Source organism: Pseudomonas sp. Eqa60 (assembly GCF_018326405.1).
GTDB lineage: Bacteria > Pseudomonadota > Gammaproteobacteria > Pseudomonadales > Pseudomonadaceae > Aquipseudomonas > Aquipseudomonas protegens.
Genome location: NZ_AP024342.1, coordinates 6,131,593 through 6,187,762, shown reverse-complemented (window position 1 = coordinate 6,187,762; position 56,170 = coordinate 6,131,593). Strand labels below are relative to the sequence as shown.

Sequence of the window (56,170 nt, the reverse complement as noted above, 5' to 3'; positions counted from 1 at the left end):
CGCGGCGCAACAAGGCCCAGCGCCCCGCGTCGTCCATTCCTCCGACGAAGGCGCCGCGACCCCGTCGGCTGCTGCGGTTCTGGCGCTTGCTGGCCGGGGTGATCAGGGCCCGCAGCCCGGCGAAGCTGTCGGCGTTCACCCATCCGGCGCCTACCAGTTCCTGCAGCACGGTTTCCAGTTCGCTGCGCAGCAGGTGGGCTTCCTGCAGCAGTTCATCGAAAAACAATGCGCCCAGCTGGCTCAGTACGGCGTGAACCTTCTGGGCCTTGGGTGACAGGTCACTGCTGTCGATGGGGCAGGTCAGGGCGTTCCAGAGCGCCACGCGGGCCCGGGGCAGCAACACGATGGGGGTGCTGCGCAGGGCGCTGGCGGCGATCTTGCCGCTGCTGTTGATCCGGCTCCAGACCACCTTGCCGCTGCGGCACAGGTCATCCAGCCAACTGGCGGAGTAATCCTTCAGGCGCGCCGGCAGCAGGTCGCTGTCCCAGGCCGAGGCCGCTGCGGGGTAGCCTTCGAACTGCGCGACCACCTCGGCCAGCATGGCGCTGCCCTGGCCCTGGGTACCCGGCGACAGGTGTTGCCAGTCGAACAGAAAGCGCATGAAATCCTGCAAGGCCACCGGTTCGATTTCCCGGCGCAGGCGCTTCACCGTGTAGCGGTGGATCCGCGCCAGCAGGTGACGTTCGCACCATTGTTCTTCATCGCCGCCAGGGCTGAAGCGCCCCCGCAGCACATAACCTTCGCTCTCCAGCTGGATCAGCGCCTGGTGGATGCTGGAAGCGGGCAGGCCCAGGGGCGCGGCGATCTGCGCCAGGGTCAGGGGAGCGAAGCCGCTGAGGCGGGCGCGAATCAGCTCCACCAGGGCCGGCTGTGCCTCCCAGGCCTGGTCGAAACCGGGCACCGGTTGCAGCGCGGGTTGCAAGGCGGCCTGAGGGTACAGCGCCCGCAGACAGCAGATGCGCTCCAGGGCCAGCCACAAGCCGCCGCCCGGGCCGGCCTGCAAGCGGCAGGCGCGGCCCTGGCTGGAAAGGGCTTGCAGCCACTCGGGCCAGTGGAGGTTGGCCTGGGCCTCGGCTTCGCTGATACAGGCCAGGCTCATCAGCGCTTCGTGCATTTCATCGGCACTGGCCGGGGCTGGCCAGGCTTCGGCGGCCACCGCGGCAATCGCTTCGGCATCCAGGGCGCCCAGGTCGTCGGTGGCTTGCGGGTCGCTCCAGCGCCGGGCCAGCACCGCCTGGGTACGGCGTTCCTCCAGGGGCGCGTCGTCGAGAAAGGTGTAGGGCTTGGCGCTGAGGATTTCCGCCGCCAGGGGCGAGGGCGCCGGCAGTTCGCGGCTGAGCAGGCGCACCTGGCCCTGTTCCATGCGCCGCAGCAGGTTCAACCAGCCTTCGCTGTCCATGGCTTCGTGCAGGCAGTCGTCGAGGGTCTGCTCCACCAGCGGATGGTCGGGAATCTCGCGCTCGCCGGCCAGGTTTTCCAGGCAGGCGATCTGGTCGGGAAACACGCTGGCGATCAGGTCTTCGCTTTTCATGCGCTGGATCTGCGGCGGCACTTTGCGCCCGCCGCTGTAGCGCGGCAGGGCTAGCGCCACTCCGGCGTTCCAGCGCCAGCGCACGCCGAACAGCGGTGCGTCCAGCAGCGCCTGGACCAGGATGTGTTCGGCGCTGTTGCTGTGCAGGTAACGCCAGACCTCGTCCAGGGCGAAGCTGTGGCTGGTGGACAGGGAAAGGACGATCGCGTCCTCGCTGGCGGCCGCCTGCAATTCGAAATTGAAGGTGCGGCAGAAACGCTTGCGCAGGGCCAGGCCCCAGGCGCGGTTGATGCGGCTGCCGAAGGGGCTGTGGATCACCAGTTGGGTGCCGCCGGACTCGTCGAAGAAGCGCTCCATGATCAGCGTGTCCTGGGACGGCAGCGCGCCCAGGGCCAGGCGCGCCGGTGCCAGGTAATCCACCAGTTGCTCGGCGCTGGCCAGGTTCAGGCCCAGTTCGTGGTGCAACCAGTGGATGGCCGCTTGCAACTGGCCGGGCGTGGCGCCGAGCAACTCGTCGAGTTGGGCCAGCAGGCGTGCCACGGCACTGGAGAGTTCGGCGCTGCGCCCGGGGGCTTCGCCGAGCCAGAAGGGAATGTTCGGCGGCTGGCCCTGGGCATCCTCGACCCGCACCTTGCCGGTTTCCACCCGCAGGATGCGATAGGAGGTGTTGCCCAGCTGGAACACGTCGCCGGCAATGCTTTCCACGGCGAAGTCTTCGTTGACGCTGCCAATGTTCAGCCCCTGGGGCTCCAGCAGCACGCTGTAGTCGGCGTTGTCGGGGATGGTCCCGCCGCTGGTCAGCGCGGTCAGTTGGGCGCCTTGGCGCCCGCGCAGGGTGCGGGCCAGGGCGTCGCGGTGCAGGTAGGCGCTGCGCAGGCCCTGGCGCCCGTTGAAGCCCTCGGCGAGCATCTGCAACAGCGCCTGGTAGTGGGCCTGATCCAGGTCGGCGTAGGGCGCGGCCTGGCGCAGCATGTCCAGCAGCGCGGCTTCCGACCACTCCTGGCAGCTGACTTCAGCGACGATTTGCTGGGCCAGCACATCCAGGGGGGCATGGGGAATCAGTAGAGTGTCCAGTTCGCCCCGGCGCACGCAGTCGAGCAGGGCGGCGCATTCGATCAGGTCGTCGCGGGTCAGGGCGAACAACCGGCCCTTGGGCGTGCCGCCCACCTGGTGACCGGAGCGGCCGACCCGCTGCAGAAAGGCCGAGATCGAGCGCGGCGAGCCGATCTGGCACACCAGGTCGACATCACCGATATCGATCCCCAGCTCCAGGGAAGCGGTAGCGATCAGCACTTGCAGGTCGCCGGCCTTGAGTCGCTGCTCGGCTTCCAGGCGCTGCTCCTTGGCCAGGCTGCCGTGGTGCGCGGCCACCGCCTGCTTGCCCAGGCGCTCGCTGAGGTGGCGGGCCAGGCGCTCGGCCAGGCGCCGGGTGTTGACGAATATCAGCGTGGTGCGGTGTTCCCTGGCCAGGTTGGCGAGGCGCTCGTACACCAGCTCCCAGACGTCATTGGCCATGACCGCCGACAGCGGCACCGGCGGCACTTCGATGTCCAGGTCCCGGGGCCGGGCGTGGCCGATATCGACAATTTCGCAAGGGCGGCCGTGGCCCACCAGAAAGCGCGACACGGCTTCGATGGGCTTCTGCGTGGCGGACAGGCCGATGCGCAGCAAGGGTTCGGCGCACAAGGCCTGCAAGCGTTCCAGGCTCAGGGCCAGGTGGCTGCCGCGCTTGCTGCCGGCCAGGGCGTGGATTTCGTCGACGATCACGCTGCGGGTGCTGGCCAGCATCCTGCGGCCGGAATCCGAGCCCAGCAGCACGTAGAGGGATTCCGGGGTGGTGACGAGGATCTGCGGCGCGCTCTTGCGCATGGCGTTGCGGTCTTTCTGCGGAGTATCGCCGGTGCGCACCGCGGTGCTGATGGACAGTTCCGGCAGGCCCATGCGGCGCAATTGCTCGGTGATGCCCGCCAGTGGCTGCTGCAGGTTGATCTGAATGTCATTGCTCAAGGCCTTGAGTGGCGACACATACACCACCAGGGTGGCGTCCGGCAGCTGGCCACCGCCGGCCAGCCCCTGGCGCACCAGGTCATCGATCACTGCAAGAAAGGCGGTCAGGGTCTTGCCGGAGCCGGTGGGCGCGGCGATCAGGGTCGAGCGGCGCTGGGCGATCAGCGGCCAGGCGCGGGCCTGGGCCGGGGTCACAGCGGCAAAGGTATGCTTGAACCAGGCGCTGACAGCGGGGTGGAAGCCGTCCAGCACCGGATTCACGGATTGGGCAAGGTTCATGGATGGATTTATGCGGCCGCATCCGGCAACTTGCAAGCACCGTTGATTCCATGGGGCCTCGACACTTTCTGAGTGACGCTTGCGCCACAAACCCGCAAAATGCAACGATTCCGGCAATTATCGACGGCCAGCCCCACGAGACTGGCCGACTCCAACCATCGTTCTGAACAGACTGGGCCTGCTGACTCTATGCGAATGCGCCTTATGTTACTGGGCGGCGGAAATGCCCTTGGGCAGGCGCTGATTCGCCTGGGTGCGGAGGAAGACATCGGTTTCCTCGCCCCCCGTCCGCCGCAAGACGGCTGGGATGCCGCGAGCCTTACGCAACTGCTCGACGACACCCGCCCGGATGCCTTGATCAACCTGGCTTACTACTTCGACTGGTTTCAGGCGGAGAGCGTGAGCGAGGCGCGCTTGAGCGGCCAGGAACGGGCGGTCGAGCGCCTGGCAGAGCTTTGCCAGCATCACAACATCATCCTCCTGCAACCTTCGAGCTACCGGGTGTTCGACGGCTCCCGGGCGACTGCCTACAGCGAAAAGGACGAGCCGGTGCCCCTGGGCCTGCGCGGCCAGGCTCTGTGGCGGATCGAGCAAAGCGTTCGCGCCACCTGCCCGCAGCACGTGCTGCTGCGTTTCGGCTGGCTGCTGGATGACAGCCCGGACGGCATTCTCGGGCGTTTCCTGGCCCGGGCCGAATCCCCGGACGAACTGGTGATGGCCGACGACCGGCGGGGTAATCCGACCCCGGTGGACGATGCCGCGCGGGTGATCATCTCGGTGCTCAAGCAGCTCGATTGCGCCGCGCCGCTTTGGGGCACCTACCACTACGCCGGCCAGGAAGCCACCACGCCCCTGGCCCTGGGGCAGGCGGTGCTGACCGAAGCCCGGCAATTGCACCCGCTGGCCATCGAGGCGCCGACCGCCCAGGCCCATGCCGCCAGCGCCGATGCCGCCGAGGAACCGCAGCACGCAGTGCTGGCCTGCAAGAAAATCCTTCATACCTTCGGGATCAAGCCGCGCGCCTGGCGTGCCGCGCTCCCGGCTTTACTGGATAGGTTTTATCGTCATGGCTGAAGGCCTCGTATTGATCACCGGCGGTGCCGGTTTCATTGGCTCGCACCTGGCCGATGCCCTGCTCGCCAAGGGCTACGCGGTGCGGGTGCTGGACGACTTGTCCACCGGCAAACCGAGTAACCTGCCGCTGGCTGATCCGCGGGTCGAGCTGATCGAGGGCAATGTGGCCGATGCGTCGCTGGTCAGCCAGGCCATGCAAGGCTGCTGCGCTGTGGCGCACCTGGCAGCGGTGGCTTCGGTGCAGGCCTCGGTGGACGACCCGGTGCAGACCCATCAGAGCAATTTCATCGGTACCCTGAATGTCTGTGAGGCCATGCGTGAGCACGGCGTCAAGCGAGTGCTGTTCGCTTCCAGCGCCGCGGTGTATGGCAACAACGGGGAAGGCCAGTCCATCGATGAGGACACGGCCAAGGCGCCGCTGACCCCTTATGCCTCGGACAAGCTGGCCAGCGAGCACTACCTGGATTTCTACCGGCGCCAGCACGGGCTGGAACCGGCGATCTTTCGCTTCTTCAACATCTTCGGCCCGCGCCAGGATCCGTCTTCGCCCTATTCCGGGGTGATCAGCATCTTCAGCGAACGGGCCCAGCAAGGCTTGCCGATCACCGTGTTCGGCGATGGCGAGCAGACCCGGGATTTCGTCTACGTCGGCGATCTGGTTCAGGTGCTGGTGCAGGCCATCGAGGCGCCGCAGTTGGAAGTGGGAGCGGTCAACGTTGGCTTGAACCAGGCCACGACCCTCAAGCAGATGCTCGCGGCCCTGGCCGAGGTGGTGGGTGCCTTGCCACCCATCAGCTACGGCCCGGCTCGGGCGGGCGATATCCGCCATTCGCGGGCTGGCAACCAGCGCCTGCTGCAGCGCTTCAAGTTCCCCGAGCCGACCTCGATGAGCGTCGGCCTCGCCCGCCTGATGGGGCGCTGAGGGAAAACACGCACATGAAAAAGGCGCCTTGCAGGCGCCTTTTTTATTGCTGGCGGGTTTAGAACTTGTAACCCAGGCCCACCATGTAGACCCATGGGTCGACGTCCACATTGACCTTGGCACGAGTGCCGGCGGCCAGGGCGTTGTTGTCCACGTAGGCGCGGGTATCGATGTCGATGTAGCGTGCCTGGGCGTTGATCATGATGTTGTCGGTCAGCATGTAGTCGGCACCGATCTGCCAGGCCAGGCCCCAGGAGTTCTTGGCGCGGAAGTTGTCGAAACCTTCGGACTGGGCGCGGCTGCCGACGTGCTCGTCGTAGATCCAGGTGTAGTTGATACCGGCACCGACGTAGGGTTGGAACACCGACTTGTGGTCCAGCGGGTAGTACACCACGCTCAGGGTCGGTGGCAGGTGCTTGAGAGTACCCAGCTTGCCGTTGGCCGGAGCCAGGGACGTGTTGCGGATCTTCACGTCGTGTTCGAACGGGGTGGCGGCCAGCAACTCGATACCGATGTTGTTGGTCAGCATGTAGGCGAAGTTCAAGCCCAACTGAGTGTCGCTGTCCATGGTCGCCTTGCCGCCCAGGTTGGCGCCAGCCAGTGGGCCGCTGTCGACCTTGACGTCGGAGCTGTTGGCTTTGGGTTTGACGGTAATCGCACCGGCACGAACGATGATGTCACCAGCTTCGTGGGCGTTGGCAATCGGGGCGGCGAGTGCGAGCGCGATCAGGGAGGCGCTAAGCAGAGACTTGTGCATGGGAGCTCCAAAGGACGATTCAGATTGGCTATGTCCAATGGTAAGGATCGTCAAGTTGACCGCCTTGACTCAGCTCAATGAAATGGCAAACCCCGGTTGGCGGGGTGAACTATTCTTTTGCCCCGCACTCTTTTGACGTTCCCCGGGCGTCGCCCGCCCGCACTCTTTTACTCCGGCAACTCGTAGACGTAGATCTTCTGCGCCGCCATCTGGTAGCCGGCATCCGCCAGCTCGCTGGTGGAGGGCTTGACCTGCATGTCGCCTTCGATCCAGTACGGCTGGTACAGCTCATCGAGTTTCACCCCGACTTCGCTGGTGACGTGGACGATCTGGTTCGACGGCGGTGGCGGTACGTGGATGCAGGCGCCGAAGTAGGGCACCAGCAGGAAGTCTGTGGTGCGTCCTTCCTCGCTCACTTCCAGGGGCACGATGTAGCCGGGCAGGCGCACCGATTGGCCGTCGAGGCTCTTCACCACCGGGGCATTGGGCAGGTCCTGCTTGGCAGCGGGAGCCGATTCGGCGGACAGCGCATCGCTCATCTGCGACAGGTCGTGCAGCGGCTTCATGTTCGGCACTTCCGGCGGCGCGTCCGGCGGGATCATTTCCGACCAGGTCAGCTCCTTCGGAGCCCCCGCCGCCCACAGCGGCGAGCTGAACAGCAGCGACAGGGCAAGCAGAGAGCGCAGCAAGCGTTGGGTCTTCATAAACCAGGGCTCATAAACGAATCGACAGGCCATCGGCCAGGGATTGCCGGTAGGCGCGCCAGGCCGGCACGCTGCCCATCAGCAGCGCGGCGATCAGAATACCGCCCAGCAGCGTCCACTCATACTGGCTGGGCCAGGACAGTGGCAGGTACAGGCCGTAATTCGACTGCACGTAGCCCTGGGCCAGGGCGATGCCCAGGTACAGCAGGCCAAGCCCGGCCAGCACCCCGAACAGCGCCAGGGCGAAGGCTTCGAAGATCAGCAGGGTCGCAATGTGCCAGGGGCGAGCGCCCACCGAGCGCAGGATGGCCATCTCCCGCCGGCGTTCATTGAGGCTGGTGAGGATCGCCGTGAGCATGCCGATCAGGCCGGTCAGGACCACGAACAGCGACACCACGAACAAGGCTTTCTCGGCGGTGCCCATCAGGCTCCAGAGTTCCTGCAGGGCCACGCCGGGCAGGATCGCCAGCATCGGCTCGCCGCGGAATTCGTTGATCTCCCGTTGCAGGGCGAAGGTCGAGATCTTGCTGTTGAGGCCCAGCATGAAGGCGGTGATGGCCTGGGGCGTCAGGTCCATGTTGCGCGCCTGGTCGGCGCTGATGCGCCCCTCGCCACGGGCCGGCACGCCGTTGTGCCAGTCGATGTGGATCGCCTCCATGCCGCCCAGGCTGATGTGCAGGGTGCGGTCCACCGGAGTGCCGGTGCGCTTGAGGATGCCGACCACGGTGAAGGGCTTGTCGTCGTGCTTGACCAGGCTGATGGCCGCCACGCCATGGGCCAGTACCAGCTTGTCCCCCAGCTTGTAGTGCAAGGCATCGGCGACTTCGGCCCCCAGCACCACTTCGAAGGGGTCGCTGGCGAAGGCCCGGCCCACCGCCAGTTGCAGGTTCTGCTGGTGGCCGTACTGGTAGTGCTGGAAGTAGGCGTCGGTGGTGCCCATCACCCGGTAGCCGCGGTGGGAGTCGCCCAGGGAAATCGGGATTGCCCATTTCACCTTGGGGTTGCTGGCGAAGTGCTCGAAGCTGTCCCAGCGGATGTTGTTGGTGGCGTTGCCGATGCGGAATACCGAGTACAGCAGCAGGTTCACCGAACCGGAACGGGCGCCGACGATCAGGTCGGTGCCGCTGATGGTGCTGGCGAAACTGGCCCGGGCTTCGGTGCGCACCCGCTCCACCGCCAGCAGCAGGCAGACCGAGAGGGCAATGGCGAAGGCCGTGAGGATCGCGGTGAAGCGACGGTTAGCCAGGCTGGCCATGGCTAGACGGAACAGATACATCTCAGACCTCTGCGGGCTTGGCGGCGCGATTGAGTTCGGCCAGCGACAGGTTGCGATCGAACAGCGCTGCCAGGCTCTGGTCGTGGCTGACGAACAGCAGGCTGGCCCCGGCTTCACGGCATTCGGCGAACAGCAATTGGAGGAAGGCTTCCCGGGCGTCGTGGTCCAGCGCCGAAGTCGGTTCGTCGGCAATCACCAGTTCCGGCTGGCCGATCAGCGCCCGGGCCGCAGCGACCCGCTGCTGCTGGCCGATGGATAGCGAATCGGCGCGGCGGCCGAGCAGCTCCGGGTCCTTCAGCCCCAGGTGGGCCAGCAGGGTGGCTGCGGCCTGGTCGACGCTGCCATGGCGCTGTGCGGCGCGGCCGGCCCGTAGCTTGGAGAAGTGGCAGGGCAGCTCGACGTTCTCGCGTACCGAGAGAAACGGCAGCAGGTTGAACTGCTGGAAGATGTAGCCGGTGTGATCGACGCGAAAGCGGTCGCGGGCGCCGGCCGAAAGCTCGGTCAGCTCCTGGCCCAGCAGGCGAATGCTGCCCTGGTTGGGTTTCTGCACGCCGCCCAGCAGGCCCAGCAGGGTGGTCTTGCCGCTGCCGCTGGGGCCCTTGAGGAACAGGGTTTCGCCGACTTCCAGGCGAAAGTCCGGGATGTCCAGTAACGGTGGATGACCGGGCCAGTTGAAGCCCAGGTTGGACAGTTCGATAAGTGCTTGGGTCATGTCGGGTCGATCATCGGATGAGTGTTGTAGCCGCCGAAGGCAGCGGCTACAGGGTTGGCGCTCAGAACTTCAGGGTTGCCGCCGTGGCGCTGGCTTCGACGCCCTGCTGGCCATTCGGCGAAATGAGTTGTACCTGAATTTTCTGGGTGGCGGGGAAGGTCTTGAAGACCTGCCCCAGATCGAGGGTCTTCAGGGCATCCGGCTTGGCGCAGGTGAACTGGTAGTGGGCGTGGATCTCGCTGTGCTCATGGTGATGCTCGTGGCCAGCGGTGTCCTTGGCATCTTCGTCGTGGTCGTCGTCATCGTGATCATCGGCATCGGGCTGGTCGCCGAACAGCGGGCTCTCCAGCTCCTGCTTGGCCACCACGCACGCCGCTGCCTTGGGCAGGCTGAACAGCACCAGCGGCTGTTCCAGCTGGGTGCGGGCGGCAGCCACCTTGGCCTTGTCGGCGTCGGTGCTCGGAGCGTGTTCGAAGCCCACCAGGTTCATTGCCGGGCTCTCCAGCTCCAGTTCCAGGGTCTGGCCGTCGAGCACTGCGTTCAAACGGCCGACTCCATGTTCGTGGGCGCCGAGGCTGCCATGTTCATGCTCGTGATCATGGGCTTGCGCGGCCTGGGCGGCGGCCAGCGGCAACAGGGCGAACGGCAGGGCGAGTAGCAGACGGCGCATAGCAAGTCTCCGGAGCGAAGATGAAATAAATGTTATGTGATCTTATAACAATCGGCCGCTGAGTTTGACCGGCCGCTTGGCGTTGTGCAAGACGCGTGGGAGCATGCTCGTCAGAAAAATTCAGGAGCACAGCAATGTTGCGGATTCGTGGAAGCATCGGCGACTGGCCGGTGGATTTGACCCTTGAACTGGACGAAGGCGACTGGGCGCAACTGGGTGCGCAGTTGCAGGCGGCCAAGCCCGAGAGCGTCGCGGTGGCGGCGAAGCCGGCCAGCCAGGACGATGCCCTGTGGCAGACCACCAAGGAGTTGCTGCGCAAGGCCGGGCAGCTCAGCGGGCCGGAGTTGCTGGAGCAATTGGAAGGGCTGGCCGGTAGCGCGGCGGCAGGCAAGCGCTTGTTGGTGCGCTTGCGCCACTGCGCCGAGGTCAAGGTGGTGAGCGGCGCCGATACGCCGATCTACAGCTGGGTGCAATGACCCTGCAGGAGCCCGCTTGCTGGCGAACGCGTTCGGCCTGTCAGAACGCTTTCGCTGGCAAGCCAGCTCCTGCACCAGCCGGCTCAGTACAGGGCGGCGAACAGCTTGCGGCGGTAGGCGGTCACCAGCGGGTGGTCGTTGCCCAGCAGGTCGAAGACTTGCAGCAGGGTCTTGTGGGCGATGCCTTCGTTGTAGCTGCGGTTGCGCATGAACAGCTTGAGCAGGGCTTCGAGCGCCGCTTCATATTGCTGGCGCGCCAGTTGCTGGATCGCCAGTTGGTACAGCGCTTCATCGTCCTGCGGGTCCTTGGCCAGGCGCGCCTTGAGCTCGGCGGCGTCCGGCAGGTCCGCGGCCTGCTTGAGGAAGGTGATCTGCGCCTTGGCTCCGGCCAGGGCCGCCTTGTGCTCATCGCTCTTGACCGCGTCGAGCACGGTCTGGGCTTCACCCAGCTCGCCACGCTCGGCCAGGCAGCGGGCGTAGAGGATCAGCGCCTTGGCGTTGCTGTTGTCTTCGCCCAGCAGCACCTTGAGCAGGGCCTCGGCATCGCCGATACGACCTTCGGCAAACAGGGCTTCGGCCTGTTCCAGCGGATCGGCGGCCGGCGGTGGCGGCATCTGCACATGGGGTTCGAGCATGGCCCGCACCGCGGATTCCGGTTGCGCACCGGCAAAGCCGTCTACGGGCTGGCCGTCCTTGAACAGCACCACGGTGGGCAGGCTGCGGATGCCGAAGCGGGCGACGATGTCCTGCTCGATGTCGCAGTTGACCTTGGCCAGCAGCAGTTCGCCCTGATAGCTCTCGGCAATTTGCTGCAGCATCGGCATCAGCGCCTTGCAGGGCGCACACCACTCGGCCCAGAAGTCCACCAGGACCGGCTTGTGAAAGGAGTTCTCGATCACCGACTGGTCGAAATCAGCGGTGCGGGCGTCGAAGATGTAGGGCGTTTCCTGACTCATGGGGTATCTCGAATAAGCGGGAATGGAACCACTATAAAGGCTGGCCGGGAGGCTGAAAATCGCTATCGCCGCTGTGCGTGATAGAGGCTCACGTTGCGAAATTCCCAGGGTTCGGCCAGGTCGGGCAGGGTGAGGGCATTGAGCATTTCCAGGCGCTGATAGAGCGGGTGCTGGAAGTCCCGTACGCGGGAATCCGCCACCAGGGCCTGGCGACCACGGCTGAGGAACTGGTCCAGCAGCGGCAGGTTGGCCCGGTCGTAGAGCACGTCCGCCACCAGGATCAGGTCGAAGCGGTCGGCCTCGGCGAAGAAATCCATGGAATAGCTCAGCTCGACGCCATTGAGTCGGGCATTCGCCCGGCAGGCGGCAATGGCCAGCGGGTCAAGGTCACAGGCCACCACTTCCCGGGCCCCGGCCTTGGCCGCGGCAATCGCCGCCACGCCGGAACCGGCACCGAAATCCAGCACCCGCTTGCCCGCGACCCAATGCGGCTGCTCGGCCAGGTAGCGCGCCAGGGCCAGGCCGCTGGCCCAGCAGAAGCTCCAGTAGGGCGGCTCGTGGAGGATGCGCCGGGTTTCTTCCGGGGTGAAGGCGCGGTCCATGTTGTCGGCGTCGATCAGCCAGAGCTTCAGCGTGGTATCGGGCAGCTCGCAGGCTACCAGTCGCGCGTCCCCCAGCAGTTCGCTGAGGGCAGCTTGCAGGTCGAGCGGGACATTCATGGGGCTTTGACAAATTGCAGTTGGCCCAGGGCCTGGCTGGTGGGTTGGTCGATGCGTTGGGCCGGCAGGTGCAGGATCAGTTGGCCGGACTGGCTGGCGCGGCCGCGCAGTTCGACCCGGGCGCCGGCCGGAAAGGCTTCGGTGGCAAAGCGCAGGCGGAACGGCAGGGCCTGGCTGGTGCCGCTCAGGTTGCTGCTGGCCAGCAGGCGTTGCGGACGGCCGCGCTCATCGATCACCAGCAGGGCCAGCTCGACGTCGGCGCCGGCCGGTACGCCCTCGAGGGTGCCACTCAACTCGCGCTGGTAGGCCGGCAAGGGGCCTGGATCGGCCGGTTCCTGATTTTTTTTCACCGCCTGCTGCTGTGAAGTGGAGGGGGCCGCGGTTTTTGGCGTATCGCTGCTGCAAGCGACCAACAGGCTGACAAGACTGAGCAGAACGAGCGGTCTGAGCGGCATCTGAAGCTCCAACAAGGCGAATGTCCGTGTGCGAAACATAATAGTCGGTCTGTATACCGTAAAGGCTATGGCTTGTCTTGCCAGTGGGATGCGCTACCATGGCCCTCCCTTTTTTTGTTGCCTGCCACCATGCACTGTCCCTTCTGCGGTGCCAACGACACCAAGGTCATCGACTCGCGTCTGGTCGCCGAGGGCGAACAGGTGCGCCGCCGGCGTGAATGCCTGGCCTGTGGTGAACGTTTCACCACCTTTGAAACCGCCGAACTGGTGATGCCGCGCCTGATCAAGACTGACGGCAGCCGTCAGCCCTTCGACGAAGAAAAACTGCGCGCCGGTATGCAGCGTGCCCTGGAAAAACGCCCGGTGAGTGTCGAGCGTCTGGAGGCGGCGCTGGTGCACATCAAGCACAAGCTGCGGGCCACCGGCGAGCGCGAGGTCAAGTCGCTGGTCGTGGGTGAGCTGGTGATGACCGAGCTGCAGAAGCTCGATGAAGTCGCCTACATCCGCTTCGCCTCGGTCTATCGCCGTTTCCAGGACCTCAACGAATTCCGTGAAGAGATCGACCGTCTCGCCCGTGAGCCGGCCAAGCAATGAGCCAGCCTGCCGAGCAAGCGGTCCTCGACGCCCACTACATGGCCCGTGCTCTGGAACTGGCGCGCAAGGGTCGCTACTCCACCCATCCCAACCCGCGTGTCGGCTGCGTCATCGTGCGCGACGGCCAGGTGGTGGGCGAGGGCTGGCACGTGCGGGCCGGCGAGCCCCATGCCGAGGTGCATGCCCTGCGCGCGGCCGGTGAACTGGCCCGTGGCGCCACCGCCTATGTGACCCTCGAACCCTGCAGCCATCACGGGCGTACGCCGCCCTGCGCCGACGCCCTGGTGAATGCCGGTGTGGCACGGGTGGTCGCGGCCATGCAGGACCCCAACCCGGAAGTGGCCGGCCGTGGCTTGCAGCGCCTGGCCCAGGCCGGCATCGACACCCATGGCGGTGTGCTGGAAGGCGAGGCGCGGGCGATCAATAAAGGCTTTCTGAAACGCATGGAGCACGGCTTGCCTTATGTGCGGGTCAAGCTGGCCATGAGCCTGGATGGCCGCACCGCCATGTCCAGTGGCGAGAGCCAGTGGATCACTGGCCCTGCGGCGCGCTCTGCAGTGCAGCGCCTGCGGGCCGAGTCCAGCGTGGTACTGACCGGCGCCGACACAGTGCTGGCGGACGACGCGCGGCTGACCGTGCGCGCCGCCGAACTGGGCCTGGATGCCGAGCAGACCGCCCTGGCCATGAGCCGGCCGCCGCTGCGGGTGCTGATCGACGGCCGCCTGCGGGTGCCTCTGGATGCGCCATTCTTCAAGGCCGGCCCAGCGTTGGTTGCCACTTGTGCGGCGGTGGAAGAGCAATACGCCAACGGCCCGGAATGCCTGATTGTTCCAGGCCCCGATGGCCAGGTGGATCTGCGTCTCCTGCTGTTGGAGCTGGCGGCCCGTGGGGTCAACGAAGTGCTGGTGGAAGCCGGCCCACGCCTGGCCGGGGCCTTTGCCCAGCAGGGCCTGGTGGACGAGTACCAGATATTCGTCGCCGGCAAGTTCCTCGGTTCCTCTGCGCGGCCGTTGCTGGACTGGCCGCTGGCGCAGATGAGCCAGGCGCCATTGCTGAAGATCATAGAAATGCGTGCGGTGGGCGATGACTGGCGAGTCACTGCCATCCCGGCCCCGCCAGCGAGCGTATAATTCCCGACTTTCGCCTACCCGGCGGCCCTGTTCTCGAGGAGGACTCCATGTTCACCGGCATCATCGAATCCATCGGCAGCATTCGCGCATTGACCCCAAAAGGCGGAGATGTGCGGGTCTATGTAGAAACCGGCAAGCTTGATCTGGCCGACGTCAAATTGGGCGACAGCATCGCGGTGAACGGCGTCTGCCTGACCGCTGTTGAACTGCCTGGCGATGGTTTCTGGGCCGATGTCAGCCGTGAAACCCTGGACTGCACCGCTTTTCATCAGTTGAAGGCCGGCAGCCGGGTGAACCTGGAGAAAGCCCTGACCCCGACCACCCGCCTGGGCGGTCACCTGGTCAGTGGCCATGTCGACGGCGTCGGTGAAGTGGTGGCGCGGGAAGAAAATGCCCGGGCCATCCAGTTCCGCATCCGCGCACCGAAAGAGCTGGCCAAGTACATCGCCCATAAAGGCTCGATCACCGTCGACGGCACCAGCCTGACGGTCAACGCGGTCAATGGCGCCGAGTTCGAGCTGACCATCGTTCCCCACACCCTGGCGGAAACCATCATGGCCGACTACCGGCCGGGTCGGCAGGTCAACCTTGAGGTGGACCTGCTGGCGCGCTACTTGGAGCGCCTGCTGCTGGGCGACAAGGCGGCCGAGGCCACGGGCGGCACCATTACCGAAAGTTTTCTGGCCGCTAACGGCTATCTCAAATCCTGACTCAAGGGGGTGCCGAGTGGCGCTCAACAGCATCGAAGAACTGGTTGAAGACATCCGCCAAGGCAAGATGGTCATCCTCATGGATGACGAAGACCGCGAGAACGAAGGCGACCTGATCATGGCCGCCGAGTGCTGCAAGGCCGAACACATCAACTTCATGGCCAAGCACGCCCGCGGCCTGATCTGCATGCCCATGAGCCGCGAGCGCTGCGAGCTGCTCAAGCTGCCGCTGATGGCGCCGCGCAACGGTTCGGGGTTTGGCACCAAGTTCACCGTCTCCATCGAGGCCACCGAAGGCGTGACCACCGGCATCTCCGCCGCTGACCGCGCCCGTACCGTGCAGGCCGCCGCTGCCAAGGACGCCAAGGCCGAGGACATCGTCAGCCCGGGCCACATCTTCCCGCTGATGGCCCAGCCCGGCGGCACCCTGGCCCGCGCTGGCCACACCGAGGCCGCCTGCGACCTGGCGCGCATGGCCGGTTTCGAGCCCAGCGGGGTGATCTGCGAAGTGATGAACGACGACGGCACCATGTCCCGTCGCACCGAACTGGAAGCCTTCGCCGCCGAGCACAACATCAAGATCGGCACCATTGCCGACCTGATCCACTACCGGATGATCCACGAACGTACCGTTCAGCGGATTGCCGAGCAGCCGCTGGATAGCGAACTGGGCCAGTTCAACCTGGTGACCTATCGTGATTCCGTGGAAGGCGACGTGCACATGGCCCTGACCCTGGGCGAGATCTGCGCTGAAGAGCCGACCCTGGTACGGGTGCACAACATGGATCCGCTGCGCGACCTGCTGATGGTCAAGCAACCGGGCCGCTGGAGCCTGCGGGCGGCCATGGCCACGGTGGCCGAGGCCGGCAGTGGCGTGGTGCTGTTGCTCGGGCACCCGCTGGATGGCGACGTGCTGCTGGCACATATCCGTGAAACCGCGGAGCACCAGCCGGCGAAGAAGCCCACCACCTACAGCATCGTCGGTGCCGGTTCGCAGATCCTGCGCGACCTGGGCGTACGCAAAATGCGCCTGATGAGTGCGCCGATGAAGTTTAATGCGATATCCGGTTTCGACCTGGAAGTTGTAGAATACGTGCCCTCCGAATAAAAGCCGCCTGTTTCCGGCAGCCTATTCGCGGTTCAAATATCACTGAAGAGCGTGTACTAGACACGCTCTGGCTCTTTAAGAGATTTGTCGAATGACCCTGAAGACCATCGAAGGTACCTTCATCGCCCCTAAAGGCCGCTATGCCCTGGTGGTCGGCCGTTTCAACAGCTTCGTCGTCGAAAGCCTGGTCAGCGGCGCGGTTGACGCCCTGGTTCGCCACGGCGTGAGCGAAAGCGACATCACCATCATCCGTGCTCCTGGCGCCTTCGAAATTCCGTTGGTTGCACAGAAAGTGGCACAAAAGGGTGAGTTCGCGGCAATCGTCGCCCTGGGCGCGGTCATTCGTGGCGGTACTCCGCACTTCGAATACGTGGCTGGCGAGTGCACCAAGGGCCTGGCCCAGGTGTCCATGGAGTTCGGCGTGCCAGTGGCCTTCGGCGTGCTGACCGTTGACTCGATCGAACAAGCCATCGAGCGTTCCGGCACCAAGGCCGGCAACAAAGGTGCTGAAGCTGCCCTGTCCGCCCTGGAAATGGTCAGCCTGCTGGCGCAGTTGGAGGCCAAGTGATTAGCGACGATAGCGATCGTTTCAACCCGCGCGATCCCAAGCCTGCCAATGCCGGCAAGCCATCCAAGAGCGCCAAGCGTCGCGAAGCCCGTCAGCTCGCGACCCAGGCGCTGTATCAATGGCACATGGCCAAGCATTCGCTGAACGAGATCGAAGCGCAGTTCCGGGTCGACAACGATTTCACTGACATCGATGGCGCCTACTTCCGTGAGATCCTGCACGGGGTTCCGGCCAACAAGAACGAGATCGACACCGCGCTCGTGCCTTGCCTGGACCTGGCCATCGATGAGCTGGACCCTGTGGAACTGGCGGTTCTGCGCCTGTCCACCTGGGAACTGCTCAAGCGCGTCGACGTGCCGTACCGCGTTGTGATCAACGAAGGTATCGAACTGGCCAAGGTCTTCGGTTCCACCGATGGCCACAAGTTCGTCAATGGCGTACTCGACAAGCTGGCCCCACGCCTGCGCGAAGCTGAAGTGAAGGCGTTCAAGCGCTGAACCGCGCTTGCAGCTGCCATGGGCGAGTTTGAGCTGATCCGCAACTTCTTCGCTGCCGCGCCTTGTGCGCAGGGCGGCGAGGGTGTTGCCCTGGGGATCGGCGACGACTGCGCCTTGCTGGCAGTTGCCCCTGGCGAGCAGTTGGCGATTTCCACCGACACCCTGGTGGCCGGTGTGCATTTCGCCGATCCCTGCGAGCCCTTTCTTCTTGGCCAACGCTCCCTGGCGGTGGCTGTCAGCGACCTGGCCGCCATGGGCGCCACGCCACTGGCCTTTACCCTTGCCCTGACCCTGCCGACGGTAAGCACCGATTGGCTGCAGGCCTATGCCCAAGGCTTGAATGCCATGGCGCAGAACTGCGGGGTGCGCCTGATCGGTGGCGATACCACCCGCGGCCCCTTGACCCTGACCCTGACGGTATTCGGCCGGGTACCTGCCGGCCTGGCCCTGACCCGCAGCGGTGCTCGGGCAGGCGATCTGCTGTGCGTCGGCGGTGACCTGGGCAACGCCGCCGGCGCCTTGCCGCTGGTTCTGGGCCAGCGCAGCGCCGAGCCGGCGCTGGCTGAGCCACTGCTGGCCCATTACTGGTCGCCGCAACCGCAACTGGCCCTGGGCCAGGCGCTGCGGGGCAAGGCCACGGCGGCGCTGGACATCTCCGATGGCTTGCTGGCCGACTGCGGCCATATCGCCACGGCCTCGGCGGTTGGTTTGCAGGTCGAGGTCGAGAAGCTGCCGCTGTCGCCGGCGCTGCTGGGCTTTCTCGGCCAGCAGGGCGCTCGCGCCGCGGCCCTGAGTGGCGGTGACGACTACGTCCTGGCCTTCACCCTGCCACCGGCCGAACTGGCGCCGCTACTGACGGCCGGCTGGCCAGTGCGGGTGGTCGGGCGAGTGGTGGCCGGGCAGGGGGTGACCCTGCTGGATGCCGATGGGCAGGACATCACCCCCGGCACCCGGGGTTATCAACACTTTCCGGAGACACAGTGACAGATCATCCCAAACAGGTCCCGGCGGAGTTCGTACCGCCGTCGGTGTGGCGCAACCCCTGGCATTTCCTGGCCTTCGGCTTTGGCTCCGGCACCTTGCCCAAGGCGCCGGGCACCTGGGGTTCGCTGGTTGCGCTACCCTTTATCCCGCTGTGGCAGATGTTGCCGGACTGGGGCTACTGGCTGATGCTCGGCATCACCATGCTGTTCGGTTTCTGGCTGTGCGGCAAGGTGGCCGACGATCTGCGGGTGCATGACCACGAAGGCATCGTCTGGGATGAAATGGTCGGCATGTGGATCACCCTGTGGCTGGTGCCCGAAGGCTGGTACTGGCTGCTGGCAGGTTTCCTGATGTTCCGCTTCTTCGACATTCTCAAGCCCTGGCCGATTCGCTGGATCGACCGGCATGTGCATGGCGGCGTCGGCATCATGCTCGACGACGTCCTCGCCGGGGTGTTTGCCTGGCTGGCGATGCAAGGGCTGGTGTGGTGCTTCAGCTGAGGAAATAGGCATGGGTGTGTGCCGCGCGCTGCTGGTATTGCTGGTTGCCTTGAGCTGTTGCAGCGTCCGGGCCGCGGAGCCGCAGGCGCAGCCCAGGCACATTCGCATCGCCAGCGAGGTCTGGAGCGATTACACCGAAGCCAACGGCGAGGGGCTGGGCTGGGACATCCTGCGCGAAGTCTTCGAGCCGCTGGGTGTGACCATCGAACGTTGCAGCGTGCCCTATACCCGTTCGGTCGGGCTGGTACAGCGCGGCGAAGTGGACGCCCACATGGGTGCCTACCGCGATGAGTCGCCGGGTGTGCTTTACCCCCACTGGAACTACGACACCGATCACATCTACGCCCTGGGACTGGCCAGCAACCCCGAGTTGAGCCTGGCGACTATCGCCAGTTACCGACTGGTCTGGGTGCGCGGCTACAAGTACCAGGACTACCTGCCCAATATCCGTCGCTACAACGAGATCCGCCGGCGCATCGGCATCCTGCCGATGCTGCTGTACAGCCGCGCCGACTATTACATCGATGCCCAGACCGAGATCGACTACGTGCTGGGGCAGGCCTCCGATCCGAGCCAGTTCAAGCGTACCCACCTGACCGAGCTGCCGCTGTACCTGGGGTTCGCCAGCAACCCGCGCGGGCGGGAAATGCGCGAACTGTACGACCAGCGCATGGCACAGCTGGTGAGCACCGGGCGTTTGCGGCCGATCTTCGAGCGCTGGAAACAGCCTTATCCCTTTGACGGGAGCCCTTAGCCGGCGGTGCGTTGATCAAACTTATCGATCTTTATCTCCGATAATTCAGCCTAAGCGTCCAGTGGAGGCTGCTGTTACAATGCCGCCTCTGCGAATCTCCAGTCCTCATACAGATCAGGAGCACAACAGTGCCCGTCGTTTTTGTTGCTGCTTGCAAGCTGCCTACGCCTTTTGCGCAATTCACCATGCATGGTTTTCTCGATGAAGCTACCGGCCGCGAGCATGTGGTGCTCAGCCTGGGCGATATCGCCGACGGCGCTCCGGTTCTCGGCCGCCTGCACTCCGAGTGCCTGACCGGCGATGCACTGTTCAGCCAGCGTTGCGATTGCGGCTCGCAACTGGAAGCCGCCCTGCAGGCCATCGCCCGCGAAGGTCGTGGGGTGTTGCTGTACTTGCGCCAGGAAGGCCGGGGTATCGGCCTCTTGAACAAGATCCGCGCCTACGAACTGCAGGACGGTGGCGCCGACACCGTGGAGGCCAACGAACGCCTGGGCTTTGCCGCCGACCAGCGCGACTACGCCATGTGCCTGCCGATGCTGGAGCACCTGGGGGTCAAGTCCCTGCGCCTGATGACCAACAACCCGCGCAAGGTCAAGGCCTTGACCGAGATGGGGATCCAGGTCGCCGAGCGCGTACCGCTGCACACCGGCCACAACCCGCACAACAAACTCTACCTGGCGACCAAGGCCAGCAAGCTCGACCACATGATGGGCAACGAGCACCAGGGCGAGGTCGACCGCGCGTGACCCGGGGCCAAGTCAAGCGGCGCCTGACCGTCAGTTGGTGGCAATACCTGGCCCTGGGCCTGTTGCCGTTGTTCGTGATCAACGCGCTGTTCGGCCAGGGCGAGCCCATCCTGCCGGTGCTGGCGATGCCGTTCTTCATTGCCGGGGTGGCATCGATGTTCGTCAGCCTGCGCTTTTTCGGCGGCTACAAGCACGCCCTGATCGCCACCCAGAAAGCCCTGGACACTCCCGAGGAACCGGCGGCCTGGATCAACCTTGCGGCCAGCCGGCGGGTAGCGTTCCTGGCGGCGTCGCTGCCGGCCTGGATCGGCACCCTGGCGGTGTTCGTCGGCCTGGAAGCGGTGCCGCTGATGCTTCTGGCGGTGTCCACGGCGGTGCTGTTCTACCTCTATCGCATTCCGCGTCAACTGGGCTGATGCTGCGCTGGCTGGCGGTCCTGTGCCTGCTGGCCAGTGTTCCGGCGCTGGCGGCGCAGCGGGTGGTGAGTCTTGCGCCATCGCTCTCGGAAATCGTTGTAGAGCTGGGGGCCGCCGAGCTGCTGGTGGGCGTGCTGGATGCCGGTGAACGGCCCGCGCCGCTCAAGGACCTGCCTTCGGTGGGGCGCTACGGCCAGCTGGATATCGAGCGCTTGCTGAGTCTCAAGCCTGATCTGCTGTTGCTCTGGCCGGGCAGTGTCGGCCCGGCCCAGCGCGATCAGCTGGCGCGCCTGGGGATCCCCACCCTGGTTGCCGAACCCCATAACTTCCCGCAACTGACCGCACAGATTGCCGAGATCGGCGAGCGCCTGGGTCGCCCGGCGGCCGGCCGCGAGCTGGTCGCCGAGTTGAACGGGCAACTGGCTGCATTACGCGTCCGCTATCACCGCGAACCGCCGTTGCCGGTGTTCTATCAGGTCTGGGACCAGCCGCTGTACACCGTGGGTGGTGGGCAGATCATCAGCGAAGCCTTGAGTGTCTGCGGCGCGCGCAATGTGTTTGCCGACCAGCAACTGCCGGCGCCCCAGGTCAGTATCGAGTCGGTGTTGCAGCGCAATCCGCAGGCGATCCTCGCCACCGCCCAGGGACAACTGGATGCCTGGAAGGACTGGCCGCAGGTCGCGGCGGTGCGGCAAGGGCGGTTGCTGCTGGTAAGGGACAAGGGCCTGGAGCGGCCCAGCGGGCAGATGATTGCCGCGACGGCCAGGCTCTGTGCCTTGATCGCACCTGAGCGCTGAGCCCCTTCACCGGCAGGCCTTGCCCTAGGGGCCTGTAGGAGCCGGCTTGCCGACGAAGGCGGCGGACCTTACAGCTCAGGCGTCCAGGTCACGCCGAGCATCCAGGTACGGCCTTCGCTGCGGTAGCCATAGTCGTTGCCGTTGTACTCGTAGAGCGCGCGGCTATAGGACTTGTCGAAGATGTTGTCGAGTTTCAGGTCCAGCTTCACTTCCTGATTGATCGCCCAACTGCTTCGCAGTCCGAGCAGGCCGTAGCCGCCAATCGGGACCTGCTTTTTCGTGCTCAAGTCCTCACGGCTCTTGCTCACCAGTTGCCAGCTGGCACCTAGCGCCAATTGGTCGAACTGCCGGTCTAGATCCAGATTCAAGGTGCGGCGGGCACGGCGCGGCAGTTGATGGCCATCCTTGCGATTGCGCGGATCAATGATCGCGGTGCCGATGCTGGTCTGCCAGCCGAACAGTTCCTGTTTCAGGGCCGCTTCGAAACCGTTGATTCTCGCTGCGCCAACGTTTTCCGGGCGTTGGGCTATGCGGTCATAAATGATTGCGTCCTTGATATCGGTGCGGAAGATCGAGGTCTCCAGGCGAGTGCTTTGCGTCAGTTGGTTACGCCACTGCAATTCATAGCTCTTGGAGTGTTCCGGCTTGAGGTCGGGGTTGCTGAAGCCGGGGTAATACAGGTCGCTGAAGTTGGGCGCTCGGAAACCTTCGCTATAGGAGAGCAGCAAGTCATTGTCCGGGTTGAGCGGCAGGGTAAAGGTGCCGCTCCAGGTGTTCTGGCTGCCATATTGCTGGTTCTGGTCGCGGCGCAGACCCAGCTCGGTGGAGAAACTGTCACCGCGAAAGCGGTGCTGAATGAAGGCTGCCCGGTTCCAGCGGCTGTCTTCGGCAAATCGCGTCGGGCTGGTATTGAGCCGGTCTTCGTACCAGTCAGCGCCGAGGATCAGGCTGTTGTGTTCGTCCAGGCGCAGATCGTTCTGCCAGTTCAGCGAGTCCCGGTAGGTATTGAATACGTTTCGTTCGTCACTGAGTTTGTCGCGCTTGAGGTCGCGGTTCTCGCTATGCCCCAGCTCTACTCGCGACGTCCAGTAATCATTGATGTGCGCATCGAGATAGCCGCTGACGCTGCTGACACTGAAATCGGTGTAAGGATCCTGGGCGAAGACGTCGTAGCTTGAGTCGTAGCGCCCGAAGGGGTTGTCATAGCGCGTGCGACCACGGTTATCCAGCAGGTTGAGGCCTACCTCCAGGTCATCGTTCAGCGCATGGCTGAGGGTGAAGCTCAACGACTTGTTGCGGTAACCATCATGGTCGGCATCGCTGGGGAACGATTCGTGGGTCCAGTCGATCCCGGCGGTTTCATCCAGGTTGGCGCCGAGGCTGAAGCGTGTCTGTTGATCTCCACCGGACAGTCCCAGGCTGCGCTCCCAGGTCTGGTTGCTGCCAGCGGCGACGCGCATGCGCCCATGGAGCCCTGAGTCCGCTCCGCGCCGGGTGAAGATCTGGATCACCCCGCCAATGGCGTCGCTGCCATAGATCACTGAGCGCGAGCCACGCAGTACTTCCACCCTTTCTATCTGCTCGATACTGATGAACTGCAGGTTACTGTCGCCGCTCGATGAGCTGCTGATGCGCTGGCCGTCCACCAGCACCAGGCTCTGGGCCGAGTTGGTGCCGCGGATGAAAATGTTCGGCAGGTTGCCGCGGCCGCCGCTCTGGGCAACCTGGACCCCGGGCACCCGTTGCAACAGGTCGGTCAGGCTGGTGGGTTGCAGGCGGTCGATGTCTTCCCGGGTGAACACGGTGTTGGCGGCGCTGCTGTCGTTGCGTGCTTCCACCTGGCGGTTGGCGCTGATCAGCATTTCGGGCAGTTTCAGGGCCTGATCGCGGTCGGGGGTGTCGGCAAAGAGTTCGGCGCAGGGCAAAAGGCAAAGCGGCAGGGCCAGGCGAGAGAGTTTCATGGCTATTCCGTTGGCGCGGCTCGGCCTTTGCCGCAAAGTGGGAGAGGCTGCACAGTGAAGGCCAAAAAGCGACGCCCGCATGGCGGGCGTGCAACAGCGGCTACAGCTGGCCGTTGTGGATCAAGCCAGGCCCAGCAGCGCCAGGCGCTGGCGCACCGAGGCCTCGATGCCGGCTTCGTCGAGGCCGCACTCGGCGAGCATCTGCGCCGGTTTGGCGTGCTCGACGTAGGCGTCCGGCAAGCCCAGGTGGAGGATCGGCTTGAGGATGTTTTCCCGTGCCAGGTATTCGCTGACCGCACCGCCGGCGCCACCCATGATGGCGTTTTCCTCGATGGTCACCAGCAGTTCGTGGCTGCTGGCGATCTCGCGTACCAGGGCTTCATCCAGTGGCTTGACGAAGCGCATGTCGACCACCGTGGCGTCGAGTTTCTCGGCCACTTGCAGGGCTTCGGCCAGTTGCACGCCGAACACCAGCAGGGCCACTTGCCTGCCCTGGCGGCGGATCACGCCCTTGCCGATCTCGATCGGTTCCAGGCTCTTGTCGATCGGTGCGTTGGGGCCGGTGCCGCGCGGGTAGCGCACGGCCGCAGGGCCGTTGTACAGGTGCCCGGTGCTGAGCATCATGCGCAGCTCGTTCTCGTCGCTCGGGGTCATCACCAGCATGCCGGGGATGCAACGCAGGTAGGAGAGGTCGAAGCTGCCGGCGTGGGTCGGGCCGTCTTCGCCCACCAGGCCGGCGCGGTCGATGGCGAACAGCACGTCGAGGTTCTGTACCGCCACATCGTGGATCAGCTGGTCATAGCCGCGCTGGAGGAAGGTCGAATAGATCGCCACCACCGGCTTGGCGCCCTCGCAGGCCATGCCGGCCGCCAGGGTCACGGCGTGCTGCTCGGCAATTGCCACGTCGAAGTAGCGCAGCGGGAAACGCTCGCTGAAGGCCACCAGGTCCGAACCTTCCTTCATCGCCGGGGTGATGCCCACCAGGCGCGGGTCGGCGGCGGCCATGTCGCACAGCCATTCGCCGAACACACCGGAGTACTTCGGCCCGCCGGCCTTTTTCGGCGCGGCCGCCGGGGCGTCCAGGGGTTCCAGCTTGGTGATGGCGTGGTAGCCGATCGGGTCGACTTCCGCCGGGGCGAAGCCCTTGCCCTTCTTGGTCACCACATGCAGGAACTGCGGGCCCTTGAGGTCGCGCATGTTGCGCAGGGTGGCGATCAGGGTCGGCAGGTCATGGCCGTCGATGGGGCCGATGTAGTTCCAGCCCAGTTCTTCGAACAGGGTGCCGGGGACCAGCATGCCCTTGGCGTATTCTTCGGTGCGGCGAGCGATTTCCCAGGCCCCGGGCAGGCGCGACAGCACTTTCTTGCTGCCTTCGCGCATGCTGGCGTAGGTGCGGCTGGAGAGAATCTTGGCCAGGTAGTTGGACAGCCCGCCGACATTGCGTGAGATCGACATGTCGTTGTCGTTGAGGATCACCAGCATGTTGGCGTCCACCTCCGGCGCATGGTTCAGGGCCTCGAAGGCCATGCCCGCGGTCAGGGCGCCGTCGCCGATCACGGCGATGGCCTTGCGCTCGCTGTTCTGCAGGCGTGCGGCGATGGCCATGCCCAGGGCAGCGCTGATGGAGGTGCTGGAGTGGCCGACGCCGAAGGTGTCGTACTCGCTCTCGGAGCGCCGCGGGAAAGCGGCCAGGCCGTCTTTCTGGCGCAGGCTGGCCATCTGCTCACGGCGCCCGGTGAGGATCTTGTGCGGATACGCCTGGTGACCCACGTCCCACACCAGCCGGTCGTCCGGGGTGTCGAACACGTAATGCAACGCGATGGTCAGCTCGATGACCCCGAGGCCGGCACCGAAGTGCCCGCCGGTCTGGCCGACCGTATAGAGCAATTCCAGGCGCAACTCATCGGCCAGGGTTTCCAGCTCGGCTTCGCCTAACCGGCGCAGGCCGTCCGGCGTCTGGGCGCGGTCGAGCAGCGGCGTGGTCGGGCGTTTGCGGGGAATCTCATGAAACGTCGTGGGCATCAGGCGAATCGTTATAGGTATAGAAAGAGGCGGCAGTTTACCTTATGCATCGCAAGCTGCCCACGCAGAGCGCCGAACTTGGCCGATATGCGGTCCTGCTACGGACCGCCGATCAGCTGCGGCGTTCGACGATATAGCGCGCCAGCTCGCGCAGCGGCTCGGCCGCTGCGTCAAACGGACGCAGGGCATGCAGCGCCTGGTCGCGCAGTTCCAGGGCGTACTCCTTGGCCGCGGCCAGGCCCAGCAAGGCCGGGTAGGTCGGCTTGTCCCGGGCGATATCGGCGCCCTGGCGCTTGCCCAGGGTGGCGGTATCGCTTTCGACATCGAGAATGTCGTCCTGCACCTGGAACGCCAGGCCAATGGCCTGAGCGTAGGTTTGCAGGGCCTTTAGCTCGCCCTTTTCGGCCCGGCCGCTGGCCAGGGCGCCAAGGATCACGCTGGCTTCGATCAGTGCCCCGGTCTTGTGCCGATGCATGTATTCCAGGGCCTGCTGGTCCAGCTTGAGCCCCACGGAGCCGAGGTCGATGGCCTGGCCGCCGACCATGCCCGCCGGGCCCGCGGCCTGGGCCAGGGTGGTGACCATGCGCAGGCGGATCTCGGCGCTGGCGTCGCTCAGGGCCGGGTCCAGCAGGGCGCTGAAGGCCAGGCTCTGCAGGCCGTCGCCGGCGAGGATCGCGCAGGCTTCATCGAAAGCCTTGTGGGTGGTGGGCTGGCCGCGGCGCAGGTCGTCATCGTCCATGGCCGGCAGGTCGTCGTGCACCAGGGAATAGGCGTGGATCAGCTCCACCGCGCAGGCGGCGCCGTTGGCTTGCTCGGGCTTGCCGCCCAGGGCCTCGCAGGCGGCGTAGGCCAGCAGCGGGCGCACGCGCTTGCCGCCATTCATCACGCTGTAGCGCATGGCTTCATAGAGGCGGGCAAGTTCGGGGCTAGGGGCGGTGAACAGGGTGTGCATTGCAGCGTCGACGCGGGCCTGGCTGGAGGCCTGATAGGCGGTAATCATTCCGGCTGTTCCGCATCGAAGGGCTGTTCCGCCAGCTCGCCATCGCGCTCCAGGAGGATCTGCACCTTCTGCTCGGCCTGGGCCAGGGCCGCCTGGCAATCGCGGGTCAGGCCGATGCCTTGCTCGAAGGCGGTCAACGAGTCTTCCAGCGACAGCTCGCCGTTCTCCAGACGCTCGACCAGGGTTTGCAGGTCGGCGAGGGATTGTTCGAAATCTAAGGCAGCTTTTTTGCGGGCCATGGCGGCTATCCCGGTTGACGTTAAACCGGCGCGACACTAGCAGACAGCGGGGTTTCGGGCAAATGAGAAGCGCCCGCTGGCGGGCTTCGGGCGGGGGCGTTGGGGTAGGGGGGGCGGGGGTTTTCACGACGCGCGTTGCTCCCGGGAGTGAAGGGGGTGATGGCGCTGTAATGGCACTTGCTGCGGGGGTTTCAGGGCATTGCCGATTCCCTCGCAAATTCCTTTTTCGGCAATTGTGCAACAGGCGCCAAGTCGCTAATCTGCGGCCTTTCCAACGCCCTTTGTTGCCGGGCACTCTTTCTGAATATTTGCAGCCGCGCCGAGGATCTGGCGCCAGGGTTTTCCCATGCATGGCAGGACGCATTACATGCGCGCTCTATCCTCCCTTCTGCTGACCTTGCTGCTGGCCGGGCCGGCATTCGCCGAGCCTTCTGCCGAGCTGCAGGAACCCCTGGCCGGCTGGCGTTATTCCGGCCTGCTGGACCGCACCGAGCAGGATCGCGTGGCCTATCCGACGCCGCCCATCGACCGCGGCATCCAGCGCAACCGCACCCTGATCGAAGGCCAGCTCAAGGCCATTGGCCATTTGCGCCAGCCCCACAGCCTGTCGGTCAACGGCAACCCGTTGAATCTCTACACCGACGAGCAGGGCCGTTTTGCCCGGCCCTATGCGTTCGGTGCCGGCTCCAACAGCGTCGAAGTGCGCAGCTCCGAGGGCAAGTCCCTCAAGCGCGTGCAGTTCTATGAAGCCAACCTGAACAAGACTCCACCGCGCATTCGCGTAGTGCTGGGCTGGGACGATCCCAAGGCCGAGCTGGACATGCACATCATTACCCCGGACGGTCAGCACGCCTTCTTCGGCCACCCCGGCCTGACCAATGGCGGCGGCCTGGACCCGGACGGCGTCGATGGCCCGGGCCCGGAAATGTTCACCATGACCGCACCGCTGCGGGGCACCTACCTGATTTACGTGAACTACTGGGGCAACTTCGGCAGCGGCGGATACAACTTCGACGAAGGCAGCAATCAGAACGAGGTGATCACCTCGCAGATCAACCTGATCCTTAACGAAAACACCGTCGATGAGAAACGCGAGACCTTTATCGTGCCCATGCGGGCCATCGGCGACCTGTTGCTGGTCAAGTCTTTCAACTATTGAACATCCCGCACCACGGATGAATTGGGCTTTGTGAATCATGAGCGAAAACACAGCATCCCCGGCAGCCGGCGTGCCCGGTACTGAACAACCCGCCAGCAAGCGGCGCTGGCCGGTCCTGGTCATGGGCCTGTGCCTGGTGGCGGCCGCGGTCACCGGCGTGGGCTGCAAGCCCAAGACTCCGGTGGCGGAGCTGGCCGGCGACAAGCTGGGCCTGAGCCGCCCCGATGGGCTGCTGGAAACCCATTCCCTGGCGCAATTGCCCAAGGACCTGCTGGCGGTGCCTTTCCTCAAGGAAACCCTGACCGAGGATTTCGTCTTCTATTACCAGACCCACGCCGACCGCCTGGGCCTGATCGGCAGCCTGCGGCGGATCATCTACGAGCATGACCTGAAGCTGCAGGACAACCTGATCGAGCAGTTGTTCGACCAGCCGGCCGACGTGGCGCTGTGGCGCGGCGCCGACGGGCGTCTCAAGGACTTCCTGCTGGTGATGGACCGCGGCGGCCTGGCCAAGCTGCTGGAGCCCCTGGCCAAGGTGGCCCTGGATGACACCCAGTTGAGCAAGCTGGCGGACCTGAAGGTCGGTGGCGATGCGGTGACCCTGTACCAGTTGAATTACAACGCCAGCCGGTCCCTGGCATTCGCCTCCCACGGCGACAAGCTGGTGGTGCTGTCCAACCCCGCCAAGCTGTACGACCCCGCCACCGGCGCCGACGACGAGCATGGTGCGGTGTCCACCACCGCCCTGGAGGCCCTGCTCAACGGCGACAAACTGTTCCCCGAGGCCTTTGGCCTGGAAGCGCGCAAGCCTGAAGTGCAGCAGCGGCTGGCAGTCAATTCCAGCGTTTTGGCCATGGGTTACCAGCGCTTTATCCCCAACTTCGCCGGCCTGCGCTTCGACATGGACGACAAGGGCTGGCACAGCTACCTGGCCATGCAAGAGCAGGACAACCAGCCGGCGTTCGACTTCAAGCCGATCTGGCAGGCCATGCCCATGGGCGCCAGCGCCTGCGTAGCCTTGCCCCTGGCGGCGGAGCAGCAGAAGCCGTTGCTGGTCAAGCTGGGGGCCGAAGAAGCGGTGGCCACCACCCTGACCGAGCACATGGCCGGGACCGCCGGCCTGTGCTGGTACGCCGACTCGCGGCTGTACACACCGCTGTTGGTGGCCAGCCTCAAGGACAAGGACAATGCCAAGCTCGATGCGGACCTGGGCAAGCTGTTCGGCTCCATGGTCGGCACCCGGGAAAGCAAGGTGGCGGAGCGCATCTTCCCGGTGGTCGAGCAGCAGAACGGCGACGTGCACCAGTGGCAGCGCCAGGTCAGTTCCAACTTCGGCCAGTACCCGGCCAAGGAAGCCAAGGACCCGCAAACCATCACCGGTCGCGCCTTCATGCAGGTCAGCCTGGCCCGCCATGGCTCGACCCTGGTGTTCTCCCTGGATGACAAGCTGGTGAACAAGGCCCTGGGCACCCTGGACAAGCGCTTCCCGCCCCTGGCGGACGTGGTGCCCAAGGATGCACTGATGCCGGTGTACCTGGGCCCGCAGTCCCTGGCCCAGCTGATCCAGCAGGAAACCTTCGACAGCCTGCCCCAGGACATGGAGCCGGTGTTCAACAACGCCGCGCAAACCTACCTGGTGCCCAAGCTGCGTACCCTCGGCGGTTATGGCAAGTACGCCCTGACCCTGCCCGAAGGCAGCGAGCCCGACGGTCACTGGCAATGGCTGCCTCTGCAATGGCGTGCCCTGTGAGTGCACTGCGCAAAGGTCTGACCAGCCTTGGCCTGTTGGCCTTGTTGCTGAGCAGCGCCGTGGGCGCGACCCAGGCTCCGCCGCTGGACGTGCAGCAGTCCCAGGTGTTCCGTGCCTGGTTCGTGCGCATCGCCCAGGAGCAGTTGAGCCAGGGCCCGAGCCCGCGCTGGTACCAGCAGGACTGCGCGGGCCTGGTGCGCTTTGCCGCCAACGAAGCGCTCAAGGTCCACGACAACAAATGGCTGCGGGCCAACGGCATGTCCAATCGCTACCTGCCGCCGGAGCTGCAACTGAGCGAAGGCCAGCGCGGCCTGGCCCAGCAGTGGCAGCAGGGCGGCGGCCAGACCGGGCCCTACGTCAATGCCATCAAGCTGATCCAGTTCAACAGCCATCTGGTGAGCCGTGATCTGGGGCAGGCGCGCCCCGGTGACCTGTTGTTCTTCGACCAGGGCGACGACCAGCACCTGATGATCTGGATGGGCCGCAACATCGCCTATCACACCGGCACCACCACTCCCACCGACAACGGCATGCGCTCGGCTAGCGTGCAGCAACTGATGACATGGAAGGACACTCGATGGATACCCGACTCAGCCAACCCCAACTTCATCGGCATCTATCGACTGAACTTCCTCACCCAATGAGCGAATCCCGTATGTCCCGTTTTCTGTTTCGCCTGACCCTGGCCCTGACCCTGCTCACCCCCGTGGCCCTGGTCAACGCCGAAGACTCGGTGCCGTCCAGCGACTATGCGGCGGTCTCCGGCGAGAGTTTCTTCCTCCTGGCCGACAGCAGTTTCGCCAGCGACGAACAGGCCATGGTGCGCCTCGAGGCCCCGGGCCGTGACTACCGGCGCTTTCGCATGGAGCCCTATGGCGGCGCGGACATCCGGGTGTACCGGATCGACCAGCCGCTGGACTTTCTCAAGCGCCAGAAGAACCTGCACCGAGTGGTCAGCGATGGCCAGTTCAAGGGCGAGGGCCTGTCCAACACCCTGGCCTACCTGTGGGACAACTGGTACCGCAAATCCCGCCGGGTGATGCAGCGCGCCTTCTCCTACGAGTCACGCAAGCAGGTCACCGAGGAGGTGCCGGAACTGAAGGTGGGCAACTCCATGCTGGCGCCGACGCCGTATGACGCCCAGCCGCAATTTGCCCTGATCCCGGGTCTGCCCCTGGTGACCCAGTTCCGTTATCCGCTGTGGCAGGCCAAGCCGATCCAGCCGCCGGCCGGGGTAAACCTGTCCGGTTCCTCCAGCCAGTTCATCAACGTCGCCCCGGGCAACGTCTACATCCCGCTGGGTCAGCTCAAGCCCGGCCTGTACCTGGTGGAGGCCCTGGTAGGCAAGTACCGCGCCACCACCATGGTTTTTGTTTCCAACACCGTGGCGGTGAGCAAGATCGCCGGCGACGAACTGCTGGTCTGGGCCGCGGGCAAGCATGAAGGCAACTCGGTGCCCAAGGTCAATGTGCTGTGGACCGACGGCCTCGGCGTGATGAACAGCGGCGCCACCGACGAACAGGGCCTGGTGCGCCTCAAGCACGTCAGCCCCGAGCGCTCCTACGTGATCGGCGAAGACCAGGAAGGCGGGGTGTTCGTCTCCGAGAACTTCTATTACGACAGCGAAATCTACGACACCAAACTGTATGCCTTCACCGACCGGCCGCTGTATCGCCCCGGGGACTGGGTATCGCTGAAGATCGTCGGTCGTGAGTTCAAGAACGCCCGGGACTCGGTACAGCCGGGTGCCGGCACGGTGAACGTCAGCGTGCTGGATGCCGCCGGCACCGCCCTGCAGAACATGACCCTGGACCTGGATTCCAAGTCCGGCGCCCAGGGCCGCTTCCAACTGCCTGAAAATGCCGTGGCCGGTGGTTATGAACTGCGTTTTGGCTACAAGGGCCAGGTCTACAGCAGTGCCTTCCGCGTGGCTGAGTACATCAAGCCGCACTTTGAGGTTTCCCTGGCCCTGGCCAAGCCGGACTTCAAGACCGGCGAGCCGGTGAAGGGCAACCTGGTGCTGCTCTACCCCGACGGCAAGCCGGTGGCCAACGCTCGCCTGCAACTGAGCCTGCGGGCCCAGCAACTGTCCATGGTGGACAACGAACTGCAGTACATGGGCCAGTTCCCGGTGGAGTTGACCAGCGCCGAACTGACCACCGATTCCAAGGGCAGTGCGACCCTCGACCTGCCGGCGGCGGACAAGCCCAGCCGCTACATGCTCACCGTATTCGCCAGTGATGGCGCTGCGTATCGGGTCAAGACCACCAAGGAAATCCTCATCGAGCGTGGCGCGGCGAGCTTCAGCCTCAGCGCGCCGCAGCGTTTCAGCGCTGCCGGCGACAAGGTGCAGTTCAGCTACGCCAACCAGAACACCAGCGAGCAGAGCAAGAACGTCAAGCCGAGCCGCTACGGCTGGGTGCGCATGGAGGACCAGTCCACCGGCGAGGGCAAGCTGGCTGCCGCCGACAGCGGTTTCGCCCTGGCCTTCGAGCGCCCCGGTACCTACAACCTGACCCTGCGCGACGAGCACGATCGTGTACTGGGCGGCACCAGCCACTCGGTCACTGGCGAGGGCGTGAAAGCGGTGCCGGGCACCGTGGAAATCGTCCTCGACAAGCCCGAGTACAAGGCTGGTGACGAAGCCCTGGCGCTGATCACCTTCCCGGAGCCGATCAACGACGCCCTGCTGTCCCTGGAGCGGGACAAGGTCGAGGCCACGGCGCTGCTGTCCAAGGGCGGCGATTGGCTCAAGGTGGAAAAACTCAGCCCCACCCAATACCGCGCCCGGGTGCCGGTGAAGGACGGCTTTGCGCCGAACCTGACCTTTTCCGTGCTCTACACCAAGGGCGGCGAGTACAGCTTCCAGAACGCCGGGATCAAGGTGCTGACGCCGCAGATCGATGTGGCCATCCATACCGACAAGGACAAATACCAGCCGGGTGACATGGTTACCGTCGACCTGTCTACCCAGTTCGCCGGCAAGCCGGTGCCCGCACACCTGACGGTCAGCGTGGTGGACGAAATGGTCTACGCCCTGCAACCGGAAGTGGCGCCGAGCATCGACCAGTTCTTCTACCACCCGCGGCGCAACAATGTGCGCACCAGCGCCAGCCTGTCGTTCATCAGCTACGACGTGGCCCTGCCGGGCAGCCCCACCGCCCCGGGCAAGGCCAACCGCAGCGAACGCGGGGTCAAGGTACTGGAGCGTCCGCGGCGCGAAGACGTCGACACCGCTGCCTGGCAGCCTGAGCTGGTCACCGACGGCAGCGGCAAGGCGCGTTTCACCTTCCGCATGCCGGATTCCCTGACCCGCTGGCGCATCACTGCCCGGGCCATCGCCGATGATGGCCAAGTGGGGCAGAAAAAGCAGTTCGTGCGTTCCGACAAGGCCCTGTACCTGAAGTGGAGCGGTCCGACCCGCTTCCGCACGGGTGACAAGCCGGACCTGGGGGTATTCGCCTTCAGCCAGTCCGAACAATCCACCAAGGCCGAACTGGTGATCCATTACGCCGGGGAGTCCCAGCGCCTGCCGCTGACCCTCAACAGCGGCATCAACTATGTGGCGCTGCCGGCCATTGCCCCGGGCAATGGCGAGTGGAGCGCCGAGCTGGTGCAGGGCGGCAAGACCGTGGATGCCCTGGCGGTGCGCCTGGTGAGCAGTGCGGCCGGCTGGCAGAGCGTGCAGACCCAGAGCCTGGACGTGGTCACCATCAGCACGCCGCTGGGCCTGCCGGCCGATGCTGCGGACATTCGCCTGCGCCTGGACGACAGCCCGCAAGCGCTGTTCCGTTCGGCCCTGGATGACCTGCTGGAATACCCGTATGGCGGCGTAGAACAGACCGCCAGCCAGTTGCTGCCGCTGAGCGTTGCCTACCCGGCGCTGGCCAGCAATCCGCAGATCCGCGACCGGCTGCGGCTGATGATGCAGAACAGTCGTCTGCGCCTGGTGCACATGGCTGGGCCGGAAGCGGCATTCACCTGGTGGGGCGAAGATGCCGAGCCGGATGCCTTCCTCACCGCCTACGCCTATTACGCCGACTGGAATGCGAGCAAGGTGCTGGACCTGAACCTGCCGCCGGAGCACTGGCAGCGGGTGCTGGAGGTCTACGCCAAGCAGGCTGGCAATACGCCGTTGCTGCAACGGGCGCTGATCCTGTCGTTCGCCCGTGAAATGAAACTGCCGATCAACACCCTGGTCAGCGGCCTGATGGACGACCTGGCCAAGGCCGGTAGCGGCCCGGCAGCCAGCATGCAGGATAACGGCAGCGACAGCCTGGTGATGGACGATCCGGATTCGGCCCTCGGCCTGGCCAGCGCCCGGGTGCTGGCCGCGGCCCTGGCGCGGGATGCCAAGGTCACGCCACCCGCGGCGTTCGTCGCCCAACTGGAAGCGGCGCAGCAGCAATTGGATATCAGCTCCCAGCCGTTCACCCAGGCCCTGAGCCTGTCGCTCAAACCGTTCGACCAAGGCGCGGCGCGTGCCTTGCTGCAACGCCTGCTGCCGTCGCAATCGACCCTGGAACGGGCCCTGGCCCTGACCTGGTTGCAGCGCAGCATCGCCCAGTCGACCCCGGCGGTGGCCTTGAACCCGGGGCAGGGCTGGCAACAGCGCCAGGGCGCCAGCGGTGAAAGCTACTGGCAGTGGCAAGGGGCGCAGGTGCCGACGGTACTGGCCCTGGGCTCTGTGCCGGAACGTCCGCTGCGGGCGTCGGTGAGCTACCTGAGCAAGCTGGACATGGGCACGCCGTCGCCGGTGAACATCACCCGCCGCCTGTTGCGCCTGGTGCCGGGGGACGAAGCCTTCACCTTCAAGCTGGAACCGGTGGGCAACAAGCCGATCGCCAGTGACGGCCTGTACCTGGACGAAGTGATCATCGCCAACGAAGGCAACCGGCCGCTGCTGTACGGCATGCTGGAAGTGCCGCTGCCGCCGGGCGCCGATGTCGAGCGCACCACCTGGGGCATCAAGCTGGCCGGCCCGGCCGGTACGGAAGCGGCCTCCCTGGAGAAGGCTCGCTCCGAACCGGGGCAGATGAGCTACGCGGTGCCGCTGGATGCGTTGAACGACAGCAGCGAAGTGCGCCTGCGCCATCTGGTTCGCTTCTCCCAGAAAGGCCAGTTCAATCTGCCGCCGGCACGTTTCTACCAGGTGTACGCACCGGAGCATCAGGCTCAGGAACGCACCCCGGCCCTGGGTCAGGTCACGGTCAAATAACATGGCGCGGTGCTGGGCCTGGCTATGTCTGTGTTTGCTTCCTGGGTGGGTGACGGCCCAGGACGAGCCCCTGCGCCTGGCCTGGAAAAACGCCCCGGACAGTGAGCTGGTGAGCCTGAGCAAGACCCAGGTTCTGTCTCGCGAGCCGTTGCCCAAGGATCTGCAAGCGCCCCTGGGCAGTGTCTGGAAACTCTTTGTCTACGCCTGGCTGGTGGACACCGGCGCCCAGGAGCCGGCCTATGCCTGCCAGGGCAAGTCCAAGGAAGAGGTCTATTGCTGTGCGGTGGGCGCCAGCATCGCCCGTGATCAGGCGCTGGTACGTTCCTGCGGTTTGTATTTCGAGCCCCAGCGCTTGCAACTGTCCGCCGCTGACTGGCGCCATTACTGGCAGGCCCGCAACGCCCCCGACTGGTTGCAGGACCTCAACCAGCTGCAGCCCCAGACCCGGGTCCCGGTGGCGGAACTGCTGCAGGTGCTGGCGCTGTTGCCGGCCCGGGACACGGCCCGGCGCGTGCTGCTGGATGTGGTGCTCAATGCCGCCGACGGCGCAGTAGTGGGCGCCTTGGGCGGGCGCTTGCGGGTCAAGACCTGGAGTTGGCTGGCGGATCAGGACCCGCAGTCGCGCCAGGGTGGTTTTGCCGGCTGGCTGGTGGATGGCACACCGCTGTGGGTGGGCGGGCGTGGCACCAGCCAACGGGTGTTGAAGGACTACGCCCAGGCCCTGAACCAGGAACTGCCGGACAACCCGCCTGTGGATAAAGGCCGCTGTGTGGAGGTCAGCCTGTTTTCCCGCTACCCGCTCAAAAGCGTCAGCCAGGGCGGCCAGCCGGCTAAACCGGGTGCCTTGCAAGGGGATTACCGGGTGGAGTTTGCCAACGGCAACCAGCTGGATATCCACAGCGCCGGCGAGCTCTTCCTGCAGCAAGACCCTGCGGCCCAGCGACTGGTGGCGCGCCTGGACCGTGAGGAATATGTCGCTCGGGTACTGCAGCGCGAAGCCACCAGTGAGCCAGTGGAGGCCGCCAAGGCGCTGGCCGTGGCCATCCGTACCTACCTGTTGCAGAACGCCGGGCGCAGCGGCGAATGCCTGAGCATCGACGACAGCAGCAACCGCCAGCGCGTCGCGCCGCGCCCGGCCACTGCCCAGGCCCGGGCCATTGCCGCCTGGACCAGCGACCTGGTGCTGGCCGGCACTCAAGTCACCTATCACTCGGACCTGAAGGCGCCGGACAAACTGTCCTGGCAACAGGCCGTGGAGCAGGCCCGGTCTGGGCAACGCTACGACGCCATCCTGCTGCACGCCTATCCCCGGGCCAGCCTCAGCCGCTGGGACAACCCCGTGGCCTCCTGCGAACCCTTGCCGGCGGCCCAGGAGTGGCTGCTGCAGCAGCGCCGGCGCTGGCGCCAACCGCTGGAGCAAGAGATCGGCTACAACGAAATCAGCCAGTTCGCCGTGTGCCGCCTGAGTTTCGGCCGGCCCTACGTCGACCGTGAACGGCAACGCATCTATGTGCGGGGCGTGCTCTCGCTGCAAGACCGCCTCGACCTGACTCACGAATACCTGCACCTGGCCTTTGAAGCTCATCCCAACGGCCAGGATGAAACCTACATCGAAGGGCTCGCCCGTCATCTTTTATTGGAATAGGCCATGAAACTTCCTGCTCCCCCGGTCCTCCTGTTCCTTTGTGGAATGTTCAGCCTGCCCATGGCCCTGGCCGACAGCGGCATCCAGCTCGACACCCCAAGGGCGGCTGGCGCACTCGAGCCATGGATGGTGAACAGTACATTCAGGAGGTCAACTACCCGGCCTCCTCGGTGAATACCCCCCAGGGCCAGGCCGATACCGCGCGTATTCGCGGGCAGATCAAGGGTGCGCCCAAGGCGAACAAAGAGCCCGGCAAGCTGATCGTCAATGGCGTCAGCATGCCGCTCAAGTTCGATGAGCAAGGCAGCTTCGACCGGCCGTACGCCTTCCCCAACGGCAGCAACAGCGTCGAAGTGCGCAGCCCGGATGGCCAGCAGCGCAAGCGCGTGCAGTTTCTCAACACCGGCGGTGGCGTGACCCCGCCCAAGTTGCGCGTGCTGCTGTCCTGGGACAGCGACAACACCGACCTCGACCTGCACCTGGTAACCCCGGACGGCGCGCACATCTGGTACGGCGACCGCGTGGCTCCCAACGGCGCGACCCTGGATGTGGACGTGACCACGGGCTACGGCCCGGAGATCTTCTCCATGCCGGCGCCGCTCAAGGGCCAGTACCTGGTCTATGTGAACTACTACGGCGGGGGCTATCGCAGCGATGACGATGAGGACGGCGGCCAGGAAAACGCCGTGCAGCCCCTGACCACGGCCCAGGTCACGGTGATTACCGAAGAAGGCACGCCGGATGAAAAGAGCGAGTCCTTCATCGTGCCAATGCGTGCCCCCGGAGAACTGACCCTGGTGCGCAGTTTCAGCTATCCATGATCGAGCTCAACCTATCCGGCGGCCCGGGCATTCGTTTATTGCCCTGAGACAATACCAATGTCCGGTATTTGCCTTGCAATGAATCACCATTCATTGGCAGGGAAATGCAGAGCATGGGTAGCTTTCAAACGTGGTTGAAGTGCTGTGTGGTGGCCGGCAGCTGTGCCTCCGGCCTGGTGTTGGCCGCCGGGGCCGATGGCTTGCAGAGGGTCAAGGTTGACCTGGTGGCGCCGCCCCAGGTGCATGTCCATGAGCAGGCCGTCAACGGGCCGCCGAAGGTCGTGCAGTTCCGCATGAATGTGGAAGAGAAAAAGATGGTGGTGGATGACCAGGGCACCACCTTGCAGGCCATGACCTTCAACGGTTCCATGCCCGGCCCGACCCTGGTGGTGCACGAGGGCGACTACGTCGAGCTGACCTTGAGCAATCCGGCCAGCAACAGCATGCCCCATAACATCGACTTTCATGCGGCCACCGGGGCCCTGGGCGGGGCGGCCCTGACTCAGGTTTTGCCGGGGCAGGAAGTGGTGCTGCGCTTCAAGGCCGACCGCAGCGGAACCTTCGTCTACCACTGCGCACCACCGGGCATGGTGCCCTGGCACGTGGTCTCGGGCATGAGCGGGACCTTGATGGTGCTACCGCGCGAAGGCCTGAAAGACCCTGCCGGCAAACCCTTGCACTATGACCGCGCCTACACCATCGGCGAGTTCGACCTGTACATTCCCAAGGACAAGGACGGGCACTACAAGTCCTACCCGGACCTGGCCTCCAGCTACCAGGACACCCGCGAGGTGATGCGTACGTTGACCCCGAGCCATGTGGTGTTCAACGGACGGGTTGGCGCTCTGACCGGGGCCAACGCGCTGACCGCCAAGGTCGGCGAAAGCGTGCTGTTCATCCACTCCCAGGCCAACCGCGACAGCCGCCCGCACCTGATTGGCGGCCATGGCGACTGGGTCTGGACCACCGGCAAGTTCGCCAATGCCCCGCAACGCAACCTGGAGACCTGGTTCATCCCCGGCGGCTCGGCGTTGGCGGCGCTCTACACCTTCAAGCAGCCGGGCACCTACGTGTACCTCAACCACAACCTGATCGAGGCCATGGAGCTGGGGGCGCTGGCCCAGGTCAAGGTCGAAGGGCAGTGGGACGATGACCTGATGACCCAGGTAAAGGCCCCCGGGCCCATTACTCCGGCCAAGTGATGGCGGCCGGGGCTCAGGCCCCGGCACCTGGCATCAGAGGTTCAGGGCGAACTTCAGGTAGCCCGCATACGCCTGGCGCCAGTCGTCCTGGAAGGTATGGCCTTGCTCATGCTCATGGCTCTGGACCTGGTTGCCGGGTTCCAGGGCCTGTTGCGTGGCGGCGGTGAGCTTCTGGTTGCTCTCGTGCTCCTTGGCGCCATGGACGATGACGATGCGCTTGTCCCGGGCCTTGGTTTCGCCGAAGGGAATCCGGTAGCCGCCGGGTGACAGCAGCAGCGCGCCGCTGTAGTGCTGCGGGTACTCGGCGATCAGGTGCGAGGCGTGCTCGGCACCTTGGGAGAAACCCATCAGGACGATGCGCGAGCGATCGATACGGGTCTGCTTTTCCAGTTTCTTCAGCGCTGCGCTGACCGCTTCTTCGGTCGGCGCTACCGAATGCTGCTGCCACATGAACTGGTGCTCATCGCGCTTGAGAGTGCCGTTGATGCCCACCAGCACGGCGTTCTCTCCCACAAGGTCCGTGCGCATGTCGATGCCGTCGCTGCCTTCGGTACCGAACCCCGACAGCCAGACCACTACCGGCCAGCCCTCGCTCGGGGTCTTGCCCTGGGGAATGCTGAAGGCCGCAAGGCCCGCATCCCTGGCCTTGGCCGGGTAGTTTTTCTCGGCGGCCTGCAACAGCTTCTTGTAGGCCGGGTCCTGCTGCAACGATTCCAGTTCGTCGTCTTCCTTGAGCAGCACCAGCTGCCAGAAGCCACGCTCGCGGGCCTGGTCGAGGTATTCGGCGGCGCGCTTGTTCTTGTCCATGGCCGCCAGGCTGCCGGCGGCCTGGTAGGAGGCGTAGGCATTCTTCGGATCGAGGCGGGCAGCGGTCAGGTAATAGGCGAGGGCGCCGGCGTAGTTGTCGTGCTGGCTCTTCTCATTGTCCCCGGCCTCGATGAAATCCGCTGGCGTGGCTTCGTCCAGGTACAGGTTGGCCATGCCGGCCAGGCCTTGCCAGCGCCCCTTGGCGACGTCCTGTTGCGCATCGGCATGGGCCCAGGAACTGCTGAGGCTGAGAACGCTGAACAGCGAGAGAAATGACAGGGGCAGGCGTACTGCGGCCGGCAACGACATGACTGAGAGTCCTTTTTCAGTGAAGGAGGTCCCGGGCCGTTGCCCGAAACGGCGCGCAGCTTAGCATGGCGGATCGCCCGGATGGACGACCCGCGCTGTGGCCGGAGTCAGCGCCGAAGCGGTAGGTCAATCGCTCTGGTCGGCGGTGGAAATCACTTCATCGATCTTCCAGCAGCCCTTGTCCTTGATCATCCGCACATCGACGATCTGGGTGGTGTCCGGGGTGTTGCCCAACGTCACTTGCTCCTTGGCGCTGGAGCCCTGGACTTGTGGTTCGCTGACCTTGATCTGGGTCAGCCACTCATCCATGTAGTCCTGGGCCTTGAGGAAGTAGTCCTCTTCCAGGCCGTCGGGGCTGGCCATCTGTTTCTTGATCTTGGTGATCAGCGAGTCGGAGACGTACTTCTTCATTTCCGCCACGTTGTCGGTCAACGGATCCTTGTCTTCGCTGAAGGTTTGCAGGTACCAGCTATAAAACGCCTGGGTTGCGGGCTTTGGCGAACTGGCGCAGTCGGCCAGGGCGACTGACTGATGCATGGCGACCGCTGCCAGCAGCGAGCAGAACAGCATTCTCATGGAGGACCCCTTACGGATGGCGATAGATTTTATAGGCAGGTTTCTGCACCCGGTAGGAATGCCCCGGGTAGAAACCGTGCAGTTGCTTGAAGTCTGACACCCAGAGTGTGCCGTTGAACATCGCCATGTGACCGTGGGGGTGCCCGGGAATGGGCTGGATGATCACCACATCGCCCGCTGCGGGCGTCTGGCCGGCCGGTTGTTCGATGAAACCGGCAGAAGTCAATGATGAGCCGAAGTCCTTGGCCGAGTGCTTCCTGTGCAGAATTACCCCACCGCCACCGGCTTCGATCGCCTGGCGAGTATAGGCCGCACAGCGCCCCGTACTACCGGCGTGAGCGTGAGCGTTCAAGTGACTGATAGCGGCTTCTTTATTCCACATTCCTTGTCATCCGAGAGTCCTGGAGAGCGGCGAGTTTATTCTTGCCCAAGGGCGCCGGAAATACTGGCCAAGTGCCTTATTTGCCGCCTTTGGGGGGCGTATCACAGTTATCCCGCTGATTGGCAAAACCACGCAGGAGCCAGGCGGCCTGGTCGTTCAGTCCGACTGCAACTCCAGGGCGCTGCGCGATACCGTGTGCACTCGGTTGCGCCCCTGGTGCTTGGCGTCATACAGGGCTTCGTCGGCCAGGGACAACAGGCGCGGCAGGTCGTAGCCCCGGGTTTCACTGCTGACCACACCGATGCTGACGCCGAGCAGCCCGGGTTCCAGCAGAGGCAAGCGGGCAAAAGCCTGGCGAACCCGCTCGGCTACCGTTACTGCGGCCTGCTCATCGGTCGCGGCCAGGAGGCAGGCGAACTCTTCACCGCCAATGCGGGCAAATACGTCTTTTGTACCCAGGGTTTCTGCAAGCACCTGGCTGAATGCGACCAGCACCTGGTCGCCGGTCTGATGACCGTAGGCGTCGTTCAGGCGCTTGAAATGGTCCAGGTCGCACAGCAGCAAGGCCATTGGTGAGCCCCGGCGCTGGCATTCGATCAGCATCCGCTCGCCATTGACCATGAACGCCCGGCGGTTGCCAATACCGGTCAGGGCGTCGCAGAAGGCCGCCGCCTTGAAGCGCAGTTCGACTCGTTCCTTGACCATGCACAGGGTCACGTAGGCAATGCCGATCACATACAGCATCGATTCGAACAGCATGAAGGAGAAGAGTGGCACCCCGGCACCGTAGCCTTTGAGCGCCTGATCCATGGCCACGCCCTGGTCAATAACGGCGCGCACAATGTAGTACGTGGTGTGCAGCAGGGTCAGGACCACCGCCGGCATATAGGCGACCTCCAACTGCTGACGGCTGCGCCAGAACTCCAGCAGGGTCAGCACGCCATAGGCCGCCGCCAGTAGCGAATACACCGAGACCCGAACCGGCATTGACTGGTAGAACGCCGGCACCACACACAGGATCAGCCAGATGCCGGCCCCAGCCAGCAGGCCCGGGACATGGGGGCGACGCCCGGCGAAGACGCGCATCGCTGTCCAGTTGAGGCCGGCACTCAGCAGCAGGACCACGTTGCCGAGGATTTTCGGCACGAAGTCCATGCCCATGTCGCGCAGGCTGACCAGCACCACGCCCACCGCCGCCAGCAGCATCATGCCGCCCAGATAAGCCAGTGGCCGCTCACGGGTTTCCCGTAGCCAGGCGTGGAAGGTCAGCAGGCTCATCAGAAAGAAAATGAACACCGAGACTACGAGCAGGGTGGGGATGTGCAGGGCCATGTCCGGAATTCTCGTTAACGTCGCGCTCAAGGGGCAGGAGTCGAAGCCGGCCGTTGCAGAGCGGGCGAATTGCCATCAATGGGCGGGATTGTAGCGAGAACGTGAGGGCCTTGGTGTGGGGAGCAAGGAGTGAAGGGCCTAGCGGAACCTCCCGCAAAGCGCGTTGCCCTGGTAACCGTGCGCGATTGGCCCGAGGAACATGAATGGGCCACAGGCGTAGAAGTCCGAACTGACTTTCTGGTTCACATACAGCAATGCAGCTTCGGCGCCGTTTATATCGTTGCCGTACGAGGTGGCGCTGTAGGACTCGCAAACCGGCAGTTTCAGCGGGATTGGCAGGATCACGAGCAAAACGGTGGTGCCGCACCACTGGCGTTCGGCGGGGCTCTTCTGCGTGCGGGTGATGACCGGGGTCATGGAGTGGCCCACCAGCGTTTGGTGAGCGTCGGTCTTGGTGACTTGCCTTTCGGGCATATCCATCCAGGCACCCACGCACCCGCAAAGGCCAAGGGCTGTCAGCGCCGCTAGCAATGCACCGTTGATGGCTCGCCGCAGGGGCTGAAAATTCACCGCAGGGGATCTTGTGGGAGCTGCAAAGCTGCGTAGGTCGTGCATCCTGCACCTGCTGTAGGAGTGGCCGGTCCTTCCCGTGCCCGGGTTCCAGGCATTAAAAAGCCGGCTTGTGGCCGGCTTCTCGGGGACTGGCTTGGTTCATTTTTGGTAAACCGCACCAGCCTTCAAAACGTACACCCAGCTCTTGCGGCTGGCTGTGGGACTGGGCGAGAAAGTCATCCGCTTCGTCAGGCGCTCTGACCGCTTCAAGGGTCGATGCGCAAATGTGGGGCGCAGCATACGCATATTCGCCGGGAATTCCCAGTGCGAAGCGCGTTCCAGAGGCCTTGAAGCAGTAAAAAGTGCGAAGAATATGTTGCTGGATGCGTGGTCGGCCGAGGAAGCGGTTCACCGGCAAGCGGGCGCCAGCAGGCAATTGGTGCTGCGTGCAGGCATAAAAAAGCCCCGGATGACCGGGGCTCTTTCTTGAAGCCTGTTGCTCCAAGCGTGCAGTTGCTTCTTAGCCTTTGTAGGCAGCAACCGACTTCAGGATCTCGGCGCGGGCTGCATCGGCATTGCCCCAACCGTCGATCTTCACCCACTTGCCTTTTTCGAGGTCTTTGTAGTTCTCGAAGAAGTGCTTGATCTGTTCCAGCAGCAGGGCTGGCAGGTCGGTGTATTCCTTCACGTCGACATACAGCTGGGACAGCTTGTCGTGTGGTACCGCGATCACTTTGGCATCGCCGCCGCCGTCGTCGGTCATGTTCAGGATGCCCACTGGACGGGCACGGATCACCGAGCCTGGCGCTACTGGGTAAGGGGTCACGACCAGTACGTCGAGGGGGTCGCCGTCGTCAGCCAGGGTGTTGGGGATGAAGCCGTAGTTGGCCGGGTAGAACATCGGGGTGGCCATGAAGCGGTCAACGAACAGGCAGTCGCTGTCTTTGTCGATTTCGTACTTGATCGGCGCGTGGTTGGCCGGGATTTCGATAGCGACGTAGATGTCGTTCGGCAGGTCTTTGCCCGCCGGAATCTTGCTGTAGCTCATTGGGCGTTGCCCCCGTTAGTTGACCAAATGACTTGGCCGGATTGACCAAAAAGTGGCGGCGATTATAGACACACTCCGCTACCGATGCCACGTGCCAAGGGTCGTAGAACCTTGGTTGTACTGTGTTGCGGGCGTGTTCGGGTTTACCGAGCGACCGGCGGCCTGGTTGTCAGGTAACCGGTCTTCAGATGAACAGCTTAAATAGCGCGACAGGACATTAGTGGTGCGTTTGATAGACCGGATCTTCTGCTTGAAGTTGCTGTAACCGGGCCAGTGGATTCTGCCGATAAAACAGCTGTAGTTGTGCATAGACTTTCGGATAGGCCGCCACCAGCAAGTCCGGGGCGCTGAAGAAGTATTCGCTGGTGACGGCGAAGAATTCCGCCGGGTTTTCCGCGGCGTAGGGGTCGATGGCGGTTTCTGCGTCCGGATTGCGGTCCAGTTGGTGGTTGAGGTCGTCGTAGGCGCTTTGCATCACTTGCGCCCACTCGCTGACCCGCATGTCGCTGTGCAGCGGCGGCAGGCCGTTGGCGTCGCCGTTGAGCATGTCCAGCTTGTGGGCCAGTTCGTGGATCACCAGGTTGTAGGCTTCCCAGCCACCGCTGGCCAGGACTCCGGGCCAGGCGAGGATGACCGGCCCCTGCTGCCAGGCTTCGCCACTGTGCTCGCCATCCCATTCGTGCTCGATACCGCTGGCGTCGCGATGGCGTTGCGGGCTGAGGAAGTCGTCGGGGTAAAGGATGATTTCGTGGAAGCCCTGATACCAGTTCAGGTCCCCCAGGTGCAGCAGCGGCAGCTGTGCCTGGGCCGCCAGTAGCAGGCGCTGTTCCTGATGCAGCTCGACCCCGGGCAGGGCGGTGAGGTGCTTGTCGTCGAGAAACAGCACGCTGGCCTCGCGCAGCCACTGGTCCTCGGCGGCGCTGATGCCGTCGAGGAAGGGCAGGTGCTGGCGTACCCGCTGCCAGGTTTCATCGCTGACCGGGTGCCTGGCCAGCCGGCGCTTGCGGCGCCAGGCGCTGAGGGACCACATGGTGCTTAGCGGGTTTCGGCTTTTTCGGTACTGCGGCCAAAACGGCTGCGCAGTACGCCAATGATCATCGGCACCAGGGACAGGAGGATGATGGCCACCACCAGCAGCGAGAGGTTTTTCTTGATGAAGGGCACGTTGCCGAAGAAGTAGCCCAGGGTCACCAGGCCGCCGACCCAGAGGATGGTGCCGGCCACGCTGAAAGCGAAGAACCGTGGGTAAGGCATGCGCGCCACGCCGGCGACGAAGGGCGCGAAGGTGCGGATGATCGGCAGGAAGCGCGCCAGGGTCACGGTCTTGCCGCCGTGCTTTTCATAGAAGTCGTGGGTTTTCTGCAGGTAGTCGCGACGGAAGATCTTCGAGTTGGGGTTGCTGAACAGCCGTTCCCCTGCCGTTCGTCCAATCACATAGTTGGTGCTGTCGCCAAGGATCGCCGCCAGCATCAGCAGGCCGCCCAGCAGCACCGGGTCCATGCCGCCGCCTGCGGCCACCGCGCCGGCGATGAACAGCAAGGAGTCGCCGGGCAGGAAGGGGGTTACCACCAGGCCCGTCTCACAGAAAATCACCAGGAACAGGATGGCGTAGATCCAGGGCCCGTAGTTGGTCACCAGCATGTCGAGATAAACGTCGAGATGAAGGATTAGGTCGATCGGGTTGAAATCCATTGGGGCACCTGTGATGACAGCCTGGCTCGGCAGGCCTGTGCGATGACTCGGAGAAAGGGACTACAGGGGTGTGTAGCTTTTCTTACGATCCGAAAAGGTCGGCATTATAAGGGCTGACAAGTGAAATGCGTGTTCAGATTGTAGCGGGGCGTTTCGGCTTGGCCGGTGCTTGGTAGGTTGCCGGGAGGGCGCGCGTCAGGGGCGGAAATACCAAAGCGGCCCTGGGGCCGCTGTCTGCAGAGTCAGTCGTCGCTGAGGGGCAGGACGTAGTTCTTGAACTCGGTATCTTCGCGAAAACCCATGGACTCGTAGGTTTTGCGTGCCACTTCGTTGTTGCTGCTGGTGGACACCCGTAGGCGCACGGCGTTGGTTTCCTTGGCCATCTTCTTCGCGGTGCGCATCAGGTTGTCCGCCACCAGCTGGCGTCGGGCGTCTTCGGCAACGTAGATATCGTTGAGAATCCACACACGCTTGAGGGAGAGGGAGGAAAAGCTCGGGTACAGCTGGCAGAAGCCCAGCAATTTGTTGCTGTCGTCGTCGGCCAGGGCCAGGTAGATCACCGATTCCTTGCGCCGCAGGCGTTTTTCCAGGAAGGCCCTGGACGAATCCGGGTAGGGCAGTGCGCCATAGAATTCGCGGTATTTGACGAATAAGGGGGTCAACAGATCCAGGTGCTCGAGGGTTGCTTGAGTAATCCGCATGGTGGCTCTCAACTTCAAGTGGATGTGACGGCACAGGTTGGATGACTCGGGCAGCCGTGTTGCGATGCTGCCCAAAGCGGCGAAAAAGCGCAATCGTCTTGCAAAATCACGCTTGGGGCGGGCCCAGGAGGAAGTTGCCCTTCATATCTGCCGGCTCGTCGCTGTCCAGGGTCTGCACTTGCGCCTCGTCTTTGAGGTTCACCCCCGACAGTTGGCGGCGGCAGGCTTCACGCATCAGGTAGAGCAGGCGGTGAGCGGCCATGCCGTAGCTCAGGCCCTCCAGGCGCACATTGGAGATGCAGTTGCGATAGGCGTCGGTGAGGCCGATTTTCGGCTGGTAGGTGAAGTAAAGCCCCAGGCTGTCGGGGGAACTGAGCCCCGGGCGTTCGCCGATCAGGATCACCGTCATCTTCGCCCCCAGCAGTTGCCCGACCTCGTCGGCCACCGCCACCCGGCCCTGTTCCACCAGCACCACGGGCGACAGCGACCAGCCTTCGGCGGCGGTCTGTTCCTCCATGCGTGCCAGAAATGGCAGGGTATGGCGATGCACCGCCAGGGCCGACAGGCCATCGGCTACCACCACTGCCAGATCGAACCCGCCGGGATGGGCGCTGGCGTAGTCGCGCAGGGCCTGGGCCGAGTCGTCACTGAGCCGGCGTCCCAGGTCGGGGCGTTGCAGGTAGCTGTGGCGGTCGGTGGCGGCGCTGTGCAGCAGCAGGCTGTCACGTCCGCGCTCGGCCAATTGAGCGCTCAGGCCGGCGTGGTCGAAGGGCAGGTGCACGGCGTCCCGGGCCTGGGCGTGGGCGTATTGGAAGTCCAGTTGAGCATCGGTGGGCAGGCTGGTGCCGGTACGGCCCAGGGCAATGCGTGCCGGAGTCAGACGGCGCAGTTCCAGCCAGGGGTTCTGCGAATCGGTCGGGTGTTTTTGCATGAGCCTGTTCCTTATCCCAACTGGGCCAGCGCCTGGCGGAAAGCCGGCGGCAGGTTGTTGCCGAAATGCACCTTGCCGTCGGCCTGGGTGAAGATGCCGGTCCTGGCCAGCCATTGCTCGAATTCGGGAGCGGGTTTCAGGCCAAGGGTCTGCCGGGCATAGAGCGCGTCGTGGAAGGACGTGGTCTGGTAGTTGAGCATGATGTCGTCGGACCCGGGGATGCCCATGATGAAGTTGATTCCTGCCACCCCCAGCAGGGTCAGCAGGTTATCCATGTCGTCCTGGTCGGCTTCGGCGTGGTTGGTGTAGCAGATGTCACAGCCCATGGGCACGCCCAGCAGCTTGCCGCAGAAGTGGTCTTCGAGGCCGGCGCGGATGATCTGTTTGCCGTTGTAGAGGTATTCCGGGCCGATGAAGCCGACAACGGTGTTGACCAGGAACGGCTTGAAGTGCCGGGCCACGGCATAGGCGCGGGTTTCGCAGGTCTGCTGGTCGATGCCGAAGTGGGCGTTGGCCGACAGGGCGCTGCCCTGGCCGGTCTCGAAGTACATCAGGTTCTGCCCGAGGGTGCCGCGGTTCAGGCTCAGGCCTGCTTCATAGCCTTCCTGGAGCACGTTGAGGTTGATGCCGAAGCTGGCATTGGCCGCTTCGGTGCCGGCAATCGATTGAAAGACCAGGTCCAGGGGCACGCCGCGATTGATCGCCTCGATGGAGGTGGTGACGTGGGTCAGCACGCAGGCCTGGGTGGGGATCTCGTAGCGCTGGATGATGGCATCGAGCATTTCCAGCATGGCGCAGATCGAGGCGATGCTGTCGGTGGCCGGGTTGATGCCGATCATCGCGTCGCCGTTGCCGTACAGCAGGCCGTCGAGAATGCTTGCGGCGATGCCCGCCGGCTCGTCGGTGGGGTGGTTGGGCTGCAGGCGGGTGGACAGGCGTCCACGCAGCCCCAGGGTGCCGCGAAACTTGGTCACCACGCGGATCTTCTGCGCCACCAGGATCAGGTCCTGCACGCGCATGATCTTCGACACCGCGGCGGCCATTTCCGGGGTCAGGCCCGGCGCCAGGGCCCGCAGGCTCTGTTCGTCGGCGGCGTCACTGAGCAGCCAGTCGCGAAAGCCGCCCACGGTCAGGTGGCTGACCGTGGCGAAGGCCTCGCGGTCATGGGTGTCGATGATCAGCCGGGTGACTTCGTCGGACTCATAGGGAATCAGCACCTCTTCGAGAAAGTGCTTGAGGGGGATATCCGCCAGGGTCATCTGGGCGGCAACCCGCTCGCCGTCGTTGAGGGCGGCAACCCCGGCCAGAAAGTCGCCGGAACGGGCCGGGCTGGCCTTGGCCATGACGTCCTTGAGGCTGTCGAAGCGATAGGTCTGAGAACCTACGCTGTGGGAAAATTGGGCCATCTCAGTCTCCGTTTCAACGATGTAGGGGCGTTGCCGAGTGCTGGCGGATCATCAGGATGCCACCTTCTTCAGCAGGTTTTCCAGACGGTTGCCGGCAGCCCGGTGATGGAGGATGGCAAAGGCCTTTTCCGCCACCAGGCTGCCGCCTTCCAGCGGCGGCAGGCCACCGCTGTAGATGTTCGAGATCACTGTGTATTCATAGCGAATGTCGGCATTGCCGCTGAACTGGGCGGCGGCGCGGCGCGCCTGGTCGTCCGGCAGGCGGTAGCCCAGATAGGCGGACATGCTCCGTGAGGCCAGGGCATCGCCGCCGGGCCGCTCGCCGATCAGCACGATGATCAGCTGGGGTTGCAGGGCCTCGCCCACCGACTCCGCCAGCTTGACCCGGCCATAGGGCGCGAGGATTGGCTGGCCGATGCGCAGCTCGCGACTCAGCAGGCCATCCATCAGCACCGGCAGCAGCTCGGGAATGTTGTGGTGGATGGCCTCGGCGCTGAGGCCGTCGGAAATCACGATCTGCACGTCGTTGTATTCCGGTTTAAGGCGCCGCAGCACTTCCTCGGTCAGCCGCGCGCCCAGCTCCGGGTCTTGCAGGTGAGCCAGCTTGTCCGGGGCAGCGGTACGCAGCTCGCGCAGGGCAATGGCGCCGATTTCGCTGGGGCGCAAGTCGACGTAGATTGCCTCGCGGGCCACTGCCAGGTTGGCGCGCACCGTACGCGACACGCTGTTGGCCGGGCGCGGCCCGGCGTTGTCGAAGCCGTAGGTGGCCGGGGTGGATTCCAGCAGGCGCTGGAAGTCGATGTCCGACTGGCAGAAAATCCGCGGGTTGCCCCAGTTCGGCCCGCGTTCCACGTTGCCGTGGGCGTCTTCCTGGAAAATCCCCTTGCCCAGGGCCCAGCGCAGGTATTCCGGGGCCGGTGCCAGGTCGTGCACCTCGCGCAGGGTCTGGTTGTCGTGGGCGCTGGTGTCGAAGTAGGCGAGCATGCGGTCGGTGCTCAGGTACACGTCCATGAAGAAGTTGGCGCCTGCGGCAGTCAGCAATTCGGTGGCCATCTGCTGGCCTTCCAGGGTCACTTGCGAGTGCAGGGTGTAGCAGGGGGCCATGCCCATGGGCAGCCCCAGCAACTTGCCCATGAACTGGTCCTGCAGGCAGGAATAGGTCATCTCGAAGTTGTCGAGGTGGGTTTCCGGGCCGATGAAGCCGGTGACGTTGTTCACCATGTACGGCCGGTAGCGCCGGGCAAGCCCGTAGCACAGGGCTTCGCAGGTGGTCATGTCGATGCCTTCGTGCTTGCCGTAGGTCAGCTCGCTGCCCTGGCCAGTCTCGAAGTACATGAAGTTTTCCGCCACGTCCCGCAGCGGGCCGCGCTCGGCCATGGTCTGCCAGGCCTGGTCCAGCAGTTGCACGGTAACGTCGAACTCGTCGGTCAGGGTACGTTCGGTGCCCGCCAGGCTCTGGAACATGATCTCCACTGGAGCGCCCTGGTCGAGGCAGGCCAGTTGGGTCTTGATATGGGACAGCACGCAGATTTGGGTGGGTGCTCCGGTTTCCCGGCGCAGCTTGTCCAGGTGGTGGAGCGTGGCGCTGATGTTGTCCACGGTGTCGATGGCCGGGTTGAGGCCGATCAACGCGTCCCCCGAGCCCATGCTCAGGCCGGTGTAGACCAGCAGGGTGATGCCGCTGAGGTTGTCGGTGGGATGGTTGGGCTGCAGCCGCGACGACAGGGTGCCGGGCAGGCCCACCAGGGTTCGGGCCTTGGCGGCCGCGCCACTCTTGAGCTTTTTCGACAGCAGGATCAGTTCATGCACATCCAGCAGCTTGGCCAGGGCGGCCACCATTACCCCGGTCAGGGCGCGGCCGATGCGGCGTATTTCGGTGCCGTGGCTGCGCAGCAGGCGATCTTTCAGGGCGCCCAGGGTAAGAGGGGCGATTTCCCCGAACACTTCGTGGTCGATGTCGTAGTTGACCTGCATGACACTGTCGATATGGCCGTGGCGGTCGGTCAGCGGGTGCTGGAAATAGTGATCCAGGGTCAGTTCCGAGAGCACCTTGCGCGCTGCTTCGCGAGTGATTTCATCCACGGCGGCCAGCCCCGCCACACGGTCCCCTGCCTTGCTGATGTCGGCGGCGCCGAGCACCGCCTTGAGGCTGTCGAAGGCGATCTGGCGATCCAGCACCCGGGTGCTGTAGCCACGTTCGGCCGGGACGACGGGAAGGCGGATGTGCTGCAGTTCGGTGAGTGACATGGCAAGACTCTCCTTGGCCGGCATCGGCATCAGTGCACACCGTAAAAGGCGACGGGCACTATGTGCTGATGGGGTGTTCCCAGATTGATGAAGTGCGCCGAGCGTTCACGTACTTCGTCGATGACGATCAGGTTGCAAGAACTGCGCCCCCAATCCGTGGCGTAGTTGCCCAGGACCTTGCCGACGTTGCTCTCCAACAGCAGCACCAGCGGCCATTGGGGCGCCGGGCGGGCAGTGCCCAGGGCCCGGCACAGCAGGGCGCCGAGGTGGCGTATTTCTTCCAGGCCCGGCGCCTGGCCGCCATCGAGCAATTGCAGGCAGGCACCGTCGCGGCTGCTCAGGGCCAGTTCCAGGGCCGCCTCCAGTTGCTGCCGGGAGGCGCGTACCGATAGACGGGCAACGATGGGCAGGTCCTTGAGCGGCAGTGCTTCGGGCCGGGGCAGGAACAAGGTGCTGCCGGAGATTTCGGTGTTGTGCAGGGTCAGCCCGTAGACCGTGGCCCGGCCACGGTTTTCCGGGACCAGGCGGCGGGCGTCACGCACCAGCCGCGGCTGGCGGGCAATGGCCAGGGCCAGGTCGATGCCCAGGTCGCCGTAGTGGGTGGTGCCGGGCAGGGTTTCACCCTGCAAGTGCCGATACAGCAACTCGCCGACGCCACCGGAAAAGGTCAGCGCCACATCAGGTTCGTGAGCCGGCAGGTTCAGCGGCAGTTGCTCCGTCAACCGGCCCAGCGGGCTGGCGAAGAACGCTCGGTCCCCCGACACGAGCGCCAGCAGGGCGTCGATGTACCAATCCAGCACGGCCTGCAGTTGTGAGCTGTCGAGGAGTTGTCCGGATGTTTTGCCAATCGCCAGGTGATCGAGCAGGGCCCGGCCGAACTCCGACATTCCGCTGAGCCGATAGCTGCCCGGCTCGAATTGCAGGTGCCGGGCACCGATGAAATGGCAACCGCTGGCCAGCACACTGCCCTCCAGGCCCCAGGCGGCATTGGTGGTGCCACCGCCGATATCCAGGTTGAGCATGGGCTGCTGCGCGTGAAAGCGGCTCAGGGCCGAGCAACTGCCCATGAACGCCAGCCAGGACTCCAGGCCGCCATCGTCGGCACGGGTGATCAGTGCGTTACCGATCAGTTGCCCCACCAGTTGCGCCAGGGCCTGGGCGTTGTGCCGCCGGGCCGCCAGCCCGGTGATGATCACCCCGCCGGAAAACAACTGCTGCGGGCGCACGTCCGCCTGTTCAAGCCAGGTTTCGATCAGGCCGCGGATCGCGGCTTCATCGATGACCTCATCCTTGAAGGGCGTGAACACCGGGTCGCCGCGAAACAGCACCCGGGGTTCGTTGAGGGCCATGCGCCCGGTGATGCAGTGGCTGCTGAGGCTGGCCTGGGCAATCAGCACGCTGCTGGTGGTGGACCCGAAGTCCAGCCCCAGCAGCAAGACCTGGGCGCCGCCGGTGAAGGCTTGCATGCAGGCGTTCCTCGCCGCGCCGGAGTCAGGCCGTGGCCTTCTGGCCTGCCGGTTCCGGGGTTTCCAGGGCCGTGCCGCCCAGGTACTCGCCTTCGCCGATGATTCCGGCAGCCCGGTCCTGGGCTTCCAGTTGCAGGGCCTTGGGCACCGACAGCCAATAGGCCAGTCCCACCGCGACGAAGCCGGCGCTGATCTTGCCGATCAATACCGGGAGGATGATGGTCGGCTGGAAGTTGGCGGTGAAGGACAGGTGGTCCCCCAGCAGGAAGGCGGCGCAGACACCGAAGGCGATGTTCACCACCTTGTCCTTGGGCGGCATGAAGCGCACCAGGCGGAACATGGCCAGGATGTTGGCGATGGTGGCCAGCATGCCGGCACTGCCTACCGCGCTGAGGCCGATCTTGCCGCCGAGGTTTTCCAGGGGCTTGCCCAGGTACTTGCGCAGCAGGTAGACCATGGGGAAGGCGCCGGCCAGCATGATGCCGATGTAGCCGGCGGTTTCCAGGGCGCGGGTCTGGTCCTCGGCGTCGGCGATGATCGGGTGGAAGCCCCAGCCGCCAAACACCGCGGAGAAGGCCCCGGTGAAGTACTCGACGATGGAGAACACCAGTACCAGCTTGATCGCCGCGTCCATGGCCCGGCCGAAGATGATGAAACCCTTGATCATCATGTCCGGCAAAAAGCGCAGGCCCAGGGCCAGGGCCACGACGAAGATCAGGATCGGCAGCAGGTTGGCGAAGATGCTGCCCAGGCCCAGGGCCAGTTGGTAGCTGGCTTCGCCGCTGGTGCTGACCAGTTCGCGTACCTGCGGGTTGCTGAAGGCCAGGATCAGGCTGGCGATCATTACGCCCACGGGAATGGTGAGGATCCCGGACATGATCCCCAGGGCCATGTACTTGTGGTCGCGCTTGTCGAGCATCGCCAGGCCCATGGGGATCGAGAAGACGATGGTGGCGCCACCCATGAAGCCGGTGATCAGCGCCATTACCAGCGCTTCCTTGCTGGCGGCCAGGGCCGAGGCCAGCTGATAGCCGCCCATGTCCGAGGCGATGATCATGGTCGCCGCCAGGGCCGGATCGGCTCCCAGGGAATTGAAGAACGGTCCGAATACGGTTTCGATGACCACGGTGAGATAGGGGATGGAGGCCATGATGCCCGCGGCCGGCACGAAGATGTAGCCGGTGGCGTGAATGCCTTCCATGAATTCCTTGCCCAGGCCTCGCTCGCTGTCATAAATGGCGGCGAAGGCGCCAAGTACGGCGCAGAGCATGATGAGGTAGAGCACGTAGTTGCCGATCTGATCCATTGCGTTTGTCCCTTGTTATTGTTTTTCAAGCAGGGTCTGTGCACGACTGGTTTGGCGCAGAACTTCCGACAGCAGTGTCCCGTCCGGCAAGCCGTCGGCACCGGATCAGAGCAGGTGAACCTGTGCGGCAGGGCCGCGAAAAGGCCTCCCGGCGGCCTGGGCCGCCGGGAGGATCGATCAGAAGAAGCCCAGCGGGTTGATGTCGTAGCTCACCAGCAGGTTCTTGGTCTGCTGGTAGTGGTCGAGCATCATCTTGTGGGTTTCACGGCCGACACCAGATTTCTTGTAGCCACCGAACGCGGCGTGGGCCGGGTACAGGTGGTAGCAGTTGGTCCAGACGCGGCCGGCCTTGATCCCGCGGCCCATGCGGTAGGCGCGGTTGATGTCGCGGGTCCAGACCCCGGCACCCAGGCCGAACTCGGTGTCGTTGGCGATCGCCAGGGCTTCGGCTTCGTCCTTGAAGGTGGTGACGCTGACCACCGGGCCGAAGATTTCCTCCTGGAACACGCGCATCTTGTTGGTGCCCTTGAGCAGGGTCGGCTGGATGTAGTAGCCGCTGGACAGGTCGCCCTCGAGTTTTTCCACCTTGCCGCCGGTGAGCAGCTGCGCACCTTCGTTCTTGGCGATGTCGAGGTAGGAGAGGATCTTGTCGAACTGCTGCTCGGAAGCCTGGGCGCCGACCATGGTGTCGGTGTCCAGTGGGTCGCCACGCTTGATCTGCTCGATCTTCTTCATCACCACTTGCATGAATTCGTCGTAGATCGATTCCTGCACCAGGGCGCGGGATGGGCAGGTGCAGACTTCACCCTGGTTGAAGAATGCCAGCACCAGGCCTTCGGCGGCCTTTTCGATGAACTTGGGCTCGGCCTGCATGATGTCTTCGAAGAAGATGTTCGGCGACTTGCCGCCCAGTTCCACGGTGGACGGAATGATGTTCTCGGCGGCGCACTTCATGATGTGCGAGCCCACCGGAGTCGAGCCGGTGAAGGCGATCTTGGCGATGCGCTTGCTGGTGGCCAGGGCCTCGCCGGCTTCGCGGCCAAAACCTTGCACCACGTTGAGTACGCCGGGTGGCAGCAGGTCGCCGATCACTTCCATGAGCACGGTGATGCCCAGCGGGGTCTGCTCGGCGGGCTTGAGTACCACGCAGTTGCCCGCTGCCAGGGCCGGGGCGAGTTTCCAGGCGGCCATCAGGATCGGGAAGTTCCACGGGATGATCTGCCCGACCACGCCCAGGGGTTCATGGATGTGATAGGCCACGGTGTTGCCGTCGATTTCCGCAGCGCTGCCTTCCTGGGCCCGCAGGCAACCGGCGAAGTAGCGGAAGTGGTCGGCGGCCAGGGGAATGTCGGCGTTCAGGGTTTCACGCACGGCCTTGCCGTTGTCCCAGGTTTCGGTGATGGCCAGCAGTTCGAGGTTCTGTTCGATGCGGTCAGCAATCTTCAGCAGGATCAGCGAGCGCGCCTGCACCGAGGTCGCGCCCCAGGCGTCAGCGGCGGCATGGGCGGCGTCCAGGGCCTTGTCGATGTCTTCGGCAGTGGAGCGGGGGAATTCGGCAATCGGCTGGCCGTTGACCGGCGAGGTGTTGGTGAAGTACTGGCCTTTGACAGGCGCGACGAACTCGCCGCCGATGTAGTTACCGTATTTGCTCTTGAACGAAACGATAGCGCCTTCAGTACCGGGGTGTGCGTAACGCATGGTGGGTATCTCCTGGCTTTTATGCTTATGGGGGAGGACGCGCCGTAGCGCATATCAAGCGTAGAGCAAAGGTCGGGCCAGCGTGCTACAGGCCATATGCATCAAGGGTTTGCGGATGTTTCGAGGGGACCGCTACGGGGCGCTGTGACGGATCCGGTACAGGCTTGAGTGACAGTTTGTAACCTAAGTGGCACAACCTGTGACTCGGGAGTCAAGCCGGCATTGCAATGCAGCAGCGCCTGGAGGATGCTGGTTCGCGTGTCGAATCTTGTCGGACAAGTCTGATGAGCATTCCTCCTTCGTAGTCGATTGCAGCCCGGCAGTGGCGACAGTATTTCGTCTGAGCGTGACAGCGCAGCAGGAGAATAATAAGAAATGCACACTAGCAATTACTTGAGCCGGCATGCCCAGCAGGTGCTCACCGTGGCCCAGGGCAAGGCTCATTTGCAGGGCCCGGGCAGCGATCCTTCCATTGCCCGCTCCTGGCTGCGCTGCCTCGAGGACTATCATCTCGACCCGGCCCAGGTCATGGCCCCTACGGTGCTTGAACATGGCCGCCTGTTGGAGAGCCGCGAGCGCCTGCAAGATGTCTTGCAGATTGCCGGCACCGAGATGGCCAACCTGCACCAACAACTGTCCGGCGCCGGGCATGCGGTGCTGCTGACCGATGCCCGGGGCGTGATCCTCAACTGCATTACCGCCCCCAGCGAACGCAAGATCTTCGAGCATGCCGGACTGTGGCTGGGCGCCGATTGGAGCGAGGCCCGGGAGGGCACCAACGGCATCGGCACCTGCCTGGTGGAGCGTCAGCCGCTGACCATTCACCAGGGTGAGCATTTCCGTGGCCGGCACACCGGCCTGACCTGCTCTGCGAGCCCGGTGTTCGACCCCCATGGCGAGTTGCTGGCGGTGCTGGATGTGTCGTCGGCGCGCCAGGACGTGTCCCGGCAGAGCCAGTTCCACACCATGGCCCTGGTCAATCTGTCGGCGAAGATGATCGAGAGCTGCTATTTCCTGCGTTATTTCGAGAACCAGTGGCTGCTGCGCTTTCATCTGCAGGCGGAGTCGGTGGGGCTGTTCAGCGAGGGCCTGCTGGCGTTCGATGGCGATGGCCGGATCTGTGCGGTGAACCAGAGCGCCCTGAACCTGCTGGGGCATATTCGCGGCGGGTTGCTGGGCAAGCCGGTGGAAAGCTTTTTCGACTGCTCCCTGGATGAACTGCTCGGCCGCGCCAGTATCAATGCCAGCGCCAGTTGGCCATTGCGCACCCGGGACGGGCGACGCCTGTTCGCCTTGTTGCGCGGCCAGCCACAGCCGGCCGCACAACCAGCGGTGCTGCGGGCACCGCAGGCCATTGC

Annotated in this window: 51 protein-coding genes and 1 pseudogene (2 of these 52 running past the window's edge); 23 read left to right on the top strand and 29 right to left on the bottom strand. The window is 64.5% G+C overall.

Annotation, left to right across the window (positions count from 1 at the left end):
• Window positions 1–3,817, bottom strand: the 5' portion of a protein-coding gene (locus KI242_RS28050; protein WP_212805723.1) for a DEAD/DEAH box helicase. The gene continues 470 nt to the left of window position 1, outside the view; 3,817 of the gene's 4,287 nt are visible here — the first part of the coding sequence; it begins with the start codon at window positions 3,815–3,817; the stop codon falls past the left edge of the window.
• 189 nt (window positions 3,818–4,006) lie between these two features.
• Here KI242_RS28050 and KI242_RS28045 point away from each other — a divergent pair, with 189 nt between their 5' ends.
• Together KI242_RS28045 and KI242_RS28040 are read left to right on the top strand one after the other, a co-directional pair.
• A complete protein-coding gene (locus KI242_RS28045) occupies window positions 4,007–4,891 on the top strand; it encodes a sugar nucleotide-binding protein (protein ID WP_053160182.1) in 885 nt (294 codons plus the stop codon).
• The gene (locus KI242_RS28040; protein WP_123473019.1) at window positions 4,884–5,813 is read left to right on the top strand and encodes an NAD-dependent epimerase/dehydratase family protein; all 930 of its coding nucleotides are present in this window, start codon (window positions 4,884–4,886) and stop codon (window positions 5,811–5,813) included. Before KI242_RS28045 ends, KI242_RS28040 begins: the two co-directional genes overlap by 8 nt.
• 58 nt (window positions 5,814–5,871) lie before the next feature.
• On the opposite strand, the gene KI242_RS28035 is transcribed toward KI242_RS28040, so the two are convergent.
• From KI242_RS28035 to KI242_RS28015, 5 genes are all read right to left on the bottom strand, one after another.
• The gene (locus tag KI242_RS28035) at window positions 5,872–6,570 is read right to left on the bottom strand and encodes an OmpW family outer membrane protein (protein ID WP_011063748.1); all 699 of its coding nucleotides are present in this window, start codon (window positions 6,568–6,570) and stop codon (window positions 5,872–5,874) included.
• A 167-nt stretch (window positions 6,571–6,737) separates the two neighbouring features.
• Window positions 6,738–7,259, bottom strand: coding sequence for a DUF3299 domain-containing protein (locus tag KI242_RS28030; protein WP_212806404.1), 522 nt, complete (start codon window positions 7,257–7,259; stop codon window positions 6,738–6,740).
• Between the two features lie 25 nt (window positions 7,260–7,284).
• Window positions 7,285–8,550, bottom strand: a complete 1,266-nt coding sequence (locus KI242_RS28025; protein WP_015637208.1) for an ABC transporter permease — start codon at window positions 8,548–8,550, stop codon at window positions 7,285–7,287.
• Window position 8,551: 1 nt separating this feature from the next.
• Entirely contained in the window at window positions 8,552–9,262 is a 711-nt protein-coding gene (locus KI242_RS28020) for an ABC transporter ATP-binding protein (RefSeq protein ID WP_019093216.1), read from the bottom strand.
• 61 nt (window positions 9,263–9,323) lie between these two features.
• The gene (locus tag KI242_RS28015) at window positions 9,324–9,932 is read right to left on the bottom strand and encodes a DUF2796 domain-containing protein (RefSeq protein WP_015637206.1); all 609 of its coding nucleotides are present in this window, start codon (window positions 9,930–9,932) and stop codon (window positions 9,324–9,326) included.
• A 134-nt stretch (window positions 9,933–10,066) separates the two neighbouring features.
• Here KI242_RS28015 and KI242_RS28010 point away from each other — a divergent pair, with 134 nt between their 5' ends.
• Window positions 10,067–10,408: a hypothetical protein gene (locus tag KI242_RS28010; RefSeq protein ID WP_015637205.1), complete on the top strand. Its 342-nt coding sequence runs from the start codon at window positions 10,067–10,069 to the stop codon at window positions 10,406–10,408.
• Window positions 10,409–10,491: 83 nt separating this feature from the next.
• Here the strand turns inward: KI242_RS28010 and trxA are convergent, their stop codons facing one another.
• The 3 genes from trxA to KI242_RS27995 form a co-directional block, all read right to left on the bottom strand.
• The gene (trxA, locus tag KI242_RS28005; protein WP_011063742.1) at window positions 10,492–11,364 is read right to left on the bottom strand and encodes a thioredoxin; all 873 of its coding nucleotides are present in this window, start codon (window positions 11,362–11,364) and stop codon (window positions 10,492–10,494) included.
• 62 nt (window positions 11,365–11,426) lie between these two features.
• Window positions 11,427–12,083: a 50S ribosomal protein L11 methyltransferase gene (locus tag KI242_RS28000; protein WP_053154128.1), complete on the bottom strand. Its 657-nt coding sequence runs from the start codon at window positions 12,081–12,083 to the stop codon at window positions 11,427–11,429.
• Window positions 12,080–12,538: a lipoprotein gene (locus tag KI242_RS27995; protein ID WP_041120023.1), complete on the bottom strand. Its 459-nt coding sequence runs from the start codon at window positions 12,536–12,538 to the stop codon at window positions 12,080–12,082. Before KI242_RS27995 ends, KI242_RS28000 begins: the two co-directional genes overlap by 4 nt.
• A 129-nt stretch (window positions 12,539–12,667) precedes the next feature.
• Between KI242_RS27995 and nrdR the strand changes: the two genes are divergently transcribed.
• The 12 genes from nrdR (at window position 12,668) to KI242_RS27935 (ending at window position 21,342) form a co-directional block, all read left to right on the top strand.
• The gene (gene nrdR, locus KI242_RS27990; RefSeq protein ID WP_019095943.1) at window positions 12,668–13,132 is read left to right on the top strand and encodes a transcriptional regulator NrdR; all 465 of its coding nucleotides are present in this window, start codon (window positions 12,668–12,670) and stop codon (window positions 13,130–13,132) included.
• Window positions 13,129–14,262, top strand: coding sequence for a bifunctional diaminohydroxyphosphoribosylaminopyrimidine deaminase/5-amino-6-(5-phosphoribosylamino)uracil reductase RibD (gene ribD, locus KI242_RS27985; RefSeq protein ID WP_053160178.1), 1,134 nt, complete (start codon window positions 13,129–13,131; stop codon window positions 14,260–14,262). The genes nrdR and ribD overlap by 4 nt, the downstream gene beginning before the upstream one ends.
• Window positions 14,263–14,309: 47 nt before the next feature.
• A complete protein-coding gene (locus KI242_RS27980) occupies window positions 14,310–14,972 on the top strand; it encodes a riboflavin synthase (protein ID WP_011063737.1) in 663 nt (220 codons plus the stop codon).
• A 16-nt stretch (window positions 14,973–14,988) separates the two neighbouring features.
• Window positions 14,989–16,080 carry a bifunctional 3,4-dihydroxy-2-butanone-4-phosphate synthase/GTP cyclohydrolase II gene (gene ribBA / locus KI242_RS27975; protein ID WP_011063736.1) on the top strand — a complete coding sequence of 364 codons (1,092 nt, stop codon included), beginning with the start codon at window positions 14,989–14,991 and terminating at the stop codon, window positions 16,078–16,080.
• Window positions 16,081–16,171: 91 nt separating this feature from the next.
• Window positions 16,172–16,648: a 6,7-dimethyl-8-ribityllumazine synthase gene (gene ribE / locus KI242_RS27970; RefSeq protein ID WP_011063735.1), complete on the top strand. Its 477-nt coding sequence runs from the start codon at window positions 16,172–16,174 to the stop codon at window positions 16,646–16,648.
• The gene (gene nusB / locus KI242_RS27965) at window positions 16,645–17,145 is read left to right on the top strand and encodes a transcription antitermination factor NusB (RefSeq protein WP_011063734.1); all 501 of its coding nucleotides are present in this window, start codon (window positions 16,645–16,647) and stop codon (window positions 17,143–17,145) included. The genes ribE and nusB overlap by 4 nt, the downstream gene beginning before the upstream one ends.
• Before the next feature lie 18 nt (window positions 17,146–17,163).
• Window positions 17,164–18,129 (top strand): thiamine-phosphate kinase, encoded by a 966-nt coding sequence (gene thiL / locus KI242_RS27960; protein WP_011063733.1) that lies wholly within the window; start codon window positions 17,164–17,166, stop codon window positions 18,127–18,129.
• Window positions 18,126–18,629, top strand: a complete 504-nt coding sequence (locus KI242_RS27955; protein ID WP_011063732.1) for a phosphatidylglycerophosphatase A — start codon at window positions 18,126–18,128, stop codon at window positions 18,627–18,629. The genes thiL and KI242_RS27955 overlap by 4 nt, the downstream gene beginning before the upstream one ends.
• A 10-nt stretch (window positions 18,630–18,639) precedes the next feature.
• Window positions 18,640–19,383: a transporter substrate-binding domain-containing protein gene (locus KI242_RS27950; RefSeq protein ID WP_015637198.1), complete on the top strand. Its 744-nt coding sequence runs from the start codon at window positions 18,640–18,642 to the stop codon at window positions 19,381–19,383.
• A 128-nt stretch (window positions 19,384–19,511) separates the two neighbouring features.
• A complete protein-coding gene (gene ribA / locus KI242_RS27945; RefSeq protein WP_011063730.1) occupies window positions 19,512–20,129 on the top strand; it encodes a GTP cyclohydrolase II in 618 nt (205 codons plus the stop codon).
• Window positions 20,126–20,545 carry a hypothetical protein gene (locus KI242_RS27940; RefSeq protein WP_011063729.1) on the top strand — a complete coding sequence of 140 codons (420 nt, stop codon included), beginning with the start codon at window positions 20,126–20,128 and terminating at the stop codon, window positions 20,543–20,545. The genes ribA and KI242_RS27940 overlap by 4 nt, the downstream gene beginning before the upstream one ends.
• Window positions 20,545–21,342, top strand: a complete 798-nt coding sequence (locus KI242_RS27935) for a cobalamin-binding protein (RefSeq protein WP_053154122.1) — start codon at window positions 20,545–20,547, stop codon at window positions 21,340–21,342. The genes KI242_RS27940 and KI242_RS27935 overlap by 1 nt, the downstream gene beginning before the upstream one ends.
• 68 nt (window positions 21,343–21,410) lie before the next feature.
• On the opposite strand, the gene KI242_RS27930 is transcribed toward KI242_RS27935, so the two are convergent.
• The 4 genes from KI242_RS27930 to KI242_RS27915 form a co-directional block, all read right to left on the bottom strand.
• Window positions 21,411–23,303: a TonB-dependent receptor gene (locus tag KI242_RS27930; RefSeq protein WP_212805722.1), complete on the bottom strand. Its 1,893-nt coding sequence runs from the start codon at window positions 23,301–23,303 to the stop codon at window positions 21,411–21,413.
• Window positions 23,304–23,423: 120 nt separating this feature from the next.
• Window positions 23,424–25,325 carry a 1-deoxy-D-xylulose-5-phosphate synthase gene (dxs, locus tag KI242_RS27925; protein ID WP_011063726.1) on the bottom strand — a complete coding sequence of 634 codons (1,902 nt, stop codon included), beginning with the start codon at window positions 25,323–25,325 and terminating at the stop codon, window positions 23,424–23,426.
• 112 nt (window positions 25,326–25,437) lie between these two features.
• On the bottom strand, window positions 25,438–26,325 hold the full coding sequence (gene ispA, locus KI242_RS27920; RefSeq protein ID WP_011063725.1) for a (2E,6E)-farnesyl diphosphate synthase: 888 nt from the start codon (window positions 26,323–26,325) through the stop codon (window positions 25,438–25,440).
• Window positions 26,322–26,564: an exodeoxyribonuclease VII small subunit gene (locus tag KI242_RS27915; protein WP_011063724.1), complete on the bottom strand. Its 243-nt coding sequence runs from the start codon at window positions 26,562–26,564 to the stop codon at window positions 26,322–26,324. The genes ispA and KI242_RS27915 overlap by 4 nt, the downstream gene beginning before the upstream one ends.
• Before the next feature lie 367 nt (window positions 26,565–26,931).
• Between KI242_RS27915 and KI242_RS27910 the strand changes: the two genes are divergently transcribed.
• The 7 genes and pseudogenes from KI242_RS27910 to nirK all read left to right on the top strand — a co-directional run bounded on the left by KI242_RS27910 (window position 26,932) and on the right by nirK (window position 38,359).
• A complete protein-coding gene (locus KI242_RS27910) occupies window positions 26,932–27,723 on the top strand; it encodes a DUF2135 domain-containing protein (RefSeq protein WP_019092777.1) in 792 nt (263 codons plus the stop codon).
• Window positions 27,724–27,760: 37 nt separating this feature from the next.
• Window positions 27,761–29,473, top strand: coding sequence for a DUF2138 domain-containing protein (locus KI242_RS27905; protein ID WP_019092776.1), 1,713 nt, complete (start codon window positions 27,761–27,763; stop codon window positions 29,471–29,473).
• The gene (locus KI242_RS27900) at window positions 29,458–30,117 is read left to right on the top strand and encodes a DUF1175 family protein (protein WP_125063962.1); all 660 of its coding nucleotides are present in this window, start codon (window positions 29,458–29,460) and stop codon (window positions 30,115–30,117) included. The genes KI242_RS27905 and KI242_RS27900 overlap by 16 nt, the downstream gene beginning before the upstream one ends.
• Complete coding sequence (locus KI242_RS27895) at window positions 30,114–34,691, top strand: alpha-2-macroglobulin (RefSeq protein ID WP_212805721.1); 4,578 nt, start codon at window positions 30,114–30,116, stop codon at window positions 34,689–34,691. The genes KI242_RS27900 and KI242_RS27895 overlap by 4 nt, the downstream gene beginning before the upstream one ends.
• Before the next feature lies 1 nt (window position 34,692).
• Entirely contained in the window at window positions 34,693–36,336 is a 1,644-nt protein-coding gene (locus KI242_RS27890) for a DUF2300 domain-containing protein (RefSeq protein WP_183001097.1), read from the top strand.
• 3 nt (window positions 36,337–36,339) lie between these two features.
• A pseudogene (locus KI242_RS27885) lies at window positions 36,340–37,157 on the top strand (DUF2135 domain-containing protein).
• Between the two features lie 113 nt (window positions 37,158–37,270).
• Complete coding sequence (gene nirK, locus KI242_RS27880; protein ID WP_212805720.1) at window positions 37,271–38,359, top strand: copper-containing nitrite reductase; 1,089 nt, start codon at window positions 37,271–37,273, stop codon at window positions 38,357–38,359.
• A gap of 33 nt (window positions 38,360–38,392) precedes the next feature.
• Here nirK and KI242_RS27875 read toward each other — a convergent pair whose 3' ends face one another.
• The 16 genes from KI242_RS27875 to KI242_RS27800 form a co-directional block, all read right to left on the bottom strand.
• Complete coding sequence (locus KI242_RS27875; protein ID WP_212805719.1) at window positions 38,393–39,475, bottom strand: dienelactone hydrolase family protein; 1,083 nt, start codon at window positions 39,473–39,475, stop codon at window positions 38,393–38,395.
• Between the two features lie 126 nt (window positions 39,476–39,601).
• The gene (locus tag KI242_RS27870; RefSeq protein WP_011063716.1) at window positions 39,602–40,051 is read right to left on the bottom strand and encodes a DUF3828 domain-containing protein; all 450 of its coding nucleotides are present in this window, start codon (window positions 40,049–40,051) and stop codon (window positions 39,602–39,604) included.
• Window positions 40,052–40,061: 10 nt separating this feature from the next.
• On the bottom strand, window positions 40,062–40,433 hold the full coding sequence (locus tag KI242_RS27865) for a hypothetical protein (RefSeq protein WP_011063715.1): 372 nt from the start codon (window positions 40,431–40,433) through the stop codon (window positions 40,062–40,064).
• A 156-nt stretch (window positions 40,434–40,589) separates the two neighbouring features.
• The gene (locus KI242_RS27860) at window positions 40,590–41,765 is read right to left on the bottom strand and encodes a GGDEF domain-containing protein (protein WP_077934845.1); all 1,176 of its coding nucleotides are present in this window, start codon (window positions 41,763–41,765) and stop codon (window positions 40,590–40,592) included.
• A 138-nt stretch (window positions 41,766–41,903) separates the two neighbouring features.
• Complete coding sequence (locus KI242_RS27855; RefSeq protein ID WP_237615471.1) at window positions 41,904–42,245, bottom strand: hypothetical protein; 342 nt, start codon at window positions 42,243–42,245, stop codon at window positions 41,904–41,906.
• A gap of 187 nt (window positions 42,246–42,432) precedes the next feature.
• Window positions 42,433–42,822, bottom strand: a complete 390-nt coding sequence (locus KI242_RS27850; protein WP_139187227.1) for a hypothetical protein — start codon at window positions 42,820–42,822, stop codon at window positions 42,433–42,435.
• Window positions 42,823–42,837: 15 nt separating this feature from the next.
• Window positions 42,838–43,365 (bottom strand): inorganic diphosphatase, encoded by a 528-nt coding sequence (gene ppa / locus KI242_RS27845; RefSeq protein ID WP_011063696.1) that lies wholly within the window; start codon window positions 43,363–43,365, stop codon window positions 42,838–42,840.
• Window positions 43,366–43,582: 217 nt separating this feature from the next.
• Window positions 43,583–44,395 carry a M90 family metallopeptidase gene (locus tag KI242_RS27840; RefSeq protein WP_015637182.1) on the bottom strand — a complete coding sequence of 271 codons (813 nt, stop codon included), beginning with the start codon at window positions 44,393–44,395 and terminating at the stop codon, window positions 43,583–43,585.
• 5 nt (window positions 44,396–44,400) lie between these two features.
• A complete protein-coding gene (locus KI242_RS27835; RefSeq protein WP_011063694.1) occupies window positions 44,401–45,057 on the bottom strand; it encodes a DedA family protein in 657 nt (218 codons plus the stop codon).
• Window positions 45,058–45,299: 242 nt separating this feature from the next.
• A complete protein-coding gene (locus KI242_RS27830; RefSeq protein WP_011063693.1) occupies window positions 45,300–45,758 on the bottom strand; it encodes a GNAT family N-acetyltransferase in 459 nt (152 codons plus the stop codon).
• A 106-nt stretch (window positions 45,759–45,864) separates the two neighbouring features.
• Window positions 45,865–46,689, bottom strand: coding sequence for an ethanolamine ammonia-lyase subunit EutC (gene eutC, locus KI242_RS27825; RefSeq protein WP_041120010.1), 825 nt, complete (start codon window positions 46,687–46,689; stop codon window positions 45,865–45,867).
• A gap of 11 nt (window positions 46,690–46,700) precedes the next feature.
• Window positions 46,701–48,095: an ethanolamine ammonia-lyase subunit EutB gene (locus KI242_RS27820; RefSeq protein ID WP_011063691.1), complete on the bottom strand. Its 1,395-nt coding sequence runs from the start codon at window positions 48,093–48,095 to the stop codon at window positions 46,701–46,703.
• A gap of 51 nt (window positions 48,096–48,146) precedes the next feature.
• Window positions 48,147–50,342, bottom strand: coding sequence for an ethanolamine ammonia-lyase (locus tag KI242_RS27815; protein WP_015637180.1), 2,196 nt, complete (start codon window positions 50,340–50,342; stop codon window positions 48,147–48,149).
• Between the two features lie 29 nt (window positions 50,343–50,371).
• Window positions 50,372–51,808 carry an ethanolamine ammonia-lyase reactivating factor EutA gene (locus KI242_RS27810; RefSeq protein WP_212805718.1) on the bottom strand — a complete coding sequence of 479 codons (1,437 nt, stop codon included), beginning with the start codon at window positions 51,806–51,808 and terminating at the stop codon, window positions 50,372–50,374.
• Between the two features lie 25 nt (window positions 51,809–51,833).
• The gene (gene eutH / locus KI242_RS27805; protein ID WP_011063688.1) at window positions 51,834–53,114 is read right to left on the bottom strand and encodes an ethanolamine utilization protein EutH; all 1,281 of its coding nucleotides are present in this window, start codon (window positions 53,112–53,114) and stop codon (window positions 51,834–51,836) included.
• Between the two features lie 177 nt (window positions 53,115–53,291).
• Window positions 53,292–54,812, bottom strand: a complete 1,521-nt coding sequence (locus KI242_RS27800; protein ID WP_011063687.1) for an aldehyde dehydrogenase family protein — start codon at window positions 54,810–54,812, stop codon at window positions 53,292–53,294.
• A 375-nt stretch (window positions 54,813–55,187) separates the two neighbouring features.
• Between KI242_RS27800 and KI242_RS27795 the strand changes: the two genes are divergently transcribed.
• Window positions 55,188–56,170: the 5' portion of a sigma-54-dependent Fis family transcriptional regulator gene (locus KI242_RS27795; RefSeq protein WP_011063686.1), read on the top strand. 940 nt of this gene lie beyond the right edge of the window; 983 of the gene's 1,923 nt are visible here — the first part of the coding sequence; its start codon is at window positions 55,188–55,190; its stop codon lies beyond the right edge, outside the window.

Excerpts from the sequence above, each read along its gene's own strand:
- KI242_RS27905 (WP_019092776.1), top strand. The coding sequence starts at position 27,761 with ATGAGCGAAAACACAGCATCCCCGGCAGCCGGCGTGCCCGGTACTGAA.
- dxs (WP_011063726.1), bottom strand. The coding sequence starts at position 25,325 with ATGCCCACGACGTTTCATGAGATTCCCCGCAAACGCCCGACCACGCCG.
- KI242_RS28010 (WP_015637205.1), top strand. The coding sequence starts at position 10,067 with ATGTTGCGGATTCGTGGAAGCATCGGCGACTGGCCGGTGGATTTGACC.
- KI242_RS27915 (WP_011063724.1), bottom strand. The coding sequence starts at position 26,564 with ATGGCCCGCAAAAAAGCTGCCTTAGATTTCGAACAATCCCTCGCCGAC.
- KI242_RS28000 (WP_053154128.1), bottom strand. The coding sequence starts at position 12,083 with ATGAATGTCCCGCTCGACCTGCAAGCTGCCCTCAGCGAACTGCTGGGG.
- ppa (WP_011063696.1), bottom strand. The coding sequence starts at position 43,365 with ATGAGCTACAGCAAGATTCCGGCGGGCAAAGACCTGCCGAACGACATC.
- KI242_RS27935 (WP_053154122.1), top strand. The coding sequence starts at position 20,545 with ATGCTGCGCTGGCTGGCGGTCCTGTGCCTGCTGGCCAGTGTTCCGGCG.
- eutC (WP_041120010.1), bottom strand. The coding sequence starts at position 46,689 with ATGCAAAAACACCCGACCGATTCGCAGAACCCCTGGCTGGAACTGCGC.
- KI242_RS27865 (WP_011063715.1), bottom strand. The coding sequence starts at position 40,433 with ATGTGGAATAAAGAAGCCGCTATCAGTCACTTGAACGCTCACGCTCAC.
- eutH (WP_011063688.1), bottom strand. The coding sequence starts at position 53,114 with ATGGATCAGATCGGCAACTACGTGCTCTACCTCATCATGCTCTGCGCC.
- KI242_RS28040 (WP_123473019.1), top strand. The coding sequence starts at position 4,884 with ATGGCTGAAGGCCTCGTATTGATCACCGGCGGTGCCGGTTTCATTGGC.
- KI242_RS28035 (WP_011063748.1), bottom strand. The coding sequence starts at position 6,570 with ATGCACAAGTCTCTGCTTAGCGCCTCCCTGATCGCGCTCGCACTCGCC.
- KI242_RS27840 (WP_015637182.1), bottom strand. The coding sequence starts at position 44,395 with ATGTGGTCCCTCAGCGCCTGGCGCCGCAAGCGCCGGCTGGCCAGGCAC.
- KI242_RS27860 (WP_077934845.1), bottom strand. The coding sequence starts at position 41,765 with ATGGCCCTGCACATCCCCACCCTGCTCGTAGTCTCGGTGTTCATTTTC.
- KI242_RS27830 (WP_011063693.1), bottom strand. The coding sequence starts at position 45,758 with ATGCGGATTACTCAAGCAACCCTCGAGCACCTGGATCTGTTGACCCCC.
- KI242_RS27800 (WP_011063687.1), bottom strand. The coding sequence starts at position 54,812 with ATGCGTTACGCACACCCCGGTACTGAAGGCGCTATCGTTTCGTTCAAG.
- KI242_RS27820 (WP_011063691.1), bottom strand. The coding sequence starts at position 48,095 with ATGGCCCAATTTTCCCACAGCGTAGGTTCTCAGACCTATCGCTTCGAC.
- KI242_RS27810 (WP_212805718.1), bottom strand. The coding sequence starts at position 51,808 with ATGCAAGCCTTCACCGGCGGCGCCCAGGTCTTGCTGCTGGGGCTGGAC.
- trxA (WP_011063742.1), bottom strand. The coding sequence starts at position 11,364 with ATGAGTCAGGAAACGCCCTACATCTTCGACGCCCGCACCGCTGATTTC.
- KI242_RS27875 (WP_212805719.1), bottom strand. The coding sequence starts at position 39,475 with ATGTCGTTGCCGGCCGCAGTACGCCTGCCCCTGTCATTTCTCTCGCTG.
- KI242_RS27835 (WP_011063694.1), bottom strand. The coding sequence starts at position 45,057 with ATGGATTTCAACCCGATCGACCTAATCCTTCATCTCGACGTTTATCTC.
- nirK (WP_212805720.1), top strand. The coding sequence starts at position 37,271 with ATGGGTAGCTTTCAAACGTGGTTGAAGTGCTGTGTGGTGGCCGGCAGC.
- KI242_RS27815 (WP_015637180.1), bottom strand. The coding sequence starts at position 50,342 with ATGTCACTCACCGAACTGCAGCACATCCGCCTTCCCGTCGTCCCGGCC.
- KI242_RS27895 (WP_212805721.1), top strand. The coding sequence starts at position 30,114 with ATGAGCGAATCCCGTATGTCCCGTTTTCTGTTTCGCCTGACCCTGGCC.
- KI242_RS27980 (WP_011063737.1), top strand. The coding sequence starts at position 14,310 with ATGTTCACCGGCATCATCGAATCCATCGGCAGCATTCGCGCATTGACC.
- nrdR (WP_019095943.1), top strand. The coding sequence starts at position 12,668 with ATGCACTGTCCCTTCTGCGGTGCCAACGACACCAAGGTCATCGACTCG.
- KI242_RS27910 (WP_019092777.1), top strand. The coding sequence starts at position 26,932 with ATGCGCGCTCTATCCTCCCTTCTGCTGACCTTGCTGCTGGCCGGGCCG.
- KI242_RS27995 (WP_041120023.1), bottom strand. The coding sequence starts at position 12,538 with ATGCCGCTCAGACCGCTCGTTCTGCTCAGTCTTGTCAGCCTGTTGGTC.
- KI242_RS28045 (WP_053160182.1), top strand. The coding sequence starts at position 4,007 with ATGCGAATGCGCCTTATGTTACTGGGCGGCGGAAATGCCCTTGGGCAG.
- KI242_RS27930 (WP_212805722.1), bottom strand. The coding sequence starts at position 23,303 with ATGAAACTCTCTCGCCTGGCCCTGCCGCTTTGCCTTTTGCCCTGCGCC.
- KI242_RS27870 (WP_011063716.1), bottom strand. The coding sequence starts at position 40,051 with ATGAGAATGCTGTTCTGCTCGCTGCTGGCAGCGGTCGCCATGCATCAG.
- KI242_RS27950 (WP_015637198.1), top strand. The coding sequence starts at position 18,640 with ATGGGTGTGTGCCGCGCGCTGCTGGTATTGCTGGTTGCCTTGAGCTGT.
- KI242_RS27855 (WP_237615471.1), bottom strand. The coding sequence starts at position 42,245 with ATGGATATGCCCGAAAGGCAAGTCACCAAGACCGACGCTCACCAAACG.
- ispA (WP_011063725.1), bottom strand. The coding sequence starts at position 26,325 with ATGATTACCGCCTATCAGGCCTCCAGCCAGGCCCGCGTCGACGCTGCA.
- KI242_RS27900 (WP_125063962.1), top strand. The coding sequence starts at position 29,458 with ATGGCGTGCCCTGTGAGTGCACTGCGCAAAGGTCTGACCAGCCTTGGC.
- thiL (WP_011063733.1), top strand. The coding sequence starts at position 17,164 with ATGGGCGAGTTTGAGCTGATCCGCAACTTCTTCGCTGCCGCGCCTTGT.
- ribD (WP_053160178.1), top strand. The coding sequence starts at position 13,129 with ATGAGCCAGCCTGCCGAGCAAGCGGTCCTCGACGCCCACTACATGGCC.
- KI242_RS28025 (WP_015637208.1), bottom strand. The coding sequence starts at position 8,550 with ATGTATCTGTTCCGTCTAGCCATGGCCAGCCTGGCTAACCGTCGCTTC.
- KI242_RS27890 (WP_183001097.1), top strand. The coding sequence starts at position 34,693 with ATGGCGCGGTGCTGGGCCTGGCTATGTCTGTGTTTGCTTCCTGGGTGG.
- KI242_RS28020 (WP_019093216.1), bottom strand. The coding sequence starts at position 9,262 with ATGACCCAAGCACTTATCGAACTGTCCAACCTGGGCTTCAACTGGCCC.
- ribE (WP_011063735.1), top strand. The coding sequence starts at position 16,172 with ATGACCCTGAAGACCATCGAAGGTACCTTCATCGCCCCTAAAGGCCGC.
- KI242_RS28015 (WP_015637206.1), bottom strand. The coding sequence starts at position 9,932 with ATGCGCCGTCTGCTACTCGCCCTGCCGTTCGCCCTGTTGCCGCTGGCC.